Below are 57,671 nucleotides of genomic sequence, written 5' to 3'. Positions count from 1 at the left end.
GCCGACGATCCTCAGCCAGCGTTGACCCGCCTGCCTCGCTCCGATGCCGGCGTGACAGGTGTCGAGCAGGATCACCAGACCGTCGAGCAACGAGTACCGGCCTAGGAGTTCCTTGATGCGCTGGGCGAACAGGAACGACCGGCGGCTGTCCACCGGCAGGCCGGTGTCCTTGGTGAGGAAGTAGAAGTCGTCGTCGGCGTACTCGCCGTGGCCGACGAGCGAAAGGAAGAGCGTCGCCTCGTCGTCCGACGCGCGCTCGAAGGCCTCCACGAGCGCGTCGTCGAGCTCGACCATGGTCGGGTCGACGAGCAGGCCGCGGCCGTCTCCGAGGGCGGGCACGCAGCCGCCGATCTCGGGGTCGAGCAGGGCCGTCGACACCTGATGCCCCGCGTCGGGGAGGAACGAGAGAAGGTTCAGTGAGTCGCATTGCGACGCGACCACCAACGACCTCCGCTCTCCCACGGAGATCACTTTGTCTCATCGGACGGTCACCGGCAAGGGCGGCCCGCGATACTGTGCGCCATGGCTCGGATCGTTCTGGTGCACGGCATCGCCCAGGAACAGAAGTCCGCGGACACCCTCGAGGCCGAATGGCTGCCCAGTCTGGCGGGCGGCGTCCGCCTCGCCGGTGACTCCGCGCTGGCCGACGCCGTGTGGCGCGACGCCCGGCCCGGCGACGCGCGGATGGCCTTCTACGGTGACCTGTTCCGCAAGGACGGCCAGCAGGGCGGCACGGACGAACTCACCGCGGACGAGTGGGCGCTCGCCGAGACCCTGGCGGCGGAATGGCTCCGGAACGCGGCTTCGTCGGCGTCCCGCGAGGCGGACCGGAACCGGGCGAAGGCCGAACTGGACCTGCTCGGTGGTCCGGCGGGGGAGACCCAAGGGGTGCGCGCGGCGGCCCGTCCGGTCCTGAACGCGCTGGTGCGGCTGAAGCCGTTCGCGAGGCTCGGGGTGGCGTTCGCCGAACGCGTGGTGGTCAAGGCACTCAAACAGGTGACGCTGTACCTCACCGACGAGACGATCCGGGAGCGCGTGCAGGAGCGCGTCGCCGAGCACATCGGGCCGGAGACCGAGGTGATCGTCGGGCATTCGCTCGGTTCGGTCGTCGCCTACGAGGCCGCCCACCTGCACGGCCGTCCGCTGCCGCTGCTGCTCACCCTCGGCTCGCCGCTGGGCCTGCGCACGGTGGTCTACGAACGGACCCGCCCGCAGCCCCCGTCCGTCCCGCCCGGCGTCGCGCGCTGGGTGAACCTGGCCGACCGGGACGATCTCGTCGCCGCGCGGCCGGATCTCAGCGGGCTGTTCCCCGGCGCCGACGGTGTCCTGGACAGCGGTTACACGGTCGACAACGGGGCGAAACCGCACGAGGCGGCGTTCTACCTCGCGAAGCGTCGCACCGGCGAGGTCCTCTCTCAGGCGTTAACCCGCGGCGGGCAGGCGTAACGCGGCGGTTTCCGCGGTGACGACCGATGGAAACAGCCGCACTCGAAGATCGCCGGAGAGGTGATCTTCGACGGAAGGGTGGAGCCATGCGGGTATCGGCGGAGGTCGGCACATGGCTCGCGCGGCGCAGCAGCCGGGCGGGTGACTGGTGGGCGGCGGAGCTGGTCGCCGCCAAACGCGGGACCCGGGTTTCGGTGGTGATCCCGGCCCGCGACGAGGAGGAGACGGTCGGTGCGATCGTCGGCACCATCCGGCGCGAACTCGTCGAACGGTTCCCCTTGGTGGACGAGATCCTGGTGGTGGACAGCCATTCCACGGACGCGACAGCCGTCGTCGCCAGGGCGGCCGGAGCGGACGTCGTCGCGCAGGACGTGGTGTTCCCGGAGCTGGAAAGCCTCACGGGCAAGGGAGAAGCGCTCTGGAAGGGCGTCGCCGAGACCACCGGCGATCTCGTCGTCTTCGTCGACGGCGATCTCCGCGACTTCACCGCGGACTACGTGACCGGACTGCTCGGGCCGCTGCTGACCGACCCCGGGATCGCCTACGTCAAAGGCTTCTACCACCGTCCGCTCGCCGGGACGGCGGGCGTCGAACCCGACGGCGGCGGCCGCGTCACCGAACTCGTCGCCCGTCCGCTGCTCAACATGTACTGGCCGGAGCTGGCCGGTTTCGTCCAGCCGCTCGCCGGTGAGTACGCGGGACGACGCGAAGTGCTCGAAGGCATCCCGTTCGTCACGCATTACGGCGTCGAGGTCGGCCATCTGATCGACCTGCTCGAACTGCACGGGCTCGACGCGCTCGCGCAGGTCGACCTTGGTCACCGGACGCACCGTCACCAGAGCACGCAGGCGCTCGGCCGGATGTCCGCGCAGATCATGCTGACCCTGATGGACCGGCTGGAACGCGGCGGCCGGGTGATCTCCGCGGCGCCGCCGTCGACGTCGCTCGCCCAATTCCGGCGTGGGGCGGGGGAATCCGTCGAGCGGGAACTCGTGCTCACCGACGTGGCGCTCACGCAGCGGCCGCCGCTGGAGAGCCTGCCGCCGGAGATCCGCCCGGAGAACTCACCCGCTTTGCGCAGGAGCGCTTAGCGCCTCCTTGGGCTGCCAGCCCGGCGGGCCGAACACGTAGCCGAGTTTGTCCCGCCACGACCCGGCCGCGCGGACGTCGCGCAGGATCGAGCCGTATTCGTGGAAACCGACCTTGAGCAGGTTGTAGGAGCCGACGTTCTTGGTCAGCCCGTAGGTCGGGCGCTTGCCCTCCGGCACGAAACTGCCGAACATCCGGTCCCAGATGATGAGGATGCCGCCGTAGTTCGCGTCGAGGTACTCCTGATCGCTGCCGTGGTGCACACGATGGTGTGAAGGCGTGTTGAACACGTACTCGAACCAGCGCGGCAGCTTCCGGATCTTCTCGGTGTGCACGAAAAACTGGTACACGAGGTCGATCGACAGACCGGTGAGGATCATCCACGGCGGGATGCCCGCCAGCGCGAGGATCGACCAGAACGGCAGCTGGAAGTACGGGGTCCACTTCTGCCGCAACGCCGTCGAGAAGTTGTAGTGCTCGCTCGAATGGTGCACCTGGTGGCCCGCCCACATGAGCCGGACGCGGTGGCTCGCCCGGTGATAGGCGTAGAAGACGATCTCCTGGCCCAGCAGCATCAGGACCCAGGTCCACCAGTCGTGCGGGCTGAACTTCACCGGGGCGAGTTCGTAGAGCGCGGCGAACACGAAGAGCATGACGATGCGGAAGACGCCGTTGATCACCACCGCCACCGCGCCCATGGACATGCTCGTGCGGGTGTCCTTGACGCTGTAGCCGATGACGTTGTCGTCGTGGCCCAGCACGTGCAGCGCGAGGATCTCGATCGCGACGAACAGCAGGAACACCGGTGTCGCCAGCAGCACCGGGTCACTCAGATGGGCAAGAAAATCCGCCACCGCACCTCTCCCTCGTCCGCCCCCGTTATCTGACCATCAGGTAACTTACCCAAGGGTCACTTACCTCAGGGTAAGATAACCGCCGTGACAAAAGCAAGGGCCGTCGGCACGAAGGGGGTGCCCCGCGAAGAGCGGGAGACCCAGATCGTGCGCGCCGGGACGGAGGAGTTCGGCAGGAACGGGTACGCCGGGGCGTCGATGGTGGAGATCGCCCGCCGGGTCGGCGTCACGAAACCCTTGCTGTACCAGTACTTCGGCTCGAAGGACGGGCTGTACCTGGCCTGCCTGCACCGCGCGGGGGACAGGCTGACCGAAGGCGTCGCCGAGACGATGGCGGCGGAGGCCGAACCGCCGGAACGGATGCCGCTCGCGGTGCTCTCGGCCATTTTCGAGACGTTCGACAACGACCGGTACGCCTGGAAGCTGCTCCGCGACCCGACGGTGCCCTCGACGGGTGAGATCGCCGGCGTCGCCATCGACTATCGCGACCGGCTCGACGGGTTCGCACTGGTCGGCGCCGCCCAGCTGATGCACTCGCGGGGCCTGGACGACGATCGCGACATCGAGGCGATCGCCCAGGTGTGGACCGGTGTGGTCGATTCGCTGATCAGCTGGTGGATCGACCAGCCGGACCAGGACGCCGCGGCGATGACCGAGCGCTGCGGGCGGATCATGCGGAACCTGTTCGGCTGGTGAACGAAAAACCACCCCGCCGGGAGATCCCGGGCGGGGTGGCTTTCCTCCAGCTCACACTGGATACGGTCGGGGTGCCCGGCGCCGCTCCGGACACCCCGGCCGTGCTCAGGACGCGGCGCTGGATTTGCCGCGCAGCTTGACGTTGGCCGTCGAGGCGTTCTTGATCGCCGTCTCGATCTGCGCCATCGTCGAGGACGAGGACAAGCCCGGCACCGTCGCCGACTTCAGCGCGTAGAGCGTGAAGGTGTAGGGATGGCTGGAGCCGCCGGGGCAGGGGCCGAAGTACTTCTGCGAGTTCGCCCCGCTGCCCATGGCCTTCTGCTTGGCGCCGTTCTGGTTCGGGACGGTGTAGCCCGCTCCCAGGCCCTCGGGCAGTGAAACTGTGGACCCCGCGGACGCCGGGATGTCCCAGATCGCCCAGTGCAGTTTGTTGCCGTTGTTGGCCACGTCGGCGAAGACGATCGCGTATCCCTTGGCGCCGGTGGTCCCGGCACCCCACGCCAGCGGCGGGGACGTGTCCTGGCCGGCGGTGCCGTCACCGGCACAGGTGAACTTGTCCGGGATCGACGCGTTGTCGGCGAACGCGGAACTGGTCAGCTTGAACGCTCCCGGCTGCGAGGCGCCGGGGAACTTCAGCCGGACCACGACGTTGTCGATCCCGCTCGGGGTGCCGCCGTTCTTGTCCGCGTTGGTCGAGGTGACCCACAGACCGCCGTCCGGGGTCTTGGTGACCGAGCGGAGCCTGCCCCAGCGGCCGGAGAACAGTGACTGCACGGAGCCGACGCCGTTGCCCGCCGCGTTGATCTGGGTGGCGAAGAGCTGCTCGCTGGTGACGGCGGCGACGTAGATCCAGTCGTTGACGATCTCGATCCCGCTCGGCCCGCCGGAACTGGTCGCCCAGGTCTTCTTCGGTGCGACCGTGCCACCGCAGGAGCCGCTGGTGCCCTCGCACTGGGGCCAGCCGAAGTTGCCGCCCTTCTGGATCAGGTTGAGCTCGTCCAGTTTGCCGTCACCGAACTCCGAAGCCCACAGCTGGCCGCGGGAGTCCCACGCCAGGCCCTGCGGGTTGCGGTGCCCGAAGCTCCACACGTAGCGGGCGTTGCCGCCGGTGGAGAAGAACGGGTTGTCGCCCGGAGCCGATCCGTCGGGGTTGACTCGCAGGATCTTCCCGTTGAGCGAGCCCTTGTTCTGCGCCGTGTCCTTGTTCTGCCCGTCGCCCACGGTGGCGTAGAGCTTGCCGTCCGGGCCGAAGCGCAGCCTTCCGCCGTTGTGGTAACGGTTCTTGGCGATCCCGGTGAGCACCGGCGTCGAGGACGACGACAGCTTTCCGTTCTCGTAGGTCATTTTCACGATCCGGTTGTCGCCGGACGCCGTGTGATACAGGTAGATCGCGTGATCGGTGGCGTAGTTCGGCGAGATCGCGATGCCGAGCAGGCCGCCCTCGCCGTTGGTGCCGACCGCGCCGGGCACCTTGCCGACCGTGGTCTTCTCACCCGACGGCGTGATCCGCAGGATCTCGAACCGGTCGCGTTCGGTCGCCAGCGCCGTGCCGTCCGGCAGGAAGTCGATCGACCAGGCGAGGTCCGCCTTCGTGATGTCCTTGTCGTACTCGGGAATCCCGCCGCCCGCGGCGCCGCTGGTCTTCGCGGTCAGTGCGTTGCTCGCGGCCGAGGCGTTGCCGTCGAGGTCGCGCGCCTTGACCGTGAAGGTGTACGACGTGTTCGCCGTCAGGCCGGTCACGGTGGCTTCGAGCGACGGCGTCGTCGCGACCTTCGTGGTGCCCTGGTACACGTCGTAACCGGCGATGGTGCCGCTGTTGTCCGTGGAAGCGTTCCACGCCAGGGAGACGCTGTTCGCCGTCACCGACGTCGAGCGGAGGTTCCCCGGTACCGTCGGCGGCGTGGTGTCCCCGCTGGGCGGCGTGGTGAACTGGACGACATTGCTTTGCTGCGAAGGGTTTCCGGCCGCGTCGAAGGCTCCGACCGAGATGTCGTAGGCCGTGTTCGGCTGCAGGTCGTCGACGGTCGTGGTGAGCGTGTTCCCGTCGACGCTCTTGAGGACGTTGCCGCCGCGCATGACGTCGTAGCGGACCACGCCGACGTTGTCGGTCGCGGCCTCCCAGGTGAAGGTGGCGCTGCGGGCCTTGATGTCCTTGGCGGCCAGGTTCTTGGGCGGGGTCGGCGCTTCGGCGTCGAGCACCCCGCTCGCGGTGAGCTTGTCCGCGTTGGGCCCGCCGTTCGCGGTCGTCGCGGTGGTGCGGATCTTGTTGGCCCCCGCGGCCAGCGCGACGTCCTGCGTGACGGTCTTCCAGGTGGTCCACGCCCCGGTGCCGGGGAAGGACAGTGTCCCGGCGGCGGTGCCGTTGACGCTCAAGGAGACGGGCCGGTCGATCGTGGTTCCGTTGGCGTAGCGGAAGGTCAGCGTCTGGGTTCCGGCCTGTGCGGCGTTCACCGTGTACTCGACATAGCTGCCGGCGACGTTGTCGAAGTTCACGAACCCGGTGCCGGAATAGCCCGCGTGGTTCTTTTCGACGGCGCCTTGGGAGATCGTCGCGGCTTCGGATTCGTGATCGGTCGGTGCCGCGCCGGCGGGCAGGGCCGGCAGGACGGCGAAGGTCATCGTCGTCGCGGCGGCACACGTGAGCAGCGCGCGCCACGGTGGTCGGGGTGCCACTGGAGCCTCCATGCGTGAAGTCGGGGTTCGGGAGGTGCAACGGCGGACCGGGCGAGCCCGGCGGGGGACGTGGAGTTTTAGTTAGGAAACTTTCCTATCTATGGTTCAGATCACACACCAGCGGGTGCTTCGTGTCAATACTTGACCAACATCAACACGGAGAGTCATGCCCCCGAAGGCCATTAGTCCTCTGGATGCGGTACTTGCGTGTGCAAGGACCGCATCAGAGGACTAAACGCGAGGGGTTAGCTGCCGCGGCCAGTGGGACGCGGCTTCGGGGCCGGCGGGTTGCGAAAGCCACTTTCGCAACCTTCGAGGTTGCGAAAGCCACTTTCGCAACGTCGAGTCCGGCCGCTCGCCCGCGCACCGAGCGCAGGTGTCGCGAAAGCCACTTTCAGGACGCCTGATGTCCCAAAAGTGGCTTTCGCGACACCCTCAAGCCGGCGACCACACCCAGCCGGGAGCAGCACCCCACCCGACGCGCGTGAAGGCCCCCTTCCCTCGGCTGAGCCGAGGGAAGGGGGCCTTCACGCGAGAACGGAAGCGTCAGCCGGCGATGTCCGCCCGCGCGATCACCTTCGTGATCCGCGCCCGCACCAACGACTCCTCCGGGACGGCGTTCCGCTTGCCGTAGGCCTCGGCCTTGTCCTCGCCCATGTACCGCCCACCGAGCCTGGTCGCCCATTCGAGCATTTCGTCGAGGTCGTTGTGCAACACGGCTTCGGCGGTGAACTGCACGTACGAGTACGGCGGCTTCTGGTCGTCGACGGCCAGCGAAAGCCGCGGATCGCGTCGCAGCGCCTTCCCCTTGAGGGTGTCCGTGCCGGTGGTGAAGATCAGCTCGTCACCGTCCGGCCCTTCGTTCAGCAGGAACCACACCGGCGTCACGATCGCCGCCCCGTTGGCGCGGACCAGGCCGAGCATGCCCGTCCGCGTGCCCTCGCTCGCGAACTTCCACCATTCTTCCCTGCTCATTTCACGCATGAACCAGACGCTACCGCCGCCCGGAACGCCGGGCACCCCGGTCACCCGTGCGGGGTGGGAGGGTCGGCGACTAGCCTGGCCTGCTGTGCGAGACGACGAGCTGACCGGGATGGGGCTGGCCGACGAGGGGCTGACCCGCCGCCTCAAGGCGCTGGCCTGCACAGCGCCCTTGCACGACCTCGACGCGCGCAAGGCGAAGCTGGACTGGGCGGACGCCACGATCTACCAGATGGCCGAGATCGCCCTGCACACGATCGACCAGGTCACCGTCTCGATGGACTTCGACACCGGCGCCGATCACGACCAGGTGATCGCGCGGCTGCTGCCGTTCGTGGCGCTCCAGGCGCCCGGCCGGACGCCCGACGAGCACGCCAAGGTCGCCCGGTGGGTCCTCGACAACCTGATCAACGTCGGCACCACCGACCGCGGGTTCCGCCGCGTCTACGGCTCCATCGGCCCCGGCGGGGGCTACCAGCGCCGCCAGTTCGACTTCAAACTGCTCGTCGAGCTGGCCGCGCCCGACGGCGAGGTCTACCTGCGCGCCACCGACGAGGCGATCAACGTGCTCGTCGGCGCGCTGGACACGGACGTCGAGTCGGCCCAGATCGCGGCCGAGGTCAAACTGGAGAACCTGATCAACCGCGGCCGCCTCGCCGACGCGAAGCTCGCGGCGGAACAGGCCCGCTACCGGACGGTCCAGTACGGCGAGACCCTGCGCGCCAAACTCGACGCCACCCGGCGCGACGTGCGCGCGGTCGACTGGGAGCGTGAGGTCCCGGACCTGCTGGATCAGGCGCTGTCCCATATCGAGTCCCGGTTCCGCGCCGAGAACGCGATCCTCAAGAACATCACCGCGTCGCGGGACGAGACCGAGGACCTCGACCGCAAACGCCGCGCGGCCGAACTCGTCGACATCGTCAGCGACTGCATCCGCCGCCACACGCGGCTCCAGTCACGGCTGGCCGACGCGGGCGCGGTGTTCCGCGCCGAACAGGACCGCCAGCAGTTCTCCGGGCCGCCGCAGCGCGCGACGATCGACCTGTTCGGCCAGCTCCTGATGCCGACGCTGGGCCTGCCGATCGCCGAAGCCGTCGCGCCCGCCGAGTCGTTCTTCCACTCCTGCGCCGGGATCTCCCCACCGACCGTGCCGTCGCTGTCGTCGCTGGTGTCGCTGCTGCTGCGGCCCGCCCCCGAACGTGACCAGCTCGTCGGCGAGATCCCCGAACCCGAACTCATGCCAGCCGAGGTCACCGACCGGTTCGGTGACGAGCAGTGGCGCCTCGCCGACGACCTGCTCGACCTGCCGGAGGTGCCGCGGCGGCTGTCCGGGCTGCTCGAAGAGGCCCGCCGGATCGATCCCGCGCTCCCGGCCCTGGTCGCCCTGCGGGCGGTGCACGCCTACAGTCCCGAGGTCGGCGCGGCGCTCCGGCAGGGGGAGCGCCAGGTGCTGCTGGCCGTCGACGACGGCACGCTGCTCGAAGATCCCGAGTTCGGCGGAGCGGATCTGCTGCTTTCGTCGGCCACGGTCGATCGCCACGAAGAAGAAGAGGAGGAGGTCGCGTGACGACAACCGGGGACGTCGAATCCGCGGCCAGGCTGGTTTCCTTCGGCATGCGCCCGAAGCAGCTCCCGTCGCGCGACGTCGTGTACGGCGACCTCGTCCGGCGCTACGGCGAGGACAGGGCGTTCAAACAGCTCACGCACGCGGTCGCGGCGGGGCTCGGGCTGATGGTGCTGGAGGTCAACCTCCAGGCCGGGGCCGTGCTGGCGGCGACCGACGAGTCCGTCTTCGAGATCAAGATGGACAGCTACGCGCGGCAGAGCAAGATCCGCGAGCGCCGGGAGACCGAGAAGGTCCTGCACGGGCTCGTCCACCTCGCCACCGCCGCGCTCGGCTACCCGCGCCCGGACGATCTCGCGAACGACACCTACATCGGCCGCGTCAGCGTCGAGCAAGTGGACGCGATGGTGCGCGAGGCCTGCCGGATCCTCGACGAGCGCGCGGCCGAGGCGGAGGCGAACAACGACCCGCTGGCCGACGCGCCCGAACTCGAACAGGCTTGGCGCGCCTATGCCCGGCGTCCGGCGGCGGCGGCGACCAAGGACGGCAGGCTGGCGTCGGACACCACGCGCGGCATGGTCGCGCGCGCCCTGCGCTTCCTCGCCGATCAAGGCTTTCTCGTCCAGGTCAGCGGAGAACAGGGCGGGACCTACCGGACGACACCGCGCTATCAGGTGCAGGTGCGCGAACTCGCCGCCGACGCGGCCTTCGACGACCTGCTGGAACTGAACGTGGTCTCGGTCGCCAACGGTGGCGGGACGTTGCGCGCGGCCGCGTCGGACACGCTTTAACCAAGGGGAGTCGATGTACGAGCTTTCGCGGGTTCGCCTGCACTCGGTGGGCCCGGCGGGCGCGCGGTACCAGGACGTCGTGCTGGACTTCAGCGGCGTCGGTGCGGCCATCACCGCCCCCAAACAGGACGCGCTGTTCAGTGCCGGGATCCACCTCGCGGGGGAGGGGCCGCCTCGGCGCCCGTCGCCGGCGAGCGTGCTGTTCCTGGAGAACGGCGGCGGCAAATCCGTCCTGATCAAGCTGATCTTCTCGGTCATGCTGCCCGGCCGCCGCCAGGTCGTCGGCACGACGAACACCAAGGTGCTGGAGAAGTTCGTCGCCGCCAAGGACGTCTCGCACGTCGTGCTGGAGTGGCTGCAGGTCGAGACCGGCCACCGGGTGATCACCGGCAAGGTGTCGGAATGGCGCGGGCACGTCGTGTCGGCCGACTCGGAGAACCTCGTCGATTCCTGGTACTGCTTCCGGCCGACGCCCTCGCTCGATCTGGACTCGCTCCCGCTGACGTCGGACGGCAGGCTGCTGACGATGTCCGGCTTCCACGACCAGCTCGACAAGGTGCACGGCGGTGAGCCGGAACTGGAGCTGTTCTGGACCCGGCGTCACCACGAATGGACGTCCCGGCTCGACGGCCTCGGCCTGGACACCGAGCTTTTCCGGTACCAGCGTGCGATGAACGCCGGTGAGGGCGAGGCGGCGGACGCCTTCGCGTTCAGCACCGACGAGGCGTTCGTCGAGTTCCTGTTGCGCGCGGTGCTTTCGGAGGAGGAACCGAAGGATCTCGCCGAGGTCGTCGCGACCTACGCGCACAACCTCGCCCAGCGCGGGGACCTGCTGTCGGAGCGCGATTTCGTCGCCGGTGCCCTCGATCTGCTCACCCCCCTGGCGGAAGAAGAAGGCGTCGCCGCCGCGTCACGGAAGCTCGCCGACGCGGCCCGCGCCGAGATGCGGACGCTGGCCGGTCAGGTAGCCGCGCGCGACAAGCTGGAGAACGAGCGGCTGAGCGGGCTCGAACAGCACGTCGACGAGGTGAAGTCCGCGGAGAAACTGGCCGAGGGCGACCACCGCCGTCTCACCGCCGGAGTCACCGAACTCCGCCGCCTGGTCGGGAAACTGCGGCTCGACGAGGCGCAGGAGAGCAAGAAGCGGATCGACGGCGAACTGGCCGAGGCCAAGACCGCCGCCGAGGCCTGGCGTGAATGCGCCACCGTGCTCAACCACCTCAACGCTTCGCGCAAGGCCCGCGATTTCCGGGAACTGGTCGGGAATCGCGAGCAGAAGGCGCAGCCCGCGCTGCAGGCGCGCAACGCCGCCGCGGGCGCGCTCGCACGGGGCCTGCTGGCGCTGGCCAAGAACGCCACCGAGCAGGCGGCGAAGGCCGAAGCCCATGTCGGCGCCCTGCGTGCCGAGGCGGAGAAGGCCCAGGCGGAACGCGACGAGTCGGCGAACCTCGCGGCCTCGCGGCGGGCGGAGGCCCGAGGGCTGGGCGCGCGGATCGCCGAAATCCGTGAGGAGATCGCGGAATCCGTCCGGTCCGGCGCGCTCAAGGCCGGTGCCGACGTCGCCGAAGCGGCGCGCGCGGCCAGGGCCGAGGCCGAGGCGACCGCCGCGGAACTCGTCCGGCGCGAACAGGAACTCGAACGCGTCGCCGAGGATCTGCGGTCCGCGCAGGCCACCGTGAACGACGCGCACCGGCTCGCGGGGTCCACAAAGGACCGGCTGGAACGCGCTGCCGAGGAACTCGACCGGGCCAACCGGCGTACCGACGCACTCGCCGTCGAACCGCGGCTGAGCGAACTCCTCGGCGCGGACGACGTCACGCTGGAGACCGACCTTCCGGTGGTGCTGGAGCGGCTTCGCGAGGCGGGTTCGGCGGCGGAAAAGGAACAGACCGCGCTGCGGATGGAGGAATCGGTCGACGAGCGCGCGCTGAACGCGCTCGGTTCGGGCGGCCTCCTGCCCGCCACCGAAGAGGTCCAGGCCGCTTTGGACGCACTGGAAGCCGCCGGGATGAACGCGTGGTCCGGCTGGCGTTATCTGTCCACTTTGGACAAGAAGCGGCGGGCGGCTGTGCTGGCCCGTGCGCCCCAGCTCGTCTCGGGAATCCTGCTCAACGAACCGGAGCAGGTGCGGCTGGCCGAGAAGGTCCTGGCGGAGCGGCGTCTGCTGCCCACCACGATCATCCCGGTCGCCACGACCGAGGCCACCACGACCGATCGCCTGCCGGACGAGGCCGGGATCGAATTCCTCGTGCCGCCCAATCCGGCGATGTACGACGAGGAAGCCGCCGACGCCGAGCGCGAGGCCATCGCGCTGCGGCACGCGGAACGTCAGCGACGACTGGAAGCGCTGGCGACTTCGCTCGCCGACGACAGCGCCCTGTCGTGGAAGCTCAAGACCTGGCGCGAGGATTACCCGCCCGGCAGCATCGCGACACTGGCCGAGCAGCTCCAGAACGCGCGCACCGCGCACGAAACCGCGCAGACCGCGTTGGCGCAGGCGGAAAAGGAGTTCCAGCGCCTCGGCGAGAAGGCGGCCGGGCTCCGGGAACGGGTCCCCGAATTGCGCGCGGCTTCGGCCGAGGCGGGGGAGCGGGCCCGCGGACTCGAAACCCTCGCCGCGCGCGCCGCGAAGATTCCCGAGTGGACGGACGACGTCGAACGCGCGACCGAGACCGCCGAACGGGCGGAGGCGACGGCGGCCGAAGCCGCGGTGAAGGCGTCCCGGCTGCGTGAGCAGGCGAGCGAGGAGCAGCGCACCGCTGACGGGCACCGGCGCACGGCGACGACCGCGAAAGCGGAACTGGCCGAGGTGCCGGGATCGAGCGAGGTCACCGAAAACGACCCCGTGCCGGCCGAACCGGTGGACGCGTTGCGGCGTACCTTCGCGTCGGCTTCCGAGGCCTACGCAAAGGTGGAGGTCGGCAGCGACCTTCGTGCCGAACTCGATCAGGCCGAGAGTGTCGAGGCGTCCGCGCGGGCGGCCGTGGAGGCACTGGACGACGCCGTCCGCGAGCGGGCCTCGGCGCTGCTGGAGACACCCGACGGCTCCGACGCTTCGGCGCGGGCGGCGGCGCAGGCGCGGGCGAACCGCGCGGTCGCGGTGCTGGAGGAAGAGCGCACCGAGATCGTCGGGCTCGTCGCGACCCGCAAGGCGGAACTGGGCCAGTTGCCGGAACAGCCGTCCGCGATCGCCTCCGACGCGCGGCCGAGGGACATCGAGCACGGCCTGGAGCTGATCGACGAGGCGAGTCTCGAAGTGTCCGCCGCCGCGCGGAAATGGGAAGAACTCCAGGAGCGCCGTGCCGCGGCCGAAGCGACGTTGGAGTCCGCGAAGGCCTCCGCGTCGGGATTCGGCCTGCTGGCCGAATCCATGGCGCACCTGTTGTCCAAAGAGGACGAAGTGGCGGCGTTCGAGGGCGATGTCGAATCCGCGCGTGCCAAGCACTCCCGGCTCAACACCTCGCTCACCGAGGCGCAGGACGCCGCCGACGCGGGCGACCGCCGGGTGCGTGCCGCGGCCGACCAGCTGGCCCAGTACGCCACGGACAAGCGGTTCGAGAAGCTCAGCACGCCGGTGCGGCAGCAGGTGATCTCGGTCCGCCGTGATCAGCTGCCCGCCCACGCCGCGGAATGGGCGGAGGCGCTGCGGCCCCGGCTGCGCACGCTCACCGACGATCTCGCGCAGATCGACCGGCACCGCGGCGGCATCATCACCCGCCTGCAGGGCATGGTCGACGGCGCGCTGCGTACTCTCCGTGCGGCACAACGGGTTTCGCGGCTGCCGGACGGTCTCGGCGACTGGTCGGGCCAGGAGTTCCTGCGGATCCGCTTCACCGAACTCGAGGAGAACGTGCTCGCCGAGAAACTGGGCGAGGTCGTCGACGAGGCCGCGGTGGGGAAGACCTCCGACGGCCGGGATGTCAAGCGGGACGGGCTGTCCCTCGTGCTCCGCGGCGTGCAGGCCGCCGCTCCCAAGGGTTTCCGGGTCGACATGCTGAAGCCGGACTCCGTGCTGCGGACCGAACGCCAGCGGGTCTCCGAAATCCGGGACGTGTTCTCCGGCGGGCAGCAGCTGACCGCGGCGATCATCCTGTACTGCACCCTGGCGGCGCTGCGGGCGAACAACCGCGGCAAGGCCCGCAACCGGCATTCCGGCGTGCTGTTCCTCGACAACCCGATCGGCCGCGCGTCGGCGGGCTACCTGCTGGAACTGCAGCGCGCCGTCGCGGAGGCGCTGGGCGTCCAGCTGATCTACACCACCGGCCTGTTCGACGCCGGCGCGCTGAGCGAGTTCCCGCTGATCGTGCGGTTGCGCAACGACGCGGACCTGCGGGCGGGGCGCAAGTACCTGTCCGTCGACGCGACGATCCGGAACGCGACCGACGAACTCGGTGAGCCGGACGGCGTCGCGCGGCTCTCGGCGACTCGACTGTTCACACGACCGGCGGATGAGCCGGAGACCGAGGAGGAGACCGCCTAGGTGGCACATGGTGGCACTCCGGGGCACATGCGGTCGAGCACGGTGAGTCCTTCACCGTGACCCGCAGTGGTTCGCCCATCGCCCAGCTGGTCCCGCTGTGTCGACGGCACGCCGTTTCCCGTGACCAGTTCGCCACCGGCTCGGCGAACGCTCCGCTCATCGACCCGGAAAGGTTCCGCGCGGACCTCGACGAGGCCTTCGAAGGGGAGGCGGACGATCCCTATGGCCGGTGAGGTCCACGGCCTGCTCGCCACGAACATCCTCATTCTGCGGCGGTCGATCGATCACGCCCAGCTGCCGGATCTGATGTCGATCAGCACGATCACGCTCGCCGAGCTTTCGGCGGGTCCGCATTACGCCACCGACCCAGCCGAACGAGCCCGGCGCACGGATCTGCTGCAACGAGTGGAATCGGAATTCGATCCACTGCCGTTCGGTACCGAGGCGGCCCGCATCTTCGGCCGGGTGTCGGCGTCCGTGCTCGCGATGGGCAGGACGTCCCGGCGCCGGGTGGCCGACCTGATGATCGCCAGTGTGGCCATCGCGCACCGGATGCCGTTGTACACCACCACCCCGCAGAATTTCGCAGGCCTGAAGGATCTTCTCGACGTCGTTCCGGTCACCCGGCCGGCGTGATGCCTTCCCGCGTCGAGGCCCGGTACTGCCCAGGAGCCTGACAGCGAGCGCGGCGGAAAGCCCGGCTGAACGCGTACACCGACGTGTAGCCGACCGAGCGGGCGATGGTGTCCACCGTGTCGCCGGTGTCGCGCAGCCGGACGGCGGCCAGGTCCATCCGCCACTGGGTGAGGTACTCGCCGGGGGTCCGGCCGGTGGTCTCGCGGAAGCGCCGGGTCAACGTACTGCGCGAAGTCGCCAGTTCCGCCGCGAGCAGGTCGGTGGTCCACGGTTTCGCCGGGGCCTCGTGGATCTTCGCCAGCGCCACGCTGATCAGCGGATCGCCGAGGACACCCAGCCAGGTTCCCCGCGCCTCGGCCGGTTTCTCGGTCCGCCACGCGCGCAGCAACTGGACCAGGAGGATGTCGACGAGCCGGTTGAGGACGAACTCGGTGGCGATCTGCGGGGAGGCCAGTTCCCGCGACAACAGCCGGACGGTGTCGTCCAGCCCGCCCCCGACGTGGTTCGCGCGGATGTGCACCAGCTCGGGCAGGGTGGCGAGCACCTGGGTGGACACCGCCGGGTCGTAGTCGTAGGACGCGCCGAGGACATGCGTCTCCACGTCCCCGGAGCCGAGGCGCAGCACGCCACCGCAGTCCCGCGCCTTCTCGGCCGCCGTGCACAGGTTGGGAATGATCGCGACGTCCGGAGCGCTGCGCAGAGTGTGCTCCGGGCCGTTCGGCAACAGGACGACGTCGCCGGGCATGAGCTGCCGCGGCGGGTGCCCGGCCAGTTCCAGCCAGGCCGTGCCGCAGGTGATGGCGTAGAAGGCGGCGCGGGAGATGCCGTGCCAGAGGATGCCCCACGGTCCGGACGCCTCGATCCGCGCTCCGGCGGTGCCACGGACGCCGCCCACGGCGAGCGCTTCGGCCAACAGGTCCATGCCGTCGAGGATAGTGCGACAAACGGATATGTTCATGGCATCTTTAGGCATCGATACGGTCACCGGGTGCGTCATACGATCGAGGTCATGACTGACACGTTCGACTTCGACCAGATCAACCGCACCGTGATCGCCGAGTTCCGCGAGACCGGCGGCAAGGCGGGTGGCATGTTCGAGGGCTACCCGCTGGTCCTCGTCCACCACACCGGCGCGAAGTCCGGCACCCAGCGCATCGCGCCGCTCGTCCCGCTCCTCGAAGGCGACCGGATCTACATCTTCGCGAGCAAGGGTGGCGCCGACGACAACCCGGCCTGGTTCCACAACCTGGTGGCGCACCCGGACACGAAGGTCGAGCTTGGCACCGAGACCTTCCCGGTTCGCGCGCGGTTGCTCGCCGGCGCCGAGCGCGACGAGGTCTACGCCAGGCAGTCCGCCGTCATGCCGCAGTTCGCCGACTACCAGAGCAAGACCAGCCGGGTCATCCCGGTCTTCGAGCTGGAGCGGGTCTAGGACCTCGTGAGTGGTGAGGACGGTTCTCACCGTCCTCACCACTCACGAGCCCGGCGGGACGGCCATACCGCGCAGGTTGAACTGGATGCCGAACCGTTCCGCCAGTCCGGGCACGGTGACTTCGGTGATCAGGTTCCCGGTGACGCGGTCGAACCGCTTGATCTTGACCGGCGTCTTGCCGTCGAACCTCTCCTGGATCAGGGTGATCGACCGGTCCGTGAAGGCCGCCTGGCTGGACGAATCGCTGTCCGAGGTGAACCCGGTGCCGAACCGCGGCACGGTGACCCCGGACGCGATCTCGGTCGTCATGATCCGGCCGTCGGCGGCGAGCCATTCGAGGTGACCTCCCCGCAGGGCTCTGGCGTCGTACGTCTTCTGGGAGAACATTTCGGGGTCGACCAGTTTCTCGGTGACGGGGCGGCCCTCGGCGTCCACGAGGGGCTGTTCGGTGTACTTGCCGTCGCCCGTGTTCCACGAAACGACGGTCGTCCGGGGCTTGCCGTCGGCGTCGGTGTAATCGGAAAGGAACGTGATGACACCGTCGTGACAGGGCACGTGCCGGTTGTGGTCTCCCGCGTCGAAGACCCCTCTCCAGGCGAGGACCTTTTCCTTTCCAACGGTCGCCGGGTACAGCTGGGAAAGCAGCTCCGGCTGCGCACTGGGATCGACCTTCGAGCGCATACCGGGAATCGCGGCCGACTCCGCGAAATGAGCTCCCGCATCGGTGGCGATCCCATTGAGGACACCGCCGCACAGCGCGTTCATGAAGTAGTTTCCCTCGACCCGGTAAAGCCGTGAACCGGTCGAAGTGGTGACGGCTACCTGATTGGTGTATCCGGCTTCAGAGAAGCCTTCGTTGTAGACCGCGACGAAACCTGTGCCGCCGGGCAATGCGAAAGCCGACTGCTGATGCCCTGCCTTCTTGTTCTCGAAGCCGGCCAGGCCGTCCTTGCCGAGAATATAGTCGCGGTTGTCGTCGCTGAAGAACAGTCCGGTCTCCGACCACGCTATATGCGACTCGGTCATGCCGCTGGTCTCGATCAGCTGCGTTCCGCCGTCCGCCCGCACCAGGACCAGATAGCCGGGCTGTCGCTTTTCCGCCGGATTGTCGGCGGAAGTGTCCGGGCTGAGAGAGAACGCGACGACGGTCTCACCGAGTTTCACCGCGGCGGGATCGGCGATGTTCATCTCCGCTCCGCTGTCGGGGGAAGCACAGGCCGTCGTGAGCAGGAGCGCGCAGGCGGCGAGCGCGATGAATCTGGGGAGGCGCACCGGGCCGGATCCTCTCAGGCGGTGGGCGGTGCGGCCCGCACCCGGCGGGCCGCACCGTCCACTGGATGTGGTTACTTGATGGTCGCGTAGACCTCGGTGCTCTTGTGATCCTTGATGTTGTCGGGGTAGACGCCCGGCCCGCCGTTGCTGTCCAAGTCGACCTTGGCGCCGTGCTTGTAGGCCTTCCACACCAGCTCGGAGCAGTTCAGCTTCCCGTTGCTGTTGTCCTTGTTGTCGGCGAAGTTCGAGTCGTAGGGCAGATCACGGAACTTGTTGTAAGCGTGGTCGGCCGCCTTGTTCCGGGTGGACTGCTCGACGTCGACGGACATTTTGTAGATGGGGCCGCACTTCTTCAGCGTGGACGCCGTGACGGCCTTGCTCTTCTTACCCGAGCCGGGCGCCTCCACGATCGTCTTCGTCGTGTAGTAGATGCCGACGTGGTTGTGCTTGAAAACGGTGGTCTTGGCGTAGGAGTGGAAGATGTCTCCCTTGTTCCTCGCGTTTCCGACCGTCTTCTTCGTCTTGCAGGCGCCGTCGTCGGAGGAAGCGATTCCGATCTCGCTCGACGCGTCCGTTTCCGCGGCCTGTGCGGGCGCGGCGAACAGGCCGAACATCGCCGTTCCCGCCATTGCGGCGGTCGCGGCTGACGTCGCCAAGAATCTCCCGAATTTGGACATGGATCTCCCCACTCTTTCAACCGGTGGACAGCGGTACCCGGCGCGATCGCGCACAAGAACTCGGGTCCCGTTCCGTTGACGGACTCGAAAGTAACGGGTTCGAAGAGTCGCGGGAGTCCGGTGAACGCCTGACAGCCCGGAGGGCCGTGGCTCAGTTCGAGGTGACGAGGTAACCGATCACCGCGGTCTCCAGGACGAGCACCAGCACCAGGATCACCACGAGTCCCAGGTTGCGTTCCCGGCGTGAACGATCAGACTCGGTCACCGTGGGTTGCTCCTTCTGCGCTCTGGGTGTTCGGCAAGGGTAACGTCGGTGCTTTTCCCACCAGAAGTATCGGTATCCCGTACGGCCCCGGCAAGCCACCGGTAACCTCCCGCGCATGGCGGGTTCGGGGAGAGGCGCACCGGTTGATCGAATGGACCGGCGAGCGGGGTGTGCCGTGGACGTGATCACCTGTTCCGAAGCCATCGAACGCGACGTTCCGATGAGCCTGGTCCGCGTCCGGCCCGCGCCGGTGGTCCATGAGTAGCCCGGGCGCGAAGACCTACGCGAAACCGGACACCGGGTTCGCGTGGCTGCGGATGTTCGGGGCGATCCTGGTCGTCTTCGAGCACTGTTTCCCGATCATCGAGCCGAGCCGGATCACCAGCCTGCCGTCGAGCTGGAACATCTCGCTGGGGTACTTCGCGCTCATGGGCTTCTTCGCCATGAGCGGCTACCAGATCGCGGACAGCTGGCGGCGAGACTCCTCGTGGTGGCGGTACCTGCTCAAGCGCGTGCTGCGGATCTGGCCGCCGCTGCTGTTCGTGGTCATGGTGACGGCGTTCGTGATCGGGCCGCTGGTGACGGTGCTCAGCCCGCGTGAGTACTGGGGGAATCACGACACCTGGGGCTACGTCGTGAACAACGCGATGCTGTACCCGTTGCAGCATCTGCTCCCGGGCGTGTTCACCGAGAACCCGTACCCGTTCTCCGCGAACGGCTCGATCTGGACGCTCCCGATGGAGACCACCGGATATCTGATCGTGCTCGTCATCGGGCTGGTGGGCGGCCTCGCGCGCGGACGGATCGTGCTGTTCCCGCTGCTGCTGGCGTTCATGGTCGCGGACGGGTTCATGGGGGCTTCGGTCGGCTTCCACGGCAACGCGGGCTCGTTGTTCAGCGTGCCGCTGGGGTCGATGGTGGCGTTCCTGGTGGCGTTCGTCCTCGGCATGCTGCTGCACAGCTACCGGGACCTGATCCCGTTGCGCCCGGCCGTCGCGTACGCGCTGGTGGCGCTCTATCTCGTCGCGAACTTCACCCCGCCCATCGAACCCGCGACGCGTTTCATCCTGCCCATCGCCGCGGGCTACGGCGCGATCACCTGGGCGTACCACTGGCCGCGCCGGCTGGAGGGCTACGACCAGTGGGTCTATCCCAGTTACGGGATGTACGTGTGGGGAATGCCGGTGCAACAGCTGTACACCCTCGCCGGGGTGCGCGACTCGTACCTGCTGATCGTGTTCGCGGTGCCCACCGCGTACCTCTGCGGGGTGGTGTCCTGGCGGCTGATCGAACGGCCGACCCAGAAGCTGCGGATCTACCTCCGGGTGCCGGACGAAACCCGGTCCGGCGGCGGAAGACGCGCGCCGCACCCGGACGACGAGATCACCCAGGTGATCCCGGCCGTGCCGCCTCGGCCGCCTCGCCTGCCGGCGCCTCAAGTCGCTCGCTTCGAGCCGCGGCCCGGGGCACCGGTGGCCCACTGCCGGGAGCATCGGAACTGACGAGCCGGGGTTTTGTCGGACCTCGGTGATAGAACCGATCCGTGACCCCCAAGATCGATACCGCGCAGCGCCGCGCCCGCCTCGCGACGCGTCATCGCCTCGCCGCGCCCGCCGAGTCGGTGCACGCCGCCGCGGACGCGGTCGTCGCGTTGCACGCCACGGACCCGGCGTCGGTGCACCTGTCGGCGTGGGCGCGCGTGAAGGGCAGTGGCGTCGCCGAGCTGGAGAACGCGCTCTACGAAGAGCGGACGCTGATCCGGATGCTCGGCATGCGCCGCACGGTCTTCGTCCTCGGGCACGAGAACGCCGCGCTCGTGCAGGCCGCTTGTTCCGCCGACATCGCCAAGAAGCAGCGCCGCCTGCTCGAACAGCACCTCGGCACACAGGGGCACCCGGAGAACGTCACAGAACCCGGCCGCTGGCTCGCCGAGGTCGAAGACGCGACCGAGCGGGCGCTGAAAGCCAGGGGATCGGCGACGGCGCAACAGCTGTCCGAGGACGAGCCGCGGCTCAAGCAACAGCTGTTGATGGCGAAGGGAAAGCCGTACGAGGCGATCGCCAACGTCACCAGCCGGGTCCTCTTCCAGCTCGCGGTCGACGGCCGTATCGTGCGCGGCCGTCCGCGCGGAAGCTGGATCAGCAGTCAGTACTACTGGGCGCCGATGGAGGGCTGGTTGCCACAGGGCCTCGCCGAATGGGACGCCGACGCCGCCCGCGTCGAGCTCGCCCGAAGGTGGCTCTACGCCTACGGCCCCGCGCCGATCGCGGACCTCCGTTGGTGGACGGGCTGGACGGCGGGGCAGACGAAGAAGGCGCTCGCCGAGATTCAACCGGTCGAGGTCGACCTCGACGGTGTTCCCGGCGTGGTGCTGGCCGACGATCTGGAGCCGGTCGCGGAGCCCGAACCCTGGGTCGCGCTGCTCCCGTCGCTCGATCCGACGTCGATGGGCTGGATCGAGCGCGACTGGTATCTCGGCCCGCACAAGGCGCCGCTGTTCGACGGTACCGGCAACATCGGGCCCACGGTCTGGGCCGACGGCCGCATCGTCGGCGGCTGGGCGCAGCGCCCGGACGGCGAGATCGTCCATCACCTCCTGGAGGACGTCGGCACGGACGTCGAGCGGGCCGTCGAGGCGGAGGCGAACCACCTGGCCGAGTGGTTCGGAGAGGTGCGAGTCACGCCACGAATGCGGACACCGTTGGAGCGACGGCTAGCACAAGGAAGCTGAGAGTTTCCCCAAGACGGCCTGGTAGCGATGGTCTTAATCGATTCTTGACCTGACCCACCGAGTGGTGGAAGTCTCGTCAGGGCAAAGAGGGTCGCCCGAGCACGCACGCTAGGGTTGCGCCCGAGTAAAGGACGTCTTACCGGGGCGATCCCGGACGAGTCTCAAGGGAGTGGCAGCAGTGACGGTTCGCGTAGGTGTCAACGGCTTCGGCCGCATCGGCCGCAACTTCTTCCGGGCCGTGCAGGCCGCCGGTCACGACATCGAGGTGGTCGCGTTCAACGACCTCGGCGACGTCGCCACCATGGCCCACCTGCTCAAGTACGACTCCATCCTCGGCCGCTTCCCGGGCGAGGTCAGCGTCAGCGACGAGGGCATCGTCGTCGACGGCAAGACGATCAAGGCCCTCGCCGAGCGCGACCCGGCCAACCTGCCCTGGGGCGACCTCGGCGTGGACGTCGTCGTCGAGTCGACCGGTTTCTTCACCAACGGCGACGCCGCCAAGGCGCACATCGCCGGTGGCGCCAAGAAGGTCATCATCTCCGCGCCCGCCAAGGGCGAGGACCTGACCGTGGTCCTCGGCGTCAACGACGACAAGTACGACGGTTCGCAGACGATCATCTCGAACGCGTCCTGCACCACCAACTGCCTCGGCCCGCTGGCCAAGGTCCTCAACGACGCCTTCGGCATCGAGCAGGGCCTGATGACCACGATCCACGCGTACACGCAGGACCAGAACCTGCAGGACGCGCCGCACAAGGACCTGCGCCGCGCCCGCGCCGCCGCGCTGAGCATGGTCCCGACCTCGACCGGTGCCGCCAAGGCCATCGGCCTGGTCCTGCCGGAGCTCAACGGCAAGCTCGACGGCTACGCGGTCCGCGTCCCGGTCCCGACCGGTTCGGCCACCGACCTCACCGTCACGCTGACCAAGAGCGCGACCCTCGAGGAGATCAACGCCGCGTACAAGGCCGCCGCCGAGGGCCCCCTGGCCGGCATCCTGCGCTACAGCGACGACCCGATCGTCTCGGCCGACATCGTCACCGACCCGGCGTCCTGCATCTACGACGCGCCGCTGACCAAGGTCATCGGCAACCAGGTCAAGGTCGTCGGCTGGTACGACAACGAGTGGGGCTACTCCAACCGCCTCGCCGACCTCGTCAAGCTCGTCGGCACCAAGCTTTCCTGACCCATGGCGCTGAAGAACCTCGAAGACCTGCTGGGCGAGGACGTTTCGGGCCGGTTCGTACTCGTGCGATCCGACCTGAACGTCCCGCTCGACGGGGAGACCATCACCGACGACGGCCGCGTCCGCGCGGCCCTGCCGACCCTCAAGCGTCTCGCCGAGGCGGGCGCGAAGGTGGTCGTCACGGCGCACCTCGGCCGACCCAAGGGCGAGCCGGACCCGAAGTTCTCGCTCGCGCCCGTCGCCGCGAAGCTCACCGAGCTGCTCGGCGTCGACGTCCCGCTGGCCGGTGACCTGGTCGGCGAGTCCGCCAAGGTCACCGTCGCCGGCCTGACCGACGGCCAGGTGGCCCTGCTGGAGAACGTGCGTTTCGACGCGCGCGAGACCAGCAAGGTCGAGTCCGAGCGGCAGGAGCTGGCCGCCGAGCTGGCCGCGCTCGTCCCGGGCGGCGCGTTCGTCTCCGACGGTTTCGGTGTCGTGCACCGCAAGCAGGCCTCGGTCTACGAGATCGCGCGTGCGCTTCCGGCGTACGCGGGCGGTCTGGTGCTGGCCGAGGTCGACGTCCTCAAGAAGCTGACCGAGGACCTCGCGCGTCCGTACGTCGTCGTCCTCGGCGGCGCCAAGGTCTCGGACAAGCTGGGTGTCATCGCGAACCTGCTGACCAAGGTCGACAGGCTGCTCATCGGCGGCGGCATGGCGTACACCTTCCTCAAGGCCCAGGGCCACGAGGTCGGGAACTCGCTGCTGCAGGAGGACCAGCTGGAGCAGGTCCGCGGCTTCCTCGCCGAGGCGGAGAAGCGCGGCGTCGAGCTGATCCTGCCGGTGGACGTCCTCGCCGCGACGGGCTTCGCGGCCGACGCGGAGTTCGACGTCGTCGACGCGACGGCCATCCCGGCCGGGCGGATGGGTCTCGACATCGGCCCGAAGTCGCGGGAGCTGTTCGCGGGCAAGCTGGCCGACGCGGCGACCGTGTTCTGGAACGGCCCGATGGGCGTGTTCGAGTTCGAGTCCTTCGCCGGCGGCACCCGTGCCGTGGCCGAAGCGCTGGTCGAGAGCGACGCGTTCACCGTGGTCGGCGGGGGAGACTCCGCCGCGGCCGTGCGGCAGCTCGGCCTGCCGGAGGACGGCTTCTCGCACATCTCGACCGGCGGCGGCGCGTCGCTGGAGTACCTGGAGGGCAAGGAACTGCCCGGAGTCGCTGTGCTGGGAGAGAACGACTAGTGGCGCGCAAACCGCTCATCGCCGGCAACTGGAAGATGAACCAGAACCACCTCGAAGCCATCGCGCTGGTTCAGAAGATCGCCTTCGCCCTGCCGGAGAAGTACTACGCGAAGGTCGACGTCGCGGTCCTGCCGCCGTTCACCGACATCCGCAGCGTCCAGACGCTGACCGACGGCGACAAGCTGTCGCTCACCTACGGCGCCCAGGACCTGTCGCCGCACGACTCCGGTGCCTACACCGGTGACGTGTCGGGCCCGATGCTGGCGAAGCTGGGCTGCAGCTTCGTCACCGTCGGGCACTCGGAGCGGCGTGAGTACCACGGCGAATCCGACGAACTGGTGAACAAGAAGGTCAAGGCCGCGCTCAAGCACGGCATCACGCCGATCCTGTGCGTGGGGGAGAAGCTCGAGGTCCGCGAGGCCGGCGAGCACATCGCCCACACCACGACCCAGCTGGTCGAGGGCCTCAAGGGGCTCAAAGCCGAGCAGGTCAAGGACGTCGTCGTCGCCTACGAGCCGGTCTGGGCGATCGGGACCGGCAAGGTCGCGACCCCGCAGGACGCCGAGGAGGTGTGCGGAGCCATCCGCGCCACCCTCGCCGAGAAGTACGGTGCCGAGGTCGCGTCCTCGGTCCGGGTGCTCTACGGCGGCTCGGCCAAGGCCAACAACATCAGTGACCTCGTCGCCTGCGAGAACATCGATGGTGCGCTCGTCGGTGGTGCCAGCCTGGATGGTGACGAGTTCACCAAACTCTGCGCACTCGCCGCGGGCGGGCCCCTGCCCTGATCGGGGCACCTACCGGGTAACCTGGGTATCCGGTCCGTCACACAGCAGTGGACGAGTCCAGGAGTACGGTGTGTCCTGGTGGCCAAGAGCCGCCTGTGCACACCGTTTTCCTGCATTCTCCAAGAGCGCAGAGGATGACATGAAGCTGTTCCTGCAAATCCTGTTGATCGCCTCCAGCGTGCTGCTGGTGGTCGCCGTGTTGCTGCACCGCGGCCGTGGTGGCGGTCTGTCTTCGCTGTTCGGTGGCGGTATGCAGTCGAGCCTCTCCGGCTCGAGCGTGGCCGAGAAGAACCTCGACCGGATCACGCTGCTGCTGGGCGCGGTGTGGCTGATCAGCATCATCGGCCTCGGGCTCCTGCTCAAGGTCTGATCGATCCAGGTGTTTCGGCGTGCCTATGGGGGGCGCGCCGCCGATCCCTATAGGTGTGAGGATTCATGGTTGGCGGTAACGCGATTCGGGGCACCCGTGTGGGTGCCGGTCCTTCGGGCGAATCGGAACGGGGTGAGTCGGCGCCGAGGCGCCGCATTTCCTACTGGTGCGCCAACGGGCACGAGGCACAGCCCTCGTTCTCGATGGACGCGGAGATCCCCGACGAGTGGGACTGCCCGCGCTGCGGGCTCCCCGGTGGGCAGGACGAGAAGAACCCTCCTGCCGCGCCGCGGACCGAGCCTTACAAGACTCACCTCGCGTACGTGAAGGAACGGCGTTCCGACGCCGACGGCGAGGCCATCCTCGCCGAGGCGCTGGAGCGGTTGCGCCAGCGCCGGGAGATCTAGCCTTCGCTCACCGGTCGAGCGGGTACCGGGCACGCACCCGGAACCCGCCGTCCTCGGTGTCGGCGGTCTCGAAGCTCCCACCCAGCAGTCGAGCGCGTTCGGCCAGCCCGGTCAGCCCGTGCCCTCCCGAGGGCAGGGCCGCACCGGGGGTCCGGGCGCGCTCGTTGCGTATTTCGACCTTGAGCGAACCGTGCTCGCCCTGGATCCGGATGGTCGCGGTGGCGCCGGGCGCGTGCTTGTGCACGTTGGTCAGGCATTCCTGCACGGTCCGGTAGGCCGCCGCCGAAACCTGGCTGGGCAGCAGGTCGGGGATCCGCTCGACGGTCAGATGCACCGGGACGTCCGAACCGCGGATCAGCCGGTCGAGTTCGTTGATCCCCGGCCGGGGCCCGTCGTCTTCGGAGCCCGAGCGGAGCACGCTCACGAGTGAACGCAGTTCCTCGAGCGTCTTGGTGCTCAGCTTGCGGATGACCTGCGCGGTTTCGAGCGACCGGGCGTCGGTGGTCTGGGCCTGCAGTGCGCCCGCCTGCATCGCGATCAGCGTGATCTGGTGCGAGACGACGTCGTGCATCTCCCGCGCGAGGCGGGCGCGCTCCTCCGCGCGGACGGCGTCGGCGTGGAAGCGGCGTTCGCGGTCGCGGCTGGCGGCGAGTTCGGACAGCTTCTGTGAGATCTCCGTCCGCGCTCCGATGAGCAGGCCGATGGCCACCGGCATCCCGGCGACGATGACGCCGTAAATGCCGTCCAAGACGTGCTCGCGCCAGCTGAGCTCGACGAAGTCGGCCAGCGGCCACTGGACGAACCGGCAGGTGAAGACGAGCGCGAACCCGGTCCAGGTCTGCCAGTGCATCTGTTTGCGGGTGGCGAGGAAGCCGAGCGCGATCATCGCGGCCAGTTGCGACCAGCCTGCCAGGAACCCCGGGACGGTGACGATCACCGCGAGGAACGGCAGCTTGCGCCGGAAGGCGAGACCGAGGCACGCGGCGCCGGACAGGTAGATCGAGTACGGCTGAGCCTTCTCGGGGATCACCAGCCACACGTCGAGCGCGGCAAGGAAGATCGCGAGTGTGTCGATGCCCAGCGCGACCAGCGCCGGGCGTTTGATCTTGGCGAACGAAATGACCCCGGCGGCACGGCGCATCCGGTCGGCGGCGTCCGCTCCGGAGCCGCCCACCGAGATACCTGGCATCGAGAGACCCTCTGTGCTCATCGCTGGCGACCTCACTCGTCTTGTGGACTTGAATGGTGAGACGTGTTCTTCGCCCGATCGGGACGCGCAGGAACGAACAAATGTGCGGATGCTAACGGGTGGATGTACAAGGGCGGTAAGTTTCCCCCAGTCGGGCTAGCGACTGTCCGGTCACTGTCCGCTCTGCGGACAAGTGCATGAACGTTCGGTCGGTCGAATCCACACCGGACCACCCGGGCTCGGTGGTCCGTTGATCGTTTCGACGCGCGAACAAGTCCTCTCTGATGCGAAAGCCGCCGGAAGTTGATCTACATCACGTTTCGTGGCCGCGCGGTGACCCTGCCGCGCGAAGTCCGTGAAGGCCTCCTTCACTACCTTCAGGGTAGGGAAGGAGGCCTTCACGGACTTCCGCCATGAGGGTGTCACCAGACGCCTCGGTCCAGGTGGTCGTGAGTGGCGATTCGGGTTAGAACCCGAATCGCCACTCACGACCACCTGGACCGAGGCGCCGCGCCGCAGCCTTCAGCTCCTGAAGCTCTTGAAGCGCGTGAAGGCCCCCTTCCCTCGGCTCAGCCGAGGGAAGGGGGCCTTCACGCGCGAAGCGTCAGCCCGTCGTAGGGGGCTGATAGACCTTCGTGAGTTTCGAGGCGGAGCCTCGGTCCAGCAGCCAGAGCGTGCGACGCGAGCCGCGTGCCCCGGCGACCGGGATTTCGACCTCGCCCGCACCGGCCAGCGCCTGCGCGACGGCGTCGGCCTTGGCGTCGCCGCCGGTGACCAGCCAGATGTCCTGTGCGCGACGGATCGCGGGCAGGGTCAGCGAGATCCGGGTCGGCGGCGGCTTGGGGCAGTCCCGCACCGCGACGACCGAGCGTTCCTTCTCGTGCACCGCCGGGCTGTCGGGGAAGATCGAGGCGGTGTGCCCCTCCCCGCCGAGGCCCAGCAGCATGATGTCGAACGCCGCGTCGTTGGCCGCCAGGACCTCCGCGTAGGCCGCGGCCGCCGCGTCGACGTCGTCCCCGAACTCGCCGTCCGAGGGTGCCATGGCGTGCACCCGCTTCGGGTCGAGCGGGACGTGGTCGAGCAGCGCCTCGCGGGCCTGCTTCTCGTTGCGGTCGTCCGAGTCCGCCGGGACGAAGCGCTCATCGCCCCAGTAGAGGTCCAGCCGCGACCAGTCGATGGCGTCACGGGCACTGGAGTCGCGCAGTTCGCGCAGGATCGCGATTCCCGTGCCGCCACCGGTGAGCACCACCGAAGCGGAGCCCTTGGCGGCCTGGACGTCGACGATCCGGGTGACCAGCCTGGCCGCCGCGGCGGCGGCCAGGAGGTCCGGGTTCTCGTAGACGACGACCTCGGTCTTGCTCATGAGGCGCTCTTCGCGGTCTTGGCGGCCGGAGCCTTCTTCGCCGCCGGAGCCGCCTTCTTCGCCGGAGCGGGCTTCGCGGTGCCCGACGAGATCTTGCCGAGCCCGTTCAGTGAAGCCTCGTAGACCTCGTCCGGGTCGAGCCGCCGCAGCTCCTCGATCAGGCAGTCCTTGTTGTCCCGCCGCTGCAGGGCGATCCGGCGCGTCGGCTGGCCCGGCTGGGTCAGCATGCCGACCCGTCCGTCCGGCCGGTGCAGTTCCACCGGGCCGGACCGCCGGTCCAGGGTCACCGAGATGATGCCCGCGGCACCGCTGCTCTTGACCCGCTTCACCGGCACCTTGAGGTACTCGGCCAGCCAGCCGGCGAGCAGTTCGGTCGACGGCGAGTCGGCCTCGCCGGTCACCGTCGCGCCGGTGACCTTCTCGTACGGCGGAAGGTCCAAAGCGGACACCAGCTGCGCGCGCCACCGGGTCAGCCGGGTCCACGCCAGGTCGGTGTCACCCTCCACATAGGACTTCGCCCGCGTGGTGAGTGCCCTTATGGGCGCCTTTTCCGCCGCCGAGTCGGTGATCCGGCGCTGGGCCAGCTCGCCGAGCGGGTCCTTGGCCGGAGCCTTCGGACCGGTGCCCGGCCACCAGGTGACGATCGGCGCGTCCGGCAGCAGCAGCGGCACGACCGCGCTCTGGCCCTGCGAGGCCAGCGGGCCGTAGAGCCGCAGGACGATGACCTCGCTCGCGCCGGCGTCGCCGCCGACCCGGATCTGGCCGTCGATCCGCGGCGCCGCGGTCCGCGCGCCCTTGGCCACCACGATCACCCGCGAGGGGTGTTCCCGGCTGGCCTCGTTGGCTGCCTCGATCGCCTCTTCGAGTTTGTCGTCGTCGTCGGCCACTATGACCAGCGTCAGCACCCGGCCGAGCGCCACCTGCCCGCCCTGTTCGCGGATCTCGACGAGTTTCTTGTTCAGCTGCGACGTCGTGGTCGACGGCAGGTCGATGATCACGGACGCCTCCAGTTCCGGCCGGTACGCTCCAGCATTTCGTCCGCGGACGGCGGTCCCCACGAACCGGGCGGGTACGCCTCGGGCGCGCCCTTCTTGGCCCAGTGGTCGAGGATCGGGTCCAGGATCTCCCAGGAAAGTTCGACCTCTTCGTTCACCGGGAACAGCGACGGTTCGCCGAGCAGCACGTCCAGGATGAGCCGCTCGTAGGCCTCCGGGGACGACTCGGTGAACGCGTGCCCGTAGCCGAAGTCCATGGTGACGTCGCGGACCTCCATCGTGGTCCCCGGCACCTTCGACCCGAACCGCAGCGTGATGCCCTCGTCGGGCTGCACCCGGATCACCAGCGCGTTCTGGCCCAGCTCCTCGGTCGAGGTCGAGTCGAACGGCAGATGCGGCGCCCGCTTGAACACCACGGCGATCTCGGTGACCCTGCGGCCCAGCCGCTTGCCGGTGCGCAGGTAGAACGGAACCCCGGCCCAGCGGCGGTTCTGCACCTCCAGCGTCACCGCGGCGTAGGTCTCGGTGGTCGAGTCCTTCGCGAAACCGCCTTCCTGCAGCAGGCCCGGCACCTTCATGCCGCCCTGCCAGCCGCCCGCGTACTGCCCGCGCGCGGTGGTCTCGTCGAACGGCGCCAGCGGCTTGGTCGCCGAAAGCACCTTGACCTTCTCCGCGCGGAGCGCGCGCGGAGCGAACGAGACCGGCTCCTCCATCGCGGTCAGTGCGAGGAGCTGCAGCAGGTGGTTCTGGATGACGTCGCGTGCGGCGCCGATGCCGTCGTAGTACCCCGCGCGGCCGCCGAGACCGATGTCCTCGGCCATGGTGATCTGCACGTGGTCGACGTAGTTGGCGTTCCAGATCGGCTCGAACAGCTGGTTCGCGAAGCGCAGCGCCAGCAGGTTCTGCACCGTCTCCTTGCCGAGGTAGTGGTCGATGCGGAACACCGACTCCTCGGGGAAGACGTCGTTCACGATCTCGTTGAGCTCCTTGGCGCTCTTGAGGTCGCGGCCGAACGGCTTCTCGATGACGACGCGGCGCCAGGTGTCCTCGCTCGCCTCGGCGAGGCCGGAGCGGGCGAGCTGCTTGGTCACCACCGGGAACGCGCTCGGCGGGATCGACAGGTAGAACGCGGTGTTGCCGCCGGTGCCCCGCTCGGCGTCGAGGTCCTTGACCGTCTGCGCGAGCCTGTCGAAGGCCTCGTCGTCGTCGAAGGTGCCCTGGACGAAGCGGATGCCTTCGGCGAGCCGGTTCCACACCGACTCCTTGAACGGCGTCCGCGCGTGCTCCTTGACCGAGTCGTGCACGAGCTCGCCGAAGTCCTGGTGCTCCCAGTCCCGCCGGGCGAACCCGACGAGCGAGAACCCGGCGGGCAGCAGGCCGCGGTGGGCGAGGTCGTAGATCGCCGGCATCAGCTTCTTGCGGGCCAGGTCACCGGTGACGCCGAAGATCACCAGGCTGGACGGCCCGGCGATCCGCGGCAGCCGCTTGTCGCGCGGGTCGCGCAGCGGGTTGTTCCAGGCTCGTGTCACTCGCCGGCCTCCTGTACCGCGCGGACCAGTTCGGCCAGGCCGGCGGCCCGGTCGGTGAGGTGCAGGCGCAGCACCGGACGGCCGTGCTCGGCGAGCACCTGGCCGTCACCCAGCGCCTGCGCGTGCTGCAGGACGCCGAGCGTGTACGGCCGGTCCGGAACGTCGAGATCGTCCTCGACGGCGCCGGTGATCTGCAGGAAGACACCGTTCTGGTGCCCGCCCTTGTGGTACTGCCCGGTCGAGTGCAGGAACCGCGGCCCCCACCCGAAGGTGGTCTGGCGGCCGGTGCGCTTGGCGATCTCGCCGCGCAGGAGCGCCGTCGACGCGTCGTCGAGCCGGTCGAGGTACGCCTGCACCGCGATGTAACCGTTTTCCGGGGCGGAGTCGAAGAAAGCCCGCAGGATGTCCGCGAGCTTCCCTTCCGTGGCAACGCCTTCCGAGCCGAACACCTCGACCGCGCCGTCCACAGTGGACGGCTTCTCGCCGCCCTTGAGCTTGTCCGGGTTGTCGAGCAGCGAACGCGCGGCCTTCTTGGCGGCCTCGACGTCGGGCTGGTCGAACGGGTTGATCCCGAGCAGCCGTCCGGCGAGCGCGGTGGCGAACTCCCACAGCAGGAACTGCGCGCCGAGCGAACCGGTCACGGCGATCTGCGCCGCGCCTTCCGCCGCGCCGACGGCCACCGGGGTGGCGTCGCCCTTGGCGTCGGCGAAACCGGGGGAGTCCGGGCCTTCGACGGCGACCGGCAGGAGACCGGTGCCCTGTTTGCCGGTGGATTCGGCGATCAGCTGCTCCGCCCAGTCGGCGAAGCCCTTGATCCCGGAGCCGGTGTCGCCGATGACGACCTTCTCGGCGCCCTTTTCGTGCGCCGCGACCCACGCCGCCGCGAGCTTGATCGCCGGGTTGTCCACGGAGTCGGTGGCCAGCTCGTCGGCCACCGAAGCGGCCTGGTCGAGCAGGCGGGCGACGTCCGCGCCGGCGAGCCCGGCCGGGACGAGCCCGAACGCGGTCAGCGCCGAGTAACGGCCGCCGACGTTCGGGTCGGCGAGGAAGACCTTGCGGTAACCCTCCTTTTCGGACAGTTCCGCGAACGGCGAGCCGGGGTCGGTGACGACCACGATCCGCCGGGCTGCGTCGATGCCCGCGTCGGCGAAGGCCTTCGCGAAGATCCGGCGGTGGCTGTCGGTCTCGACGGTGCCGCCGGATTTCGACGACACGACGATGACCGTGCGCTCCAGGTCACCGGCGAGCGCGTCGGCGACCTGGCCCGGGTCGGTGGTGTCGAGGACCGTCAGCGGGACGCCGTCGGTCGCGGTGATGACCTCGGGGGCCAGCGACGAACCGCCCATGCCCGCGAGGACGACGCGGTCGACGCCCTCGGAACGCAGGTCGGTCCGCAGTGCCTCGATCTCGCCGATCAACGGCCGCGAGGACTTGTGCAGCGTCGTCCACGAGAGACGGATCGACGCTTCGGACTCGGCTTCGGGACCCCACAGTGTGGCGTCCTGGGACGCCAGTTTCGATGCGACCTGGTCGGCGACGAGCCGCTCCGCGAACGGAGCGGCTTCGCCGGCCAGGGCGGCGTCGACGATTTCGACGCCGGTCGTTTCCCCTGCCATGGTCGGTGATCAGTCCTTTGCCTTTTCCAGCTGCCCGGTGACGGTCTCGAGAAGCTCGGTCCACGACTTCTCGAACTTCTCGACGCCCTCGTTCTCCAGCGTGAGGAAGACGTCGTCGATGTCGATGCCGACCACACGCAGCTTGTCGAAGACGACCTGCGCGTCGGGGCCCTTGCCGGTCACCGTGTCACCGGTGATCTCGGCGTGGTCGCCCGCGGCTTCGAGGGTCTTCTCCGGCATCGTGTTGACCGTGTCCTTGACGACGAGCTGGTCCACGTAGCGGGTGTCGGAGTACTGCGGGTCCTTCACACCGGTGGAGGCCCACAGCGGACGCTGCGGGTTCGCGCCGGCCTCGGCGAGCGCCTTCCAGCGGTCCGAGGCGAACAGCTCCTCGAACGCCGCGTACGCGAGCCGCGCGTTGGCGATGGCGGCCTCACCGCGCAGCGCGGTGGCCGCGTCGGTGCCGATCGCGTCGAGCCGCTTGTCGATCTCGGTGTCCACACGGGACACGAAGAACGACGCGACCGAGTGGATGCCCTTGAGGTCGTGGCCGTTGGCCTTCGCCTGCTCCAGCCCGGCGAAGTAGGCCTCGATGACCGCCCGGTACCGCTCGACCGAGAAGATCAGCGTGACGTTGACGCTGATGCCCTCGGCCAGGGTCTTGGTGATCGCCGGGAGACCCTCTTCGGTGGCCGGGATCTTGATCAGCACGTTCGGCCGGTCCACGGTCTTCCACAGGTCCTGCGCCTCGGCCACCGTCTTGTCGGAGTCCTTGGCCAGGCGCGGGTCCACCTCGATGGACACCCGGCCGTCGACCCCGTTCGTGGCGGTGTAGACGTCGCGGAACAGGTCCGCGGCGTTGCGCACGTCGGTGGTGGTCAGCTCGCGGATGGTGGCCTCGACGTCGGCGCCGCGGGCGGCGAGCTCCTTGGTCTGCTCGTCGTACGCCTCGCCCTTCGACATCGCGTTGGCGAAGATCGTCGGGTTGGTCGTGACACCCACGACGTGCTTGTCGCGGATCAGGTCGGCGAGGTTGCCGGTGTTCAGGCGCTCACGGGACAGGTCGTCGAGCCAGATCGACACCCCGGCCTCGGACAGCTGCGCGAGCTTGTCGTTGCTCATTGGAGTCCTCTCAGTTCTTGGTGTTGGCGATCGAGCGACGGGCGGCCTCGACGACTGCCTCCGCGGTGAAACCGAACTCACGGAACAGTGTGGCGGCGTCGGCCGACGCACCGAAGTGCTCGATCGAAACGTTCACCCCGGCGTCACCGGTGAAGCGGTGCCACGACTGGGCGATACCGGCTTCCACGGAGACGCGTGCCTTGACCGACGGCGGGATGACCGAGTCCTTGTAGGACTGGTCCTGCGCGTCGAACCACTCGACACACGGCATCGAGACGACGCTCGCCGGGATGCCGTCGGCTTCGAGGGTCTTGCGGGCCTCGACGGCCAGCTGGACCTCGGAACCGGTCGCAATCAGCACGACCTCGGGGCTGCCGTTGGACGCCTCGGCGAGGACGTAACCGCCCCGCTTGACGCCTTCGGCGCTGGTGCCCTCCAGGACCGGCACGTTCTGCCGGGTCAGCGCGAGGCCCGACGGGTGGTGGACGTCCTCCAGGACGGCCTTCCACGCGTACGCGGTCTCGTTGGCGTCCGCCGGGCGGACGACGTTGAGGCCGGGGATCGCGCGCAGCGAGGAGAGCTGCTCGATCGGCTGGTGGGTGGGGCCGTCCTCGCCCAGGCCGATCGAGTCGTGCGTCCACACGTAGGTGACCGGCGCCTTCATCAGCGCGGCCAGCCGCACGGGCGGGCGCATGTAGTCGGAGAAGATCAGGAACGTCGCGCCGTAGGGACGGGTGCCGCCGTGCAGCGCGATGCCGTTGAGGATCGAGCCCATCGCGTGCTCGCGGATGCCGAAGTGCAGCGTCCGGCCGTACGGGCTGGTCTTCCACATGTCGGTGGAAGCCTTCTCCGGGCCGAACGAGTCGGCCCCCTTCATGGTGGTGTTGTTGCTCTCCGCGAGGTCCGCGGAACCGCCCCACAGCTCGGGAAGCGGCTCGGCGAGCGCGTTGAGCACCTCACCGGAGGCCTTGCGGGTCGCGATGCCCTTGGCGTCCGGCTCCCACGTCGGCAGGTTGTCCGCGAAGCCCTCGGGCAGCGAGCGGGTGGCCATCCGGTCCGCGATCTTCTTGCGCTCCGGGTTGGCGGCGCCCCACGCCTCGAACTTCTCCTGCCATTCGGCGCGGGCGGCCTTGCCGCGGTCGACGGCCTGGCGGGTGTGCGCGATGACCTCGTCGTCGACCTGGAAGCTCCGCTCCGGGTCGAAGCCGAGGATCTCCTTGACCGCGGCGACCTCTTCGGCGCCGAGGGCGGCGCCGTGGGCCTTGCCGGTGCCCATCTTCTTCGGCGCCGGGTACCCGATGACGGTCTTCAGCGCGATGAACGACGGGCGCTCGGTCTCGGCCTTCGCGGCCTTGATGGCCTCTTCGATCGCGACGACGTCTTCGCCACCCTCGACGACCTGGGTGTGCCACCCGTAGGCCTCGTAGCGCTTCACGACGTCCTCGGACAGCGCGATCTTGGTGTCGTCCTCGATCGAGATCTCGTTGTCGTCCCAGAAGACGATCAGGTTGCCCAGCTCCTGGCGGCCGGCGATCGAGGAGGCCTCGGCGGTGACGCCCTCTTCGATGTCACCGTCTGAGGCGATCACGTAGACGTAGTGGTCGAAGATGCTCTCGCCCTGCGGGGCGTCCGGGTCCAGCAGGCCGCGCTCGCGGCGGGCCGCCATCGCCATGCCGACCGCGTTGGCCAGGCCCTGGCCCAGCGGGCCGGTGGTGGTCTCGACGCCCTTGGTGTGGCGGTACTCCGGGTGGCCCGGGGTCTTCGAGTCCCACTTGCGCAGCTGCTTCAGGTCTTCCAGCTCCAGACCGAACCCGGCGAGGTACAGCTGGATGTAGAGGGTGAGGCTCGAGTGACCGGCGGAGAGGATGAAGCGGTCACGAGCGGGCCACTCCGGGTCGGCCGGGTCATGACGCAGCGTCCGCTGGAAGAGCGTGTACGCGAGCGGCGCCAGGCTCATCGCGGTGCCGGGGTGACCGCTGCCGCAGTTCTCGACCGCGTCCGCGGCGAGCACCCGAACGGTGTCGACGGCCCGCGTGTCGTTCTCGGTCCAGTCGGCGGGCACGTTGCGCCGGAGGAGTGGGTTCTTCTCGCTGGTAGAGGCGGTTTCGGACACTGAACTCGAACTCCCCGTCATCAGGTTGTGGCTTCTCTTCCCTCGTGGGTAACCCACGTGCACCGCTACTAATCTCAATCGATCCGGAAGGGACGATATTCCTGGTCCGGGCCGTTCGCAGAGGTACGCCGCGAGCTACCGCGGCCAGCCTAATGGTTCGGCCGGTCGAGGACCCGCGATCACCCTCTGGAAACAGCACGTCTACCATCGGGGAAGGGTTCAGAACACGGGATCCGGGGCCGCCACATCACCCGGAAGCCTGGTGGACCCCGCCCCGAAAACTGACGCAGGGAGTGAAATGTCGTTGGTGAACGCTGCGCACGGACGCAGTGACAGCACCAGCGCCGTACATCCGACCGGTGAACGACCGCACGGTGGCCGGCGAACTATCCGCCAGGTCGTCGGCGCGTACGCCGCCCTCGCGAAGCCCAGGGTGATCGAGCTCCTCCTGGTCACCACGATTCCCGCGATGTTCCTGGCAGGCCGGGAAATCCCGTCGCCGTGGCTGGTGCTCGCGACGCTCGTGGGCGGCACCATGGCCGCCGGCAGCGCCAACGCCTTGAACTGCGTCATCGACGCGGACATCGACAAGGTGATGAACCGCACGAAGCGCCGTCCGCTGGTGAAGGAATCGGTGCCCCGGCGCGGTGCGCTGATCTTCGGTCTCGTGCTCGGCGTCCTGTCGTTCGTCGTGCTCTATTTCACGGTGAACCTGCTCTCGGCGATCCTCGCGATCGTGACGATCCTCTTCTACATCTTCGTCTACACGCTGGTGTTGAAGCGGCGTACGTCACAGAACGTGGTCTGGGGCGGCGCGGCGGGCTGCATGCCGGTCGTCATCGGCTGGGCCGCCGTCACCGGCACCGTCGAGTGGCCCGCGTTCGTGATGTTCGGCGTCATCTTCTTCTGGACCCCGCCGCACACCTGGGCGCTGGGCATGAAGTACCGCGAGGACTACGAGCGCGCCGGCGTGCCGATGCTGCCGGTGGTCGCCACCCCGCAGCACGTGGCGCGGCAGATCGTCATCTACTCGTGGGTGATGGTCGCGTGGACGCTGCTGCTGGTCCCGGTGACGAGCTGGATCTACACGACGTTCGCGATCCTGGCGGGCGGCTGGTTCCTCTTCTACGCGCACAGCCTGAACGCGGCGGTGCGGCGTGGCGAGGAGACCAAGCCGATGTCGCTGTTCCACCGGTCGAACACGTACCTGATGATCGTGTTCGTCGCGCTGGCGGTGGACTCGGCGATCGGGCTGCCTGCCATCGGGCTGCCCTTCTGATCTTGTAGCGCGTGAAGGCCCCCTTCCCTCGGCTGAGCCGAGGGAAGGGGGCCTTCACGCGCTGTTGGCGGGCGAGGGCTCGGTCCAGGTGGTCGTGAGTGGCGATTCGGGTTAGAACCCGAATCGCCACTCACGACCACCTGGACCTGAAGGTCCCCATTGAGACGATGAACGTCCTGAAGGTGCCCTTCGGGACCTTCGGGCCCAGGCCGTTCCCACCTGCTGGAGCGCGCTACCCGCCCCGGCTACCCGTCAGTACCGTCCGGCGGAGTGACGAGTACGACCGAGCGCCCGGCCACTGTCCAGGCCGGGCGCGCGACCATGGCGGTCGCCTGCCTGATCGTCTTCACCGCGCAGATGGCGACGACGATCTACCTCCCTTCCCTCCCGATGGTCGAACGCGACTTCGGGGTGTCGCGCAGCGTCGCGGCACTGTCGGTGTCGCTGTTCGTCATCGGCGCGGCGGCGCCGGTGGTGCTGTGGGGCCGGGCGGCCGACCGGCTCGGGCGCCGGGCCGCGTTGCTGGCGGCGCTGGGCCTGTTCGCCGTGTCGAGCGCGGTGCTCATCGTCAACACGTCGCCCACGTGGCTCCTCGTTCTCCGTACCCTGCAAGGGATCGGCGCCGGAGGTGCGGCGATCATCGCCCGCATCGCCGTGCGGGATCTCGGTGACGGCGACGCGCTCGCCAAACGGCTTTCGGTGCTGTCCATCGCGTTCGTCACCGCACTCGGCGGCGGGCAGTTCGCCGGCGGACTGATCGGCGGGTGGCAGGGCGGTTTCGCGGTGCTGACGGTGGCGGGTGCGCTGTGCGTCCTGGGCACGCTGACGATTCCGCTCCGCAGGAGCAGCGGTGAGAAGACGAGCATGGTCCGGATCTATCTCCGGATCCTCGCCGTTCCGGCGTTCCTGCGGCCGACGATCGCGGCGGGCCTCGGCTTCGCGACGATCGTGCTCCTCCAGGAGGTCTCGCCGTTCGTCTTCCAGCAGCACTTCGGGTTGAGCGTCGACCAGTACGGCGGCCTCGGCCTCCTCTTCGGTTTGGCCTATTTCGCCGGCGCGCTGCTGGTGAACCGGCTGGCCGGGCGCAAAGGCTCGCCGTGGCTGATGCGAGCGGGCGCGCTGGTCATGACCGCCGAAGGCCTGCTGACGGTCGTCTTGTGGCTCGTGCCCGCGATCCCGCTCACGGCCGCGCTCGTGACGTTCGTCGCGCTCTACTGCGGGATCACCTTCGGCCAGGCCGCGCTTTTCCCGAGCAGCATGGCCGTCGCGGTGAGCGAAGTGCCCGCGCACGGCGCGTACGCCGTCGCGCTGTGCGGGTTCGTCGCACAGTCCATCGCTGGTGTCGCGGCCACCTTCGCCGCGTTGCTCCACGAGAACGTCGTGTGGGCGAGTGTGGCCACCGTCCTTTCCCTCGCCGCCTTCCTCCTGGTCCGGGTGAGGGCGCGGGAATGAGATGATGGCGGGCGCCGTTGTAATTCATTCGGCCCCTGTCCCACCTCTCGAAAGCAGGCTGCTTTTGTCCGTGTCCCCGGACCGGGAACTCGACGCGCTCGAGCAGGACGTCGCGCTCGAGCAGCAGTACGTCACCACCCTCTACCGCAAGCTCGACGCCGAACGCGCCGACGCGCAGCGCAGGCTCGACGAGACGCTGCGCCAGACCGGCGGCACCCCGCAGGCGCGCACCGAACGCGACGTCGCCACGACGCTGTACACCGACAGGCTGGCCCAGCTGAGCTCCGTCGAGCAGGGCCTGTGCTTCGGCCGCCTCGATTTCCTTCCGGACCACGCCGAGGAGACCACCTACATCGGGCGGCTCGGGCTGTTCGACGAGGACGACGACTACCGCCCGCTGCTCGTCGACTGGCGCGCGCCGGTCGCGCGGCCCTTCTACCTCGCCACCGCCGCTTCACCCGAAGGTGTGCGGCGGCGCCGCCACATCCGGTCGCTGAGCCGGAAGGTCGTCGGCGTCGACGACGAGATCCTCGACCTCTCCGCCGCCGACCAGGGCCAAGACCTCGGGCTCGCGGGCGAGGCGGCGCTGCTGGCCGCGCTCGAACGCCGTCGCACCGGCGAGATGAGCGACATCGTCGCCACCATCCAGGCCGAACAGGACCGCATCATCCGCGCGTCGCCGAACGGTGTCCTGGTGGTCCAGGGCGGCCCCGGAACCGGTAAGACCGCCGTCGCGCTGCACCGCGCGGCGTACCTGCTCTACACGCATCGCCAGCAGCTGACCACGCGCGGCGTGCTGGTGGTCGGGCCGAACAGCACGTTCCTGCGCTACATCGGGCAGGTCCTGCCGTCTCTGGGCGAGACCGGGGTGCTGCTGGCCACGATCGGGCAGCTGTACCCGGGGCTGGACGCCGACGGCCCGGTCACCCGCGAGGCCGCCGAGATCAAGGGTCGTCCGGTGATGGCCGACGTGCTCGCCAACGCCGTCCGCGACCGGCAGCGCGTGCCGGAACCCGTGCTGGAGATCGAGTTCGAGCGCGAGATCCTCATGCTCGACCGCAAGACCTGCACCGAGGCGCGGACGCGGGCCCGCCGGTCGCGCCGTCCGCACAACCTCGCCCGGCGGATCTTCGTCTCGGATCTCCTCGACGCGCTGACCCGGCAAGCCGCCAAGAAGCTGGGGGAGGACCTGCTCGACGCGCGGGACGTCCAGGACATCCGGGCCGAGGTCTCCGCGGACAAGAACGTGGCGGCCGCGATCAACGGGCTGTGGCCGAAACTCACCCCCGAGATCGTGCTGGACGAGTTGTTCGCCGACCGCGAACGGCTACGCAGCGCGGCGGGGAAAGCCTTGTCGGACACCGACCGTGAGCATCTCTACAGCCCGACCGACGCGAAGTGGAGCCCGTCGGACGTCCCGCTGCTTGACGAACTCGCCGAGCTGCTCGGCGAGGACGACACCGAAGCCCGCGCCGAGGCCGCTCGCCGCGAGCGGGAGGACCGTGCCTACGCGGAAGGCGTGCTCGACATCCTCGAACAGGACGAGGAGATCGTCGACGAGGAGCTGCTGCGGGTGGGCGACGTCCTCGACGCGGAGCTGTTCGCCGAGCGTCAGCAGCGCCGCGGCGAGATGACCGCGGCGCAGCGGGCCGCCCAGGACCGGACGTGGACCTTCGGGCACGTGATCGTCGACGAGGCGCAGGAACTGACCGCGATGGACTGGCGGCTGCTGATGCGCCGGTCGCCGAACCGGTCGATGACACTGGTCGGCGACGTCGCCCAGACCGGCGCGGCCGGTGGGGCGCGGACGTGGGGCGAGGCGCTTTCGCCGTACGTCGCCGACCGCTGGCGGCTCGAGGAACTGACCGTGAACTACCGGACCCCGGCGGAGATCATGGCCGTCGCGTCCCGGGTGCTCGCCGAGGTCAACCCGGAACTGGAGGCGCCGGTTTCGGTGCGGGAGACGGGTTTCGAGCCCTGGCTGCGGTCCGTGGACCCGGCGGATCTCGCCGCGGAACTGCCCGGCATCGTCGACGCCGAACTGTCCGCTGTGGACGGTGGGACGGTCGCCGTGCTGTGCCCGCCGCCATTGGTCGCTTCGCTCTCGGAGACGCTCGGCGAGGCGGGGGACCGGGTGTCGGTGATGCCGGTCGAGCGGGCGAAGGGCCTGGAATTCGACTCGGTGCTGCTGGTGGCCCCCGACGAGGTCGTCGCCCGGTCGCCGCGCGGGCTCAACGATCTTTACGTGGCCCTGACCAGGGCGACCCGGCGGATGGGCGTAGTGCAGACCGGTGACCTTGTTCCCGCGCTGGAGGGTCTTGGCTAAGGTCGGCCGCATGCGCACATTCGGCAAGATCGTGGTCATCGGCGCGGGCGTCCTCGCCCTGGCGGCCTGTGGCGAGAAACAGAACACCGCAGGTTCGGCCCAGACCTCCGGCGCGGCCCCCGCGTCGGCGTCGTCGTCGGCCCCGGCCGCCTCGAAGGGCAAGGAATGCACGGCCGAGGACGTGAAGACCACCGGGAAGTTCGGCGAGGCGCCGACCATCACCATCCCGGACGACTGCGACCCGCCGAAGAAGCTCATCACCAAGGACCTCGAACCCGGCACCGGCGAGGGCGCCAAGGCCGGCGCGAACCTGAAGATGAACTATTCGCTGGTCACCTGGTCCAACAAGCAGAAGCTGGACAGCTCGTTCGACCGCGGCGAACCGTTCGAGCTGAGCCTCGGCGCCGGCATGGTCATCCAGGGCTGGGACAAGGGGCTGGAAGGGATCAAACAGGGCGCGCGGCGGCTGCTGATCATCCCGCCGGACCTCGGCTACGGCCAGGGCGGGAACGGTATCGCGCCGAACGAGACCCTGGTGTTCGTGACCGACGCGGTGAGCGTCCCGACCGACAAGGGCTGATGGGGACCTCCGACGGCCGCGTCCACCGTGGACGAGTTCGTTCCTGGCTGGTGGACGACGGCTGGGGAGTGGTCGAGTCGGCCGATTTCGCCGACCCGATCTGGGTCCACTATTCGATGCTGGAGGGCTTCGGCCCCGGCGAGTTCCGTCAGTTGCGCGTCGGCGCTGAGGTCGAGCTGACCGTCGAGCACGCGGAACAGGACGAATTCCGGCTGCGAGGGCTCTGGGTCCGCCCGGTCCGCTGAAGTACATGATGGCCCCCTTCCTTGCGCCTAGGTACAGGAAGGGGGCCATCATGTACTCGGACGTCAGCCGGCGTACTCCCAGGTAAGCAGCGTGATCTCCAGTCCCTTCTCGACCTTCGTCTCGGGTGGAGCGTCGGTCAGGGCGTAGCCGACGCGGCGGGCGACGGCCTGGCTGGCCGCGTTCTCGGCGTCGATCTTCAGCTGCAGCGGTCCGAGCCCGAGGCCCAGCGCGTGCGCGGTGAGCACCCGCAGCGACCGCGCCGCCAGGTCCTGCCCGCGGTGGGCGGGACCGACGGCGTACCCGAGTTCGGCCGAATCCTCTTTCAGGAACAGCACCACCTCGCCGAGCGGCTCGCCGCCGTCGGCCGTGATGGCCAGCCGCAGCCCGTTGCCTTCCGCGCGGCGGGCGACGGACTTCGCGTAGTGCGCCTTCGCCGCCACCTCGTCGAACGGGGAAGGCAGCGGCGTGAACCGGGCGACGGCGGGGTTGTCGAACAGCCCCGGCATGAACGCGATGTCGTCCTCGGCCCACTCCCGCAGGACGAGCCCCTCGCCGGTGAGCCGGACCTCCTCCGGCCAGAGCGCCGTCACGGGATCAGCAGGAGCTTGCCGGTGGTGCGGCGCCCCTGGAGGTCTTCGTGCGCCTGACGCGCGTCGGCCAGCGCGTAGCGGCCCCCGATCCGGATGTTCAGCGAGCCGTCCTGAACGGCGGCGAACAGCTCGTTCACGCGCCACTCCAGCTCCTCCCGGGTGAGCACGTAGTGCGCGGAGGTCGGGCGGGTGAGGTACACCGAGCCGCTGCGGTTGAGCAGCTGCGGGTCGATCGGCGGGACCGGGCCGCTGGCCGCGCCGTAGAGGGCGAGCAGGCCGCGGATCTTCAGGCTCGCCAGGCTGCCGTCCACAGTGGACTTTCCGACCCCGTCGTAGACGACCTCGACGCCCTTGCCGCCGGTGAGGTCGCGGGTGGCCTTGGCGAAGTCGACCTGGTCGTAGCGGATGACGTCGTCCGCGCCCGCCTGCTTGGCGAGTTCGGCCTTCTCGTCGGTGGAGACGGTGCCGATGACCCGGGCGCCGCGGGCCTTGGCCAGCTGGACCAGCAGCAGGCCCATACCGCCCGCCGCGGCGTGGATCAGCACGTCGTCACCGGCCTTGACCTCGTAGGTCGAGGCGATCAGCGCGTGCGCGGTGATCCCCTGGAGCATCGTGGCGGCGGCGGTCTCCTCGGAGACGCCGTCCGGGATCTTCACCGCGATCGTGGCGGGCACCAGGCGGCGCTGGGCGTAGCTGCCCAGCGAACCCTGCCAGGCGACCCGGTCGCCGACGGCGAACCCGGTCACGTCCGCGCCGACCGCGGCCACCGTGCCGGCGCCCTCCATGCCCAGGATGAACGGGGTGTCGACCGGGTAGATGCCCTCGCGGTGATAGGTGTCGATGTAGTTGACGCCCGCCGCGGCGACGTCCACGAGCAGTTCGCCGGAACCGGGATCGCCGACCTCGACTTCCGACAGCTCAAGGACTTCGGGGCCACCGGTTCGCCGGATCTGCACTGCCGCGGGCATACATCCTCCTCGTTCAAGGTCGTTCCGACCGGCACAACTATGGCCGACGCCACGGTTATTCCGCGTCCCGGCCCTTTCGCGGTTAAGCTCGGCGCGTGGCTGAGACCGAAGAGAAGACCGAGACCGCCGCCCCCACGTCGCGCCAGGTCGCGGCCGCCCGCGACTTCGTGAAGCGGCACGGGAAGCCGTCGCGCGCGGTGGTGGAGAACATCGGCCGGATCGGCGCGCGCGTCGTGCTCGTGGGCGCCGACGGCGCGCTGGGCGACGTCGTCGTCACCTCCGTGGAGGCGGGCGAGGCGCTGGTCGAGGCCGTGGAAGACCTCGAGCCCGCCGAGTGGGACAGCGAGACCGTGAAGGCCACCAAGATCGGCGCCGAGCACCGCCGCCGGATGGCGGGGAAGTGAGCGGCTCCGCGATCTTCGTCGCCTGCTCCGCGCTGCCGGAAGGCGACGGCGACGAGCACGCCGTTCCCGAGGCGCTGGCCGACCTGGGCTTCAAGACCCGCTGGGCCGCCTGGGACGACACGACGGTCGACTTCGGCGCCGCGGACATCGTCGTGCTGCGCGCCACCTGGGACTACGCCGAGCGCCGCGACGAGTTCCTGTCCTGGACCGAGTCCGTGCCGACGCTGGCCAATTCGGCCGACATCGTGCGCTGGAACACCGACAAGTCCTATCTGGCCGAACTCGGCGACGCCGGGGTCGCGGTCGTGCCGACGACCCTGATCGCGCCGGACGAGAAGGCGCCGCGCTGGCCCAAGGGCGAGTTCGTGCTGAAGCCCGCCATCGGTGCCGGCTCGCGGGGAGCGGGCCGGTTCACCGCGGGCGACGCGGCGGCCGCGCATCTGGCCGGGTTGCAAGCGGACGGGAACACCGTGCTGCTCCAGCCGTATCAGTCCAGTGTGGACAGTGAAGGCGAGATCGCGCTGGTGTACTTCGGCGGCGTGTACTCGCACGCGTTCTCGAAGGCCGCGATGCTGGGCCGGGAACTCGACGAATCCGGGCTGTACGTCACGGAGAAGCTCGCGCCCGTGCAGCCCGCCGCGGGATTCCGCGCGCTGGCCGAAGACGCTTTGGACGCGACCGCGGCGCTGCTCGGCATCCTGCGCGCGGAACTGCTCTACGCCCGCGTCGACCTCGTCGCCGGGCCGGACGGCAGGCCGCTGCTGCTGGAACTGGAGCTCGTCGAGCCTTCGCTCGGGTTCCGCCAGACCGACGCCGCCGCGGCCTGGCGTTTCGCCTCCGCCGTCCGCCAGCAACTCGCCTGAAACCCCGCGTTTCGTCCTCTGGATGCGATCCTTGCGTGTGCAAGTACCGCATCCAGAGGACTAAATGCGACCGGGGTCAGGCGGGTTTCGCGAGTTTCGCGGCCAAGCGCTCCGGCTTCGGCCACCGCACGTCCCGCGCCCACCCGAACTTCTCGAACAGCCAGATCACCCGCGCCGACACGTCGACCTGGCCGCGCAGGACACCGTGCCGCGCGCAGGTCGGGTCGGCGTGGTGGGAGTTGTGCCACGACTCGCCCATGGACAGGATCGCCAGCGGCCAGAAGTTCGCCGCCTTGTCCCGGCTGGCGAACGGTCGCTCGCCGACCAGGTGACAGATCGAGTTCACCGACCAGGTGACGTGGTGCAGGAACGCGATGCGGACCAGCCCGGCCCAGAAGAACCCGGTCACCACACCCCACCACGACCAGCTGAGCAGCCCGCCGAGCACCGCGGGCAGCGCGAGGCTCAGCGTGATCCACAGCCAGAAGTAGCGGTTCACCACGCGAAGGTCCTTGTCCGCGACCAGGTCCGGCGCGAACCGGTCGTAGTTGGTCACCTCACGGCTGAACATCCAGCCCATATGCGCGTGCCAGAACCCGCGCAGGAGCGCCGAGGGCGAAGTCCCGAACAGCCAGGGGGAGTGCGGGTCGCCTTCGCGGTCGGCGAAGGCGTGGTGGCGACGATGGCTGGCCACCCAGAAGATGACCGAACCCTGCACCGCGAAACTGCCGGCGATGGCGAGCGCCACGCGCAGCGGGCGCCGGGCCTTGAAGGCGCCGTGGGTGAAGTAGCGGTGGTATCCGACCGTCACCCCGAGCGTCCCGAGGGTGTAGAACACGGCCGCCAGCGCCAGATCGACCCAGGTCATGCCCCAGCCCCACACGATCGGCACGGCGGCGATCAGTGCGACGAACGGGACCAGCAGGAAGGTCTTGAGGATCAGCATCTCCCCGGAGCCTCGCCGGTGGGAGATCAGGGGTTTGGACGGACTGGCCGGTGCGTCCGGCTCGGTGCTGGCGGTCATACGACACCTCGTGCCTCGACTCGGTGGCGACCCCGTGCGGGGCACCGAGCGCAGCGTAAGGGCAGTGTCTGGCGAGCACGCCGCCCGGGGGTTACGTCCGGTTTGCCAGGGGGTCAGTTCGAAGTGGCGAGTTCCCGGTCAGCGGCGGGCGAAACCGGCGCGGAACCTCGATCGCGTGAACCGCACCACAGTGCCGCCGTCGAGATGATCACCAGCGCGGAGCCGAGGACGTGGAACGAGACCAGCGCCTCCGGCACACCGAGGGCGTACTGCACCGAGCCCACGACGCCCTGGAGGACCGCGACGACCCACACGATGGTGTACCGCTTCCACAGCTGCTTCGGCGTCTCGCCCCGCATCAGCTGGAGCCCGAAGACGGCCAGCACGATCAGGTAGACCACCAGCAGCCCGCCGTGGATCTGGGTGAGGGTTTCGATCGGGGCCTGGAGCCGGTGGGTGCCGGGGTCGCCGCCGTGCGGGCCCGCCCCGGTCACGGTGGTCCCCGCCGCGAGGACGGCCCACATGGACGCGGCGAGCACGATCAGCGTCTTGCGGCCGGCGTCCGGGATCAGCCAGCGAGCGGGCTCGTCACCCTCCTTGAACGCACGCAGCAGCAAGACCGCGAGCCAGACCAGGGGAGTGGAGGCCAGGAAGTGGAGCGCGACGGTCCACCATTCGAGTTTCGCGAGCACGGTGATCCCGCCGACGACGGCCTGCAGCATCACGCCCGCGGGCATCGTCCAGGCCAGCTTCACCAGACGGCGGCGGCTCGGGTGCTCGATCTGCACGCGCCACGCGGTGATCACGCACAGCGCGGCGACCAGGATGACCACCCCGGTCAGCAACCGGTTGCTGAACTCGATCCACTGGGTGAGCATGTCCAGTTCTGGGTGCGCGACGGGCACGATGCTGCCTTCGACGCACTGCGGCCAGGTCGGGCAGCCGAGGCCCGAACCCGTCACCCGGACGACCGAGCCGGTGACGCCGATTCCGGCCTGCGCGATCACCGCCGCTATCGCGACCGCTCGCTGGACCGCGAACGAGGGATACGGCAGACGCGCTACAAGGCTCTGGAACGGCACCGTCCGATGCTAGAACGCCCTTCCTGAGAGCGTTCCACCGGCCGGACCCGCTGTGTCGGCCGCCTCAGGTGAGCTTCGTGGTCTTGCTCGCCAGTGCGCCCGCGACGACACCCCAGCCGGCGAGCACCGCGAACGGGCCCCAGCCGAACGAACCGTCCAGCAGTACCGACCGCAGGCCTTCGGCGAGCGCGCCCGAGGGCAGCAGTTCGACGATCCACGCGATGCCGGACGGCATGGTGGACGGCGCCAGCAGGATGCCGCCGGCGAGCAGCAGCACGAACCAGACGATGTTCGCCAGCGCCAGCACGGCCTCCGCGCGCAGCGCCCCGCCGAGCAGCAGGCCCAGCGCGCCGAACGCGAGCGTGCCGACGATCAGGAACGGGATCGCGCCGAGAAGCCCGCCGAGTGACGGCGACCAGCCCAGCAGCGCGGCGACGCCACCGAGGATCACCGCCTGCAGCGCGACCACGACCAGCGCGGCGGCCACCCGGCCCGCGACGAGCAGCCAGCGGGGGAGCGCGGTGGCGGAAAGCCGTTTGAGGACGCCGTAGCGGCGGTCGAAGCCCAGCGCGATGGCCTGTCCGGTGAACGCCGAAGACATCACCGCCAGCGCCAGGATCCTCGGCGTGATCCAGTCCACTTTGGACACATCGCCGAGTTGCGACGACGGCAGGATGTCCAGCAGCGACAGGCCGATCAGCAGCGCGAGCGGGATCAGCAGGGTCAGCAGGATCTGCTCGCCGTGGCGCAGCGTCAGGCTCGCTTCGACCTTCGCGTGCGTGCGCAGCATCTTGCCGAGCGAACCGCGGCCGGGAGCCGGGGTGAACGTGCCCGCGGCGAACCGCGGCGTGGGCGTGGTGGTCATGCGCGCAGTTCCCGTCCGGTCAGCTCCAGGAAGACCTCTTCCAGCGTGCGCCTGCCGACCTGCAGTTCCTCGGGCATGACGCCCTGCTGCGCGCACCACGCGGTCACCGTCGACACCACCTGTGGGTCGATCGCGCCTTCGACGAGATACGTCCCCGGCGCCGACTCGTGGACGAGGTGCCCCTCGGGCAGCGCCGCGGTCAGCAGCGCGGTGTCGAGCCGTGTGCGGGCCTTGAACCGCAGCTGCGCGGTCTCACCGGCCTCGACGGTCAGCGACTGCGGGGAACCTTCGACGACGACCTTGCCGTGGTCGACGATCACCACGGTGTCGGCCAGCGTTTCGGCCTCCTCCATCAGATGCGTGGTGAGCAGCACGCTGACGCCGTCGGCGCGCAGCGCCGCGAGCAGGTCCCAGACCAGGCGGCGGGCCTGCGGGTCCATCCCCGCCGTCGGCTCGTCGAGGAAGAGCAGTTCGGGCCGTCCGACGAGTGCGCAGGCGAGCGAGAGCCGCTGCTGCTGCCCACCGGAAAGCCGTTTGAACGGTGTCTTCTTCGCTCCCGCGAGACCGAGGACGTCCAGCAGCCAGGCGGGGTCTAGCGGGTTCGCCGCACACGCGGCGACGAGCCCGAGCATCTCGTCGGCGCGGACGCCGGGATACGCGCCGCCGCCTTGGGGCATCACGCCGATCCGGGGGCGCAGGGCCGCGCCGTCGCGAGCCGGGTCCAGGCCAAGCACCCGGACTTCGCCGGCGTCAGGCCGAAGGAAGCCTTCGCAGATCTCGACGGTGGTGGTCTTGCCGGCCCCGTTCGGGCCGAGCAGAGCGAGCAGTGTGCCACGTTCCATCCGCAGGTCGAGTCCATCGACGGCGGTGGTGGATCCGTAGCGTTTCACCAGCCCGGTGATCTCGACGGCGGGGGCGTTCACGACAGGTCACGATACGGCCTCACGCCGGGACCGAATGCTCCGGGGACGGTCTGGACAGCAGCAGTGGTGAGAGGCGGTGGACGATGAACAGCCCCAGAAGCGTGACGACCCCGGCGGCGGCCCACGCGAACGGCAGGACGAAACCGCGGCCCTCGAAGGTGCTTCCCGTCGTCGGCAGGAGGAACGGCAGGACGGCGGTGACGATGGTCGCGGCGATCCGGAACCGCGAGGTCCCCGCCGCCGCGGCGAGCGGGATGATCGCCCACAGCAGGTACCAGGGCTGCAGCGCGACGTGCAGCACCATCACCGCGCCCAGCGAGACACCGAGGCCGATGATCGGCCGGTAGCGCCATTTGAAGCTGTCCCAGAGGAACTTCACCGTCACCGCGCCCGCGACGAGGTAGCCCAGCGTGCCGAGGATCGGCACCATCGCGTTGGTGTGGTTGCCGAGGCCGAGCGCGATGCCGAGGACACCGCCGAGCGCGGCGAGTTCGGACGTCGGCGAGATCCACGAGCGGACCAGTCCCGGTGTCCCGAGCGCGCCGACCCAGCCGAAACCGAGGCCGGTGCCGTAACAGACGGCCACCAGCACCACGCCGAACAGCAACGCCATCGGCACCGCGGCGGTGACCAGGTCCTTGATCCGGCCGTGCCAGCGTCTGGCCACCATCACCGTGAAGAACGGCAGTGCCAGGACCGCGTTGATCTTCACCGCGACACCGAGGGTGATGATCGCCACCCCGAGCCCGATGTAGAGCAGTTCGCCCTTGGCCAGCGGGGGGACGGCGTCGTCCTTGAACCGCACCGGCATCCGCTGGAGACCGATCTCCAGCCCGGCCACCATGAGCCCGATCGCGAGCGCGTCGTTGTGGGCGCCCGCGACGAAGTGGAAGATCAGCAGCGGGTTCGCCGCGCCGAGCCACAGCGCGGTGGCGGGCTGTACGCCGAACCGCCGGGCCAGCCGGGGCAGCGCCCAGATGATCAGGACGACGCCGATCAGCGCGAGCCCGCGCTGCAGCAGCACGCCGGTGACGATGTTGCCGCTGCTCAGCGGGGCGAGCCAGCCGCCGAGACGCAACAGCAGCGGGCCGTACGGTGCCGGGGTCTCGCGCCACATGTTGGAGACACCCGAGGTCAGCGGGTCGGAGACGCCGAGCGCTTCGGCCGGGCCGAGGGAGTACGGGTCCATCCCGCGGGCGACGATCTCGCTCTGCGCGAGATAGCTGTAGACGTCGCGGGAGAACAGCGGCGGGATGAACAGCAGCGGCGCGCACCAGAGCGCGATGGTGCGGGCGAGCTGGCCCTGGGTGGCGAGGCGGCGGCGCGCGGGCTGCGCGAACCGGCCGAGCAACAGCCAGCTGAGCACGATGATCGCCATGCCCGCCAGGCCCATCGCGAGCGAGACCATCGGGATGCGGGTGAACAGCCGCAGGACCGGGATCTCCTGCACCGGGTTGATCACCGGGGCGGCTCCCGCGCCGAGTGAGCCGAGGGCGAGGAACAGCGAACCGACCGCGCCGAACCGGCGGACCACGTTCAGCCCGCGCAGTTCCTTGTCGTCCAGGGGTTCCGGATCGCGCGGGCGCCCGGGGACGAGCGTCGCCACCGACCCCGCCGACCGCACAGCCTGGTCTTCCGGCTCCGCCCCGTCCGTGTCCCGCTGTGCCGGGTGATCGCCCACTGCCACTCGGGAAGGGTAGCGATCCCGGGAACAGACCGGGCGGGTGCGTGGTTACCCCTGGAAGATCAGCGGCCGACGTGACCCACGCCACTCCGTGAGGCACCCCTCTTTGCCGTCTCCCCGGAAATACGTCACACTTGTGTTGTGAAAAAGACGGGGACGCAGGACGAGGCCGGTGGCGACACGCCCCGCGCCGAGGTCCAGCCTGTCCCCGTCCAGATCGGCCCCGAGGGGCGGACCAGGCACGAAGTGGCCCGCTTGCTGCTGGAACAGGGCCCGATGACCGCCGTGGTGGTGGCCGAGCAGCTGGGGATCAGCGCCGCCGCCGTCCGCCGTCATCTCGACGCCCTGCTCGCCGACGGCGAGGCCGAAACCCGGGACGCGCCCCGCCGCGGCCCCCGCGGACGAGGCCGTCCCGCCAAGAACTTCCTCCTCACCGAGGCCGGCCGCGCCCGGTTCGGGCACGCCTACGACGACCTCGCGTCCTCGGCCATCCGCTTCCTCGCCGAGCACGCCGGTGAGGACGCCGTGAAGGCGTTCGCGGAGGCTCGTGTCGCTTCGCTGGTCGGCCCGCATCAGGACGCGATCACCAAGCACACGGACCCGGCTTCGCGCGCCGAGGCCCTCGCTGCGGCGCTGACCAGGGAGGGTTACGCTGCGTCGACCCGTCAGGTCGGTGTCGGCGAACAGCTCTGCCAGCACCATTGCCCGGTCGCCCACGTCGCCGCCGAGTTCCCTCAGTTGTGCGAAGCCGAGACAGAGGCTTTCGCGGAACTTCTGGGTACCCACGTGCAGCGGCTGGCGACCATCGCACGCGGTGACAACGCGTGCACCACACACGTACCCGTCGTCTCGGCGGGTCACCCGGCCACACCCGGGCCGGGAAGCACGGCGCCCTCTCCTGGGCGCACAGCACGGATCCCGAATGGAGGGAAACCCGCATGACTGCCGCTGCCGAGCAGCGCACTCCCACCACCGCGCCCATGAGCCAGGAAGAGACCATCGAGTCCCTTGGCAAGTACGCGTTCGGCTGGGCGGACTCCGACGAGGCGGGCTCAACGGCCCGTCGCGGACTGAACGAGGACGTCGTCACCGACATCTCCTCGAAGAAGTCCGAGCCGGAGTGGATGCGCGAAGCGCGACTGAAGGCGCTCAAGCTCTTCGACTTGAAGCCGATGCCCAACTGGGGTGCGGACCTCTCCGGGATCGACTTCGACAACATCAAGTACTTCGTGCGGTCCACGGAGAAGCAGGCCACTTCCTGGGAAGACCTGCCCGAGGACATCAAGAACACGTACGACAAGCTGGGCATCCCCGAGGCGGAGAAGCAGCGCCTCGTCGCCGGTGTCGCCGCGCAGTACGAGTCCGAGGTCGTCTACCACCAGATCCGCGAGGACCTGGAGGCGCAGGGCGTCCTGTTCCTGGACACCGACACCGCGCTCAAGGAGCACCCGGAGATCTTCAAGGAGTACTTCGGCTCCGTGATCCCGGCCGGGGACAACAAGTTCTCCGCGCTGAACACCGCGGTGTGGTCCGGCGGTTCGTTCATCTACGTGCCCAAGGGCGTCAAGGTGGACATCCCGCTGCAGGCCTACTTCCGCATCAACACCGAGAACATGGGTCAGTTCGAGCGGACCCTGATCATCGTCGACGAAGACGCCTACGTGCACTACGTCGAGGGTTGCACCGCGCCGATCTACCAGTCCGACTCGCTGCACTCGGCGGTCGTGGAGATCATCGTGAAGAAGGGCGCCCGCTGCCGTTACACGACCATCCAGAACTGGTCGAACAACGTCTACAACCTGGTCACCAAGCGCGCCAAGTGCGAAGAGGGCGCGACCATGGAGTGGATCGACGGCAACATCGGCTCCAAGGTCACGATGAAGTACCCGTCCGTGTTCCTCATGGGCGAGCACGCCAAGGGCGAGGTCCTCTCGGTCGCGTTCGCGGGCGAGGGCCAGCACCAGGACGCCGGCGCGAAGATGGAGCACCTGGCGCCGCACACCTCCTCGACCATCGTGTCGAAGTCGGTGGCGCGCGGCGGTGGCCGCACCTCGTACCGCGGCCTGGTCAAGGTCGCGAAGCGGGCGCACCACTCGCGGTCCAGCGTCGTCTGTGACGCGCTGCTGGTGGACACGATCTCGCGGTCGGACACGTACCCGTACGTCGACATCCGCAACGACGAGGTCTCCATGGGCCACGAGGCGACCGTCTCGAAGGTCAGCGAAGACCAGATGTTCTACCTCATGTCGCGCGGTCTCGACGAGGCCGAGGCCATGGCGATGATCGTGCGCGGGTTCGTCGAGCCCATCGCGCGTGAGCTGCCGATGGAGTACGCGCTCGAGCTGAACCGCCTGATCGAGCTTCAGATGGAAGGGTCCGTCGGCTAGTCATGTCGGTTACCGAGAACAACGTTTCCGAAGCGATGCGCGAAGGGGTCGTCATCCCGGCGACCTCTCGCGCGGAGCGCTTCACCTCCTACGACGTCCAGGCCTTCGAGGTCCCGGGCGGCCGTGAGGAGAACTGGCGTTTCACTCCGATGAAGCGGCTGCGCGGCCTGCACGACGGGTCCGCTGCCGCTTCGGGTTCGGCCACTGTGGACGCCGACGCCGCGCCCGAACTGAAGATCGAGCAGGTCGGCCGGGACGACGAGCGCCTCGGCGCCGCCGGTGTCCCGAGCGACCGGATCGCCGCGCAGGCGTACTCCTCGTTCACCGAGGCCACCGTCATCACGGTGCCCAAGGAGACGAAGACCTCGAAGCCGTCCACGGTGAAGATCACCGGGCCCGGCGAGGGCAAGGTCGCCTACGGGCACGTGCAGGTGCGCGCCGAGCAGTTCTCCGAGGCCGTCATCGTCCTCGACCACGCCGGCTCCGGCACCTACGCCGACAACGTCGAGTTCGTCATCGGCGATTCGGCGAACGTGACCGTGGTCAGCGTCCAGGACTGGGCCGACGACGCGGTGCACGTCTCCGAGCAGCACCTCAAGCTCGGCCGCGACGCCACGCTCAAGCACATCGTCATCACCCTGGGCGGTGACCTCGTCCGCGTCTCGCCGACGGCGACCTTCGCCGACAAGGGCGGCGACGTCGAGATGCTCGGCCTGTACTTCGCGGACTCGGGCCAGCACCAGGAGCACCGTCTCTTCGTCGACCACGCGGTGCCGAACTGCAAGTCGCGGGTGATGTACAAGGGCGCGCTGCAGGGCGACGACGCGCACACCGTGTGGGTCGGCGACGTGCTGATCCGCGCCGCCGCCGAGGCCACCGACACCTACGAGCTCAACCGCAACCTGGTGCTGACGCCGGGCGCGCGGGCGGACTCGATCCCGAACCTGGAGATCGAGACCGGCGAGATCGAAGGCGCCGGACACGCGAGCGCGACGGGAAGGTTCGACGACGAGCAGTTGTTCTACCTCCAGTCGCGCGGAATCGGCGAAGACGCCGCGCGCCGACTGGTCGTACGCGGGTTCTTCCACGAGATCCTGGTCAAGATCGGCGTTCCCGAGGTGCGCGAGCGTCTCGAGGCCGCGATCGAAGCCGAACTCGAAGCCGTGGGCGCCTGAGCCCTCGTCCGTCCACATCAGACTTTAGGAAAGAAATGCCTACGCTGGAAATCAAGGATCTGCACGCCTCGGTCACGACCGAGGAGGGCCCCAAGGAGATCCTCAAGGGCGTCAACCTGACCATCAAGTCGGGCGAGACCCACGCGATCATGGGCCCCAACGGTTCGGGCAAGTCCACGCTGTCCTACGCCATCGCCGGTCACCCCAAGTACGAAGTCACCTCCGGGCAGGTCCTGCTCGACGGTGAGGACGTGCTGGAGATGAGCGTCGACGAGCGCGCCCGCGCGGGCCTGTTCCTCGCCATGCAGTACCCGGTCGAGGTGCCGGGCGTGTCCATGTCCAACTTCCTCCGCACCGCGGCCACCGCGGTCCGTGGCGAGGCCCCCAAGCTGCGCCACTGGGTCAAGGAGGTCAAGGACGAGATGGGCAAGCTGGAGATCTCGTCCGAGTTCGCCGAGCGTTCGGTGAACGAGGGCTTCTCCGGCGGCGAGAAGAAGCGCCACGAGATCCTGCAGCTGGCGCTGCTCAAGCCGAAGATCGCCATCCTCGACGAGACCGACTCCGGCCTCGACGTCGACGCGCTGCGCGTCGTGTCCGAGGGTGTCAACGAGTTCAAGGCCAACAACGACGCCGGCGTCATGCTGATCACGCACTACACGCGGATCCTGCGGCACATCACACCCGACTTCGTGCACGTCTTCGCCGGCGGCAAGATCGTCGAGTCCGGCGGCCGTGAACTCGCGGACGAGCTCGAGGAGAACGGGTACGTCAAGTACACCGGCTCCGCCGAGACCGCCGCGGTCTGAGCTCGTACAGCCTGATCACTGAACTTCACGACTACACCGAGAGGAGTTGGCCCGATGACCACCACCACGGCTAACTCTGTACCGCTGGACGTAGCGGCCATCAGGGCCGACTTCCCGATCCTGACCCGCACGGTGCGGGACGGGAAACCCTTGGTGTATCTGGATTCCGGTGCGACGTCCCAGAAGCCGGTGCAGGTGCTCGAAGCCGAGCGCCGGTTCCTGGAGACCTCGAACGCCGCGGTGCACCGCGGCGCGCACCAGCTCGCCGAGGAGGCGACCGACGCCTACGAATCCGCCCGCGTGCGGATCGCGGAGTTCGTCGGCGCCTCCCCGCACGAGCTGGTGTTCACCAAGAACGCCACCGAGGGCATCAACCTCGTCGCCTACGCGATGAGCAACGCCGCCACGGCCGGTCCCGGGGCCGAGCGGTTCAAGATCGGTCCCGGCGACGAGATCGTCATCACCGAGATGGAGCACCACGCGAACCTGGTGCCCTGGCAGCAGCTCTGCCAGCGCACCGGCGCGACGCTGAAGTGGTTCTCCGTCACCGCGGACGGCCGCCTCGACCTGTCCAATGTGGACGAGCTGATCACCGAGCGGACCAAGGTGCTCGCGTTCACGCACCAGTCCAACGTGCTCGGCACGATCAACCCGGTCGAGTTCCTGGTGAAGAAGGCCCGCAAGGTCGGCGCGCTGGTCGTGCTGGACGCCTGCCAGTCGGTGCCCCACTTCCCGGTGGACCTGCACGCGCTGGACGTCGACTTCGCCGCTTTCGCCGGCCACAAGATGGTCGGCCCGTACGGCATCGGTGTCCTTTATGGACGGCGTGAGCTGCTCGAAGCGATGCCGCCGTTCCTGACCGGCGGCTCGATGATCGAGCTGGTCCGCATGGAGCAGACCACCTTCGCCGCGCCGCCGCAGCGGTTCGAGGCGGGCACCCCGATGACGTCGCAGGCCGTCGGTCTCGGCGCGGCCGCCGACTACCTGTCGGCGATCGGCATGGACCGCGTCGCCGCGCACGAGCACCTCCTCACCGAGGCGGCGCTCGCCGGGCTCGGCGAGATCCCGGGCGTGCGGATCATCGGCCCCACCGACATGACCGACCGCGGCGGACTGGTGTCGTTCGTCATCGACGGCGTCCACCCGCACGACTCCGGTCAGGTGCTGGACAGCCTCGGTGTCGCCGTCCGCGTCGGGCACCACTGCGCGTGGCCGCTGCACCGGGCCTGCTCGGTGCCCGCGACGGTGCGCGCGTCGTTCTACGTCTACAACACCCTGTCCGAAGTGGACGCACTGGTGAACGGGGTGCGTGAGGCGCAGAAGTTCTTCGGGGTGGCGTGATGAACCTCGAAAGCATGTACCAGGAGATCATCCTGGACCACTACAAGAACCCGCACGGCCGCGGCCTGCGCGAGCCGTACGACGCCGAGTCGTTCCAGGTCAACCCGACCTGCGGCGACGAGGTGACGCTGCGGGTGAAGGTCGACGACGGGAAGGTCGCCGACGTCTCCTACGAGGGACAGGGCTGTTCGATCAGCCAGGCTTCCACGTCGGTCTTGACGGATCTCGTCGTCGGGCACACCGTGGAGGAGGCGTTCACCACCATGGACGCCTTCGTCGAGCTGATGCAGGGCAAAGGGCAGATCGAACCCGACGAGGACGTGCTGGAGGACGGCATCGCCTTCGCCGGCGTGGCCAAGTACCCGGCCCGCGTGAAATGCGCCCTGCTCGGGTGGATGGCGTTCAAGGACGCCGTCGCCCGCACGACCAACGGAGTTGAGACGGCATGACCGAACAGCAGACCGAAACCCGCGAGGGGCGCACGGCCGCCGACCTCGACGCCGAGACCACCGCCGCCCCGGACGCCGCCGACGTGGCGAAGGTCGAGGACGTCGAAGAGGCGATGCGCGACGTCGTCGACCCGGAACTCGGCATCAACGTCGTCGACCTCGGGCTGGTCTACGACATCCGCGTCGAGGCGGACAACACCGCCACCATCGACATGACCCTGACCTCGGCGGCCTGCCCGCTGACCGACGTCATCGAGGACCAGACCGGTGCCGCGCTCGTCGGCGGGGGAACGGGACTGGTCAAGGACTTCCGGATCAACTGGGTCTGGATGCCGCCGTGGGGCCCGGAGAAGATCACCGACGACGGCCGCGAACAGCTGCGGGCGCTCGGCTTCACCGTCTGATTCCCGCTTTAGCGCGTGAAGGCCCCCTTCCCTCGGCTCAGCCGAGGGAAGGGGGCCTTCACGCGCAGTGGGGCGGTTCGTATAACGGCCTATATCGCGTCGCCGGCGCGTGTTTGGATGGACGACACGCGTGATTGCGTGGACGTCTCGTGGCGGGGTGTGTGTCGTCCATCCAGACACGCGTGTCGTCCGCCGGATCACGCGAGTCGTCCGGTCAAGCACGCGAAACCTCGTGTCGTGAAGGGCCCCTTTGAGACGTTGAACGTCTCAAAGGGGCCCTTCACGACGTGAGGGTCGGACCGCGCCGCAATAGGCTGCGGACATGATCATCCGGTCCATCGCGCTGTTCGCGCTCGCCGCGCTGCTGGAGATCGGCGGCGCCTGGCTGGTCTGGCAGGGCGTCCGGGAGCACCGCGGCTATCTCTGGATCGGCGCGGGAGTCGTCGCGCTGGGCCTCTACGGCTTCGTCGCGACCCTGCAGCCCGACGCGAACTTCGGCCGTATCCTCGCCGCGTACGGTGGAGTGTTCGTCGCGGGTTCGCTGGCGTGGGGGATGGTCGCCGACGGCTACCGGCCGGACCGCTACGACGTGATCGGCGCCTTGATCTGTCTCGCCGGGGTCGGAGTCATCATGTACGCGCCCCGAGGTTGAGCGAACGGCGCTAGCCTGCGCTGTGACTGAAACGGATTTCCCCGCTCCGCCCGCCGACAGACCCGGGCCGAAGCGAAGATTCTCGCCGCTGCTGTTCGTGATGATCCTGCTGGCGGTCGTCGGCGTGGGCACCGGGGGATACGGGTTCGTGACCCTGATGAACTATCGCATGGTGAGTGTTCCCAGCGGCGGGATGTTGCCCACGGTCCAGCCTGGGACGGTCGTGCTCTACCGCTGGACCCCGCTCGCCGAGATCCCTCGCGGCGCGGTCGTGCTCGTGGAGCTTTCCGCGTTCCCGGACGCGAGCCCCGGCGACGGTCAGATCGTCAAGCGGGTGATCGGCGTCGGGGGTGATCAGGTCGTTTGCTGCACGAACGACAACCTGATCACCGTCAACGGGAAGCCGGTCAAGGAGCCGTACACCGACGACGACAACGGGTACGGCCGCAAGGAGTACCTGCCGTTCAGCGTCCAGGTACCGCCGGAAGCGGTCTTCGTCGTGGGGGATCAGCGGAACAACTCACGCGACTCACGGCTCTACGTCGGCATGCCGGGCGACGGCGCCGTGCCGCTGTCGAAGGTGAACGGGGTCGTCGTCGGCATGGGGGGCACGCTCAACGCCGAGCCCTTCCCGCAGACCACCGCCTTCGTCGAGGCCGGCCTTCCCGGCGATCCCGTGTCCGACACCGGGTTC

General features: G+C 69.1%; 53 protein-coding genes (2 of these 53 running past the window's edge). 32 read left to right on the top strand and 21 right to left on the bottom strand.

Annotation, left to right across the window (positions count from 1 at the left end; translation table 11 throughout):
* Positions 1-471: the beginning of an FHA domain-containing protein gene (locus tag NQK81_RS08245; RefSeq protein ID WP_257487733.1), read on the bottom strand. The gene continues 2,313 nt to the left of window position 1, outside the view; only the first 471 of its 2,784 coding nucleotides appear in the window; its start codon is at positions 469-471; its stop codon lies beyond the left edge, outside the window.
* A gap of 51 nt (positions 472-522) precedes the next feature.
* Between NQK81_RS08245 and NQK81_RS08240 the strand changes: the two genes are divergently transcribed.
* The gene (locus NQK81_RS08240) at positions 523-1,446 is read left to right on the top strand and encodes a hypothetical protein (protein ID WP_257487732.1); all 924 of its coding nucleotides are present in this window, start codon (positions 523-525) and stop codon (positions 1,444-1,446) included.
* 86 nt (positions 1,447-1,532) lie between these two features.
* Complete coding sequence (locus tag NQK81_RS08235; RefSeq protein ID WP_257487731.1) at positions 1,533-2,537, top strand: glucosyl-3-phosphoglycerate synthase; 1,005 nt, start codon at positions 1,533-1,535, stop codon at positions 2,535-2,537.
* On the opposite strand, the gene NQK81_RS08230 is transcribed toward NQK81_RS08235, so the two are convergent.
* The gene (locus NQK81_RS08230; protein ID WP_257487730.1) at positions 2,511-3,389 is read right to left on the bottom strand and encodes a sterol desaturase family protein; all 879 of its coding nucleotides are present in this window, start codon (positions 3,387-3,389) and stop codon (positions 2,511-2,513) included. The genes NQK81_RS08235 and NQK81_RS08230 overlap by 27 nt on opposite strands.
* 84 nt (positions 3,390-3,473) lie before the next feature.
* Between NQK81_RS08230 and NQK81_RS08225 the strand changes: the two genes are divergently transcribed.
* Positions 3,474-4,085 carry a TetR/AcrR family transcriptional regulator gene (locus NQK81_RS08225; RefSeq protein ID WP_257487729.1) on the top strand — a complete coding sequence of 204 codons (612 nt, stop codon included), beginning with the start codon at positions 3,474-3,476 and terminating at the stop codon, positions 4,083-4,085.
* Between the two features lie 105 nt (positions 4,086-4,190).
* Here NQK81_RS08225 and NQK81_RS08220 read toward each other — a convergent pair whose 3' ends face one another.
* Positions 4,191-6,704 (bottom strand): PQQ-dependent sugar dehydrogenase, encoded by a 2,514-nt coding sequence (locus NQK81_RS08220; protein ID WP_257489722.1) that lies wholly within the window; start codon positions 6,702-6,704, stop codon positions 4,191-4,193.
* A 600-nt stretch (positions 6,705-7,304) separates the two neighbouring features.
* A complete protein-coding gene (locus NQK81_RS08215) occupies positions 7,305-7,742 on the bottom strand; it encodes a PPOX class F420-dependent oxidoreductase (protein WP_257487728.1) in 438 nt (145 codons plus the stop codon).
* A gap of 109 nt (positions 7,743-7,851) precedes the next feature.
* On the opposite strand from NQK81_RS08215, the gene NQK81_RS08210 reads away from it, so the two are divergent.
* The 5 genes from NQK81_RS08210 to NQK81_RS08190 are packed head-to-tail and all read left to right on the top strand — an operon-like array spanning position 7,852 to position 15,210.
* Positions 7,852-9,306, top strand: coding sequence for a hypothetical protein (locus NQK81_RS08210; protein ID WP_257489721.1), 1,455 nt, complete (start codon positions 7,852-7,854; stop codon positions 9,304-9,306).
* Positions 9,307-9,353: 47 nt separating this feature from the next.
* Positions 9,354-10,094 carry a hypothetical protein gene (locus tag NQK81_RS08205; RefSeq protein ID WP_046199931.1) on the top strand — a complete coding sequence of 247 codons (741 nt, stop codon included), beginning with the start codon at positions 9,354-9,356 and terminating at the stop codon, positions 10,092-10,094.
* A 13-nt stretch (positions 10,095-10,107) separates the two neighbouring features.
* On the top strand, positions 10,108-14,574 hold the full coding sequence (locus tag NQK81_RS08200; RefSeq protein ID WP_257487727.1) for a coiled-coil domain-containing protein: 4,467 nt from the start codon (positions 10,108-10,110) through the stop codon (positions 14,572-14,574).
* 56 nt (positions 14,575-14,630) lie between these two features.
* Positions 14,631-14,807 carry a hypothetical protein gene (locus tag NQK81_RS08195; protein ID WP_257487726.1) on the top strand — a complete coding sequence of 59 codons (177 nt, stop codon included), beginning with the start codon at positions 14,631-14,633 and terminating at the stop codon, positions 14,805-14,807.
* A complete protein-coding gene (locus NQK81_RS08190; protein ID WP_257487725.1) occupies positions 14,797-15,210 on the top strand; it encodes a type II toxin-antitoxin system VapC family toxin in 414 nt (137 codons plus the stop codon). Before NQK81_RS08195 ends, NQK81_RS08190 begins: the two co-directional genes overlap by 11 nt.
* On the opposite strand, the gene NQK81_RS08185 is transcribed toward NQK81_RS08190, so the two are convergent.
* Positions 15,194-16,132, bottom strand: a complete 939-nt coding sequence (locus NQK81_RS08185) for an AraC family transcriptional regulator (RefSeq protein WP_257487724.1) — start codon at positions 16,130-16,132, stop codon at positions 15,194-15,196. The genes NQK81_RS08190 and NQK81_RS08185 overlap by 17 nt on opposite strands.
* A gap of 87 nt (positions 16,133-16,219) precedes the next feature.
* Between NQK81_RS08185 and NQK81_RS08180 the strand changes: the two genes are divergently transcribed.
* Positions 16,220-16,642 (top strand): nitroreductase family deazaflavin-dependent oxidoreductase, encoded by a 423-nt coding sequence (locus NQK81_RS08180; RefSeq protein WP_257487723.1) that lies wholly within the window; start codon positions 16,220-16,222, stop codon positions 16,640-16,642.
* A gap of 42 nt (positions 16,643-16,684) precedes the next feature.
* Here NQK81_RS08180 and NQK81_RS08175 read toward each other — a convergent pair whose 3' ends face one another.
* Together NQK81_RS08175 and NQK81_RS08170 are read right to left on the bottom strand one after the other, a co-directional pair.
* Positions 16,685-17,914, bottom strand: a complete 1,230-nt coding sequence (locus NQK81_RS08175; protein ID WP_257487722.1) for a YycP family beta-propeller protein — start codon at positions 17,912-17,914, stop codon at positions 16,685-16,687.
* A 71-nt stretch (positions 17,915-17,985) separates the two neighbouring features.
* Positions 17,986-18,570: a YiiX/YebB-like N1pC/P60 family cysteine hydrolase gene (locus NQK81_RS08170; protein ID WP_257487721.1), complete on the bottom strand. Its 585-nt coding sequence runs from the start codon at positions 18,568-18,570 to the stop codon at positions 17,986-17,988.
* 543 nt (positions 18,571-19,113) lie between these two features.
* On the opposite strand from NQK81_RS08170, the gene NQK81_RS08165 reads away from it, so the two are divergent.
* The 7 genes from NQK81_RS08165 (at position 19,114) to NQK81_RS08135 (ending at position 25,550) form a co-directional block, all read left to right on the top strand.
* The gene (locus NQK81_RS08165; RefSeq protein WP_257487720.1) at positions 19,114-20,358 is read left to right on the top strand and encodes an acyltransferase family protein; all 1,245 of its coding nucleotides are present in this window, start codon (positions 19,114-19,116) and stop codon (positions 20,356-20,358) included.
* A gap of 41 nt (positions 20,359-20,399) precedes the next feature.
* Positions 20,400-21,587, top strand: a complete 1,188-nt coding sequence (locus tag NQK81_RS08160) for a winged helix DNA-binding domain-containing protein (RefSeq protein ID WP_257487719.1) — start codon at positions 20,400-20,402, stop codon at positions 21,585-21,587.
* 178 nt (positions 21,588-21,765) lie between these two features.
* Entirely contained in the window at positions 21,766-22,770 is a 1,005-nt protein-coding gene (gene gap / locus NQK81_RS08155; RefSeq protein WP_038515534.1) for a type I glyceraldehyde-3-phosphate dehydrogenase, read from the top strand.
* 9 nt (positions 22,771-22,779) lie between these two features.
* Entirely contained in the window at positions 22,780-23,988 is a 1,209-nt protein-coding gene (locus NQK81_RS08150; protein WP_306856058.1) for a phosphoglycerate kinase, read from the top strand.
* Positions 23,988-24,773, top strand: a complete 786-nt coding sequence (tpiA, locus tag NQK81_RS08145) for a triose-phosphate isomerase (RefSeq protein ID WP_034311753.1) — start codon at positions 23,988-23,990, stop codon at positions 24,771-24,773. The genes NQK81_RS08150 and tpiA overlap by 1 nt, the downstream gene beginning before the upstream one ends.
* Positions 24,774-24,912: 139 nt before the next feature.
* Positions 24,913-25,143, top strand: a complete 231-nt coding sequence (gene secG / locus NQK81_RS08140) for a preprotein translocase subunit SecG (protein WP_016333144.1) — start codon at positions 24,913-24,915, stop codon at positions 25,141-25,143.
* Positions 25,144-25,208: 65 nt separating this feature from the next.
* A complete protein-coding gene (locus NQK81_RS08135; protein ID WP_034311760.1) occupies positions 25,209-25,550 on the top strand; it encodes an RNA polymerase-binding protein RbpA in 342 nt (113 codons plus the stop codon).
* Between the two features lie 7 nt (positions 25,551-25,557).
* On the opposite strand, the gene NQK81_RS08130 is transcribed toward NQK81_RS08135, so the two are convergent.
* From NQK81_RS08130 to tkt, 7 genes are all read right to left on the bottom strand, one after another.
* Positions 25,558-26,760 carry a sensor histidine kinase gene (locus NQK81_RS08130; RefSeq protein ID WP_167373484.1) on the bottom strand — a complete coding sequence of 401 codons (1,203 nt, stop codon included), beginning with the start codon at positions 26,758-26,760 and terminating at the stop codon, positions 25,558-25,560.
* 583 nt (positions 26,761-27,343) lie between these two features.
* The gene (gene pgl / locus NQK81_RS08125) at positions 27,344-28,102 is read right to left on the bottom strand and encodes a 6-phosphogluconolactonase (RefSeq protein ID WP_126731775.1); all 759 of its coding nucleotides are present in this window, start codon (positions 28,100-28,102) and stop codon (positions 27,344-27,346) included.
* On the bottom strand, positions 28,099-29,100 hold the full coding sequence (opcA, locus tag NQK81_RS08120; protein ID WP_016333148.1) for a glucose-6-phosphate dehydrogenase assembly protein OpcA: 1,002 nt from the start codon (positions 29,098-29,100) through the stop codon (positions 28,099-28,101). Before opcA ends, pgl begins: the two co-directional genes overlap by 4 nt.
* Positions 29,097-30,626, bottom strand: a complete 1,530-nt coding sequence (zwf, locus tag NQK81_RS08115) for a glucose-6-phosphate dehydrogenase (RefSeq protein WP_126731779.1) — start codon at positions 30,624-30,626, stop codon at positions 29,097-29,099. The genes opcA and zwf overlap by 4 nt, the downstream gene beginning before the upstream one ends.
* Positions 30,623-32,242, bottom strand: coding sequence for a phosphoglucose isomerase-related protein (locus NQK81_RS08110; RefSeq protein WP_257487717.1), 1,620 nt, complete (start codon positions 32,240-32,242; stop codon positions 30,623-30,625). Before NQK81_RS08110 ends, zwf begins: the two co-directional genes overlap by 4 nt.
* Before the next feature lie 9 nt (positions 32,243-32,251).
* Positions 32,252-33,364, bottom strand: coding sequence for a transaldolase (gene tal, locus NQK81_RS08105; protein WP_192745224.1), 1,113 nt, complete (start codon positions 33,362-33,364; stop codon positions 32,252-32,254).
* A gap of 10 nt (positions 33,365-33,374) precedes the next feature.
* Entirely contained in the window at positions 33,375-35,477 is a 2,103-nt protein-coding gene (tkt, locus tag NQK81_RS08100) for a transketolase (RefSeq protein WP_126731785.1), read from the bottom strand.
* A gap of 298 nt (positions 35,478-35,775) precedes the next feature.
* Between tkt and NQK81_RS08095 the strand changes: the two genes are divergently transcribed.
* The 5 genes from NQK81_RS08095 (at position 35,776) to NQK81_RS08075 (ending at position 41,359) form a co-directional block, all read left to right on the top strand.
* Positions 35,776-36,756: a heme o synthase gene (locus NQK81_RS08095; RefSeq protein WP_016333153.1), complete on the top strand. Its 981-nt coding sequence runs from the start codon at positions 35,776-35,778 to the stop codon at positions 36,754-36,756.
* A 270-nt stretch (positions 36,757-37,026) separates the two neighbouring features.
* Positions 37,027-38,208, top strand: a complete 1,182-nt coding sequence (locus NQK81_RS08090; RefSeq protein WP_257487716.1) for an MFS transporter — start codon at positions 37,027-37,029, stop codon at positions 38,206-38,208.
* 70 nt (positions 38,209-38,278) lie between these two features.
* Complete coding sequence (locus NQK81_RS08085; RefSeq protein WP_257487715.1) at positions 38,279-40,534, top strand: HelD family protein; 2,256 nt, start codon at positions 38,279-38,281, stop codon at positions 40,532-40,534.
* A 10-nt stretch (positions 40,535-40,544) separates the two neighbouring features.
* The gene (locus NQK81_RS08080; RefSeq protein WP_257487714.1) at positions 40,545-41,114 is read left to right on the top strand and encodes an FKBP-type peptidyl-prolyl cis-trans isomerase; all 570 of its coding nucleotides are present in this window, start codon (positions 40,545-40,547) and stop codon (positions 41,112-41,114) included.
* On the top strand, positions 41,114-41,359 hold the full coding sequence (locus NQK81_RS08075) for a cold-shock protein (protein ID WP_257487713.1): 246 nt from the start codon (positions 41,114-41,116) through the stop codon (positions 41,357-41,359). Before NQK81_RS08080 ends, NQK81_RS08075 begins: the two co-directional genes overlap by 1 nt.
* A gap of 63 nt (positions 41,360-41,422) precedes the next feature.
* Here the strand turns inward: NQK81_RS08075 and NQK81_RS08070 are convergent, their stop codons facing one another.
* Positions 41,423-41,950, bottom strand: a complete 528-nt coding sequence (locus tag NQK81_RS08070; protein ID WP_257487712.1) for a GNAT family N-acetyltransferase — start codon at positions 41,948-41,950, stop codon at positions 41,423-41,425.
* Positions 41,947-42,918, bottom strand: a complete 972-nt coding sequence (locus NQK81_RS08065) for a quinone oxidoreductase family protein (RefSeq protein ID WP_257487711.1) — start codon at positions 42,916-42,918, stop codon at positions 41,947-41,949. The genes NQK81_RS08070 and NQK81_RS08065 overlap by 4 nt, the downstream gene beginning before the upstream one ends.
* 95 nt (positions 42,919-43,013) lie before the next feature.
* Between NQK81_RS08065 and NQK81_RS08060 the strand changes: the two genes are divergently transcribed.
* The gene (locus NQK81_RS08060) at positions 43,014-43,322 is read left to right on the top strand and encodes a hypothetical protein (RefSeq protein ID WP_125674936.1); all 309 of its coding nucleotides are present in this window, start codon (positions 43,014-43,016) and stop codon (positions 43,320-43,322) included.
* Positions 43,319-44,185: an ATP-grasp domain-containing protein gene (locus NQK81_RS08055; RefSeq protein WP_257487710.1), complete on the top strand. Its 867-nt coding sequence runs from the start codon at positions 43,319-43,321 to the stop codon at positions 44,183-44,185. The genes NQK81_RS08060 and NQK81_RS08055 overlap by 4 nt, the downstream gene beginning before the upstream one ends.
* Positions 44,186-44,261: 76 nt before the next feature.
* Here NQK81_RS08055 and NQK81_RS08050 read toward each other — a convergent pair whose 3' ends face one another.
* The 5 genes from NQK81_RS08050 to mptB form a co-directional block, all read right to left on the bottom strand.
* Positions 44,262-45,209, bottom strand: coding sequence for an acyl-CoA desaturase (locus NQK81_RS08050; protein ID WP_257487709.1), 948 nt, complete (start codon positions 45,207-45,209; stop codon positions 44,262-44,264).
* Positions 45,210-45,322: 113 nt separating this feature from the next.
* Positions 45,323-46,291 carry a COX15/CtaA family protein gene (locus NQK81_RS08045; RefSeq protein WP_192745215.1) on the bottom strand — a complete coding sequence of 323 codons (969 nt, stop codon included), beginning with the start codon at positions 46,289-46,291 and terminating at the stop codon, positions 45,323-45,325.
* Between the two features lie 64 nt (positions 46,292-46,355).
* Entirely contained in the window at positions 46,356-47,156 is an 801-nt protein-coding gene (locus NQK81_RS08040) for an ABC transporter permease (RefSeq protein ID WP_257487708.1), read from the bottom strand.
* On the bottom strand, positions 47,153-48,079 hold the full coding sequence (locus NQK81_RS08035) for an ABC transporter ATP-binding protein (protein WP_257487707.1): 927 nt from the start codon (positions 48,077-48,079) through the stop codon (positions 47,153-47,155). Before NQK81_RS08035 ends, NQK81_RS08040 begins: the two co-directional genes overlap by 4 nt.
* A gap of 19 nt (positions 48,080-48,098) precedes the next feature.
* Positions 48,099-49,685: a polyprenol phosphomannose-dependent alpha 1,6 mannosyltransferase MptB gene (gene mptB, locus NQK81_RS08030; RefSeq protein WP_257489720.1), complete on the bottom strand. Its 1,587-nt coding sequence runs from the start codon at positions 49,683-49,685 to the stop codon at positions 48,099-48,101.
* A gap of 219 nt (positions 49,686-49,904) precedes the next feature.
* Here mptB and NQK81_RS08025 point away from each other — a divergent pair, with 219 nt between their 5' ends.
* The 9 genes from NQK81_RS08025 to lepB form a co-directional block, all read left to right on the top strand.
* Entirely contained in the window at positions 49,905-50,705 is an 801-nt protein-coding gene (locus tag NQK81_RS08025; protein ID WP_185927021.1) for a helix-turn-helix transcriptional regulator, read from the top strand.
* Positions 50,702-52,150 carry a Fe-S cluster assembly protein SufB gene (gene sufB, locus NQK81_RS08020; protein ID WP_038515497.1) on the top strand — a complete coding sequence of 483 codons (1,449 nt, stop codon included), beginning with the start codon at positions 50,702-50,704 and terminating at the stop codon, positions 52,148-52,150. The genes NQK81_RS08025 and sufB overlap by 4 nt, the downstream gene beginning before the upstream one ends.
* 2 nt (positions 52,151-52,152) lie before the next feature.
* On the top strand, positions 52,153-53,325 hold the full coding sequence (gene sufD / locus NQK81_RS08015) for a Fe-S cluster assembly protein SufD (RefSeq protein WP_257487706.1): 1,173 nt from the start codon (positions 52,153-52,155) through the stop codon (positions 53,323-53,325).
* A gap of 35 nt (positions 53,326-53,360) precedes the next feature.
* Positions 53,361-54,131: a Fe-S cluster assembly ATPase SufC gene (gene sufC / locus NQK81_RS08010; RefSeq protein ID WP_063276055.1), complete on the top strand. Its 771-nt coding sequence runs from the start codon at positions 53,361-53,363 to the stop codon at positions 54,129-54,131.
* Between the two features lie 54 nt (positions 54,132-54,185).
* Positions 54,186-55,472, top strand: coding sequence for a cysteine desulfurase (locus NQK81_RS08005; RefSeq protein WP_126731803.1), 1,287 nt, complete (start codon positions 54,186-54,188; stop codon positions 55,470-55,472).
* Positions 55,472-55,921, top strand: coding sequence for a Fe-S cluster assembly sulfur transfer protein SufU (gene sufU / locus NQK81_RS08000; protein WP_038515493.1), 450 nt, complete (start codon positions 55,472-55,474; stop codon positions 55,919-55,921). The genes NQK81_RS08005 and sufU overlap by 1 nt, the downstream gene beginning before the upstream one ends.
* Positions 55,918-56,325: a metal-sulfur cluster assembly factor gene (locus tag NQK81_RS07995; protein WP_219153030.1), complete on the top strand. Its 408-nt coding sequence runs from the start codon at positions 55,918-55,920 to the stop codon at positions 56,323-56,325. Before sufU ends, NQK81_RS07995 begins: the two co-directional genes overlap by 4 nt.
* A gap of 322 nt (positions 56,326-56,647) precedes the next feature.
* Positions 56,648-56,977: a YnfA family protein gene (locus tag NQK81_RS07990; RefSeq protein WP_126731805.1), complete on the top strand. Its 330-nt coding sequence runs from the start codon at positions 56,648-56,650 to the stop codon at positions 56,975-56,977.
* A 22-nt stretch (positions 56,978-56,999) separates the two neighbouring features.
* Positions 57,000-57,671: the 5' portion of a signal peptidase I gene (gene lepB / locus NQK81_RS07985; protein ID WP_257487705.1), read on the top strand. The gene runs 129 nt beyond the window's last position; only the first 672 of its 801 coding nucleotides appear in the window; its start codon is at positions 57,000-57,002; the stop codon falls past the right edge of the window.

This window comes from Amycolatopsis roodepoortensis, from assembly GCF_024628825.1.
GTDB lineage: Bacteria > Actinomycetota > Actinomycetes > Mycobacteriales > Pseudonocardiaceae > Amycolatopsis > Amycolatopsis roodepoortensis.
This window is presented reverse-complemented; position numbering and strand designations above follow the sequence as displayed.

Excerpts from the sequence above, each read along its gene's own strand:
- NQK81_RS08185 (WP_257487724.1), bottom strand. The coding sequence starts at position 16,132 with ATGGACCTGTTGGCCGAAGCGCTCGCCGTGGGCGGCGTCCGTGGCACC.
- NQK81_RS08215 (WP_257487728.1), bottom strand. The coding sequence starts at position 7,742 with ATGCGTGAAATGAGCAGGGAAGAATGGTGGAAGTTCGCGAGCGAGGGC.
- NQK81_RS08040 (WP_257487708.1), bottom strand. The coding sequence starts at position 47,156 with ATGACCACCACGCCCACGCCGCGGTTCGCCGCGGGCACGTTCACCCCG.
- NQK81_RS08235 (WP_257487731.1), top strand. The coding sequence starts at position 1,533 with ATGCGGGTATCGGCGGAGGTCGGCACATGGCTCGCGCGGCGCAGCAGC.
- NQK81_RS08240 (WP_257487732.1), top strand. The coding sequence starts at position 523 with ATGGCTCGGATCGTTCTGGTGCACGGCATCGCCCAGGAACAGAAGTCC.
- sufU (WP_038515493.1), top strand. The coding sequence starts at position 55,472 with ATGAACCTCGAAAGCATGTACCAGGAGATCATCCTGGACCACTACAAG.
- NQK81_RS08180 (WP_257487723.1), top strand. The coding sequence starts at position 16,220 with ATGACTGACACGTTCGACTTCGACCAGATCAACCGCACCGTGATCGCC.
- NQK81_RS08200 (WP_257487727.1), top strand. The coding sequence starts at position 10,108 with ATGTACGAGCTTTCGCGGGTTCGCCTGCACTCGGTGGGCCCGGCGGGC.
- sufC (WP_063276055.1), top strand. The coding sequence starts at position 53,361 with ATGCCTACGCTGGAAATCAAGGATCTGCACGCCTCGGTCACGACCGAG.
- tal (WP_192745224.1), bottom strand. The coding sequence starts at position 33,364 with ATGAGCAACGACAAGCTCGCGCAGCTGTCCGAGGCCGGGGTGTCGATC.
- NQK81_RS08165 (WP_257487720.1), top strand. The coding sequence starts at position 19,114 with ATGAGTAGCCCGGGCGCGAAGACCTACGCGAAACCGGACACCGGGTTC.
- sufB (WP_038515497.1), top strand. The coding sequence starts at position 50,702 with ATGACTGCCGCTGCCGAGCAGCGCACTCCCACCACCGCGCCCATGAGC.
- pgl (WP_126731775.1), bottom strand. The coding sequence starts at position 28,102 with ATGAGCAAGACCGAGGTCGTCGTCTACGAGAACCCGGACCTCCTGGCC.
- NQK81_RS08065 (WP_257487711.1), bottom strand. The coding sequence starts at position 42,918 with ATGCCCGCGGCAGTGCAGATCCGGCGAACCGGTGGCCCCGAAGTCCTT.
- NQK81_RS07990 (WP_126731805.1), top strand. The coding sequence starts at position 56,648 with ATGATCATCCGGTCCATCGCGCTGTTCGCGCTCGCCGCGCTGCTGGAG.
- sufD (WP_257487706.1), top strand. The coding sequence starts at position 52,153 with ATGTCGGTTACCGAGAACAACGTTTCCGAAGCGATGCGCGAAGGGGTC.
- NQK81_RS08075 (WP_257487713.1), top strand. The coding sequence starts at position 41,114 with ATGGGGACCTCCGACGGCCGCGTCCACCGTGGACGAGTTCGTTCCTGG.
- NQK81_RS08130 (WP_167373484.1), bottom strand. The coding sequence starts at position 26,760 with ATGAGCACAGAGGGTCTCTCGATGCCAGGTATCTCGGTGGGCGGCTCC.
- NQK81_RS08205 (WP_046199931.1), top strand. The coding sequence starts at position 9,354 with ATGCGCCCGAAGCAGCTCCCGTCGCGCGACGTCGTGTACGGCGACCTC.
- secG (WP_016333144.1), top strand. The coding sequence starts at position 24,913 with ATGAAGCTGTTCCTGCAAATCCTGTTGATCGCCTCCAGCGTGCTGCTG.
- NQK81_RS08095 (WP_016333153.1), top strand. The coding sequence starts at position 35,776 with ATGTCGTTGGTGAACGCTGCGCACGGACGCAGTGACAGCACCAGCGCC.
- NQK81_RS08220 (WP_257489722.1), bottom strand. The coding sequence starts at position 6,704 with ATGACCTTCGCCGTCCTGCCGGCCCTGCCCGCCGGCGCGGCACCGACC.
- NQK81_RS08210 (WP_257489721.1), top strand. The coding sequence starts at position 7,852 with ATGGGGCTGGCCGACGAGGGGCTGACCCGCCGCCTCAAGGCGCTGGCC.
- NQK81_RS08135 (WP_034311760.1), top strand. The coding sequence starts at position 25,209 with ATGGTTGGCGGTAACGCGATTCGGGGCACCCGTGTGGGTGCCGGTCCT.
- NQK81_RS07995 (WP_219153030.1), top strand. The coding sequence starts at position 55,918 with ATGACCGAACAGCAGACCGAAACCCGCGAGGGGCGCACGGCCGCCGAC.
- NQK81_RS08050 (WP_257487709.1), bottom strand. The coding sequence starts at position 45,209 with ATGACCGCCAGCACCGAGCCGGACGCACCGGCCAGTCCGTCCAAACCC.
- NQK81_RS08005 (WP_126731803.1), top strand. The coding sequence starts at position 54,186 with ATGACCACCACCACGGCTAACTCTGTACCGCTGGACGTAGCGGCCATC.
- NQK81_RS08080 (WP_257487714.1), top strand. The coding sequence starts at position 40,545 with ATGCGCACATTCGGCAAGATCGTGGTCATCGGCGCGGGCGTCCTCGCC.
- NQK81_RS08190 (WP_257487725.1), top strand. The coding sequence starts at position 14,797 with ATGGCCGGTGAGGTCCACGGCCTGCTCGCCACGAACATCCTCATTCTG.
- NQK81_RS08110 (WP_257487717.1), bottom strand. The coding sequence starts at position 32,242 with ATGGCAGGGGAAACGACCGGCGTCGAAATCGTCGACGCCGCCCTGGCC.